The sequence below is a fragment of the Tessaracoccus sp. SD287 genome (genome assembly GCF_017355265.1).
Lineage (GTDB): Bacteria > Actinomycetota > Actinomycetes > Propionibacteriales > Propionibacteriaceae > Aestuariimicrobium.
In genome coordinates this window covers 1-51,553 of record NZ_JADIJQ010000021.1, presented here as the reverse complement: position 1 = coordinate 51,553, position 51,553 = coordinate 1, and the positions used below count along the sequence as shown (strand labels likewise).

The following is a 51,553-nucleotide window of genomic DNA, read 5'->3' as shown; positions in this document are numbered from 1 at the left end:
TAGCCCGGCCCCGCCTGCGGGTTCCATCCCGGTGCCGAGGGTTGACCAGGGCGCATGGGACGCTGCACGGTCGGCCCCCACTCGGGGCCCTGGGGGTACTGCGGGGTGCTCATGAGGTGGCCTCCTCGTCGTCGAGTCGTGCCGACCCGGCGGCGACCGGTGGTGGCCCCACCCCGTCGTCCGCCGCGGTGGCGGTGGTGGCAGGGCCAGCCATGGCCGCCGCCGTGTCGCGGTGGTGTCCGGCGGTGCTGGCACTGAGCGCCGCGCCGCAGGCCCCGCAGAAGGCCGCACCGGCCAGCAGCGGCATCTCGCAGGCCGGGCAGAACTGCAGGTCACCGTCGGGGCCGACGCCGGCGTCGGCGTGGAAGCGGGCGGCGTTCTCGAGGGCGGCCTCCAGCAGGCCGGTCTGCAGCACGGTGCGCACCCGCAGCAGCAACGCTGCCAGCAGCAGCAGACCCCACACCAGCGAGAGCAGCACGCTCAGCCAGCCCGGGCGCAGCAACCCCAGCAGGTAGGTGCCGCCGAAGTACAGGACGTTCCAGCCGATGGCCTCGGCCACCGCGACGCCATAGCGCCGGGTGAACCCGTCGTAGCCGCGGCCAAGACCGGCGAACTCGGCGCAGGCGATGCCGGTGGCGGTGCCGATCACCAGCGGTTTGACGAAGCCCTCGAGCAGCATCAGCGTCGTCCACGTCGACCAGCCGTCACCGGGTGAGTTGAAGCCGCCCTCGACCAGCGCCCAGTGGCGCACCAGGGTGTCGGCCGTGGCGTAGGCGACGCCCGAGACGATGCCGAACGTCAGCCCGTCCATCAGGTCGTCGAACTGGGGACGCGAGGCCAGGATGACCGGGCCGACCTGGCGGATCAGCTCCCCCACGACCGGCACCAGCAGCACCATGACCAGCACCCCGGACAGGGTGGCCTGCGGGCCGCCGCCGTCGGCGGCGGCACCGAACAGCGGCGACTGCAGCCGCCTCCAGAACCACGTGAACGCAGCGGCCAGCACACCCGTCAGCACGAAGGCCAGCCCGGTCACCGGGACGGGGGCATCCTCCCAGAGGTTCACGTCGTAGAGGTAGACGATGTAGACGATCGGGATGGCGAAGGCCGCCACCATCAGCGCCACCGGCGTCCAGCCCAGCAGCGCGGCACCGATGGCGGCGACCACCGCGATGACCAGGGCGATCTGGTAGGTCTTGGGACGTTCGGCCGCCCCGGTCGGCATGATCGTCGAGACGACCTTGAACGACCGCACGGGTTCATCGGGCTTGACGGCGAAACTGCGACGACCGGCCTGCCCCGCCGCCATTTCCTGGCCGCAGACGTGGCAGAACAGCATTCCTGCTGGCAATTCAGTGGCACATCGTGGACAGTTCACGGGTGTCCTTTCGGGTGGGCTGAGGGCAAAGACAATGGTGGCAGTCTGTCATCTGGGCGTCATTGTGCCACCGAGGCAGGTCCCCCGGGTGGATGACGTCGTCACCTCCCTGCGCGGCGGCTGCGTTCCACCAGATCGCGCAGGTCGTGCCACAGGCGGTCAACCTGGCCGTCGAGGTCCGGGGCGCCGTCGGTGTTGTCGACCACTCGGGTGGCAATCGCCAGACGATCCTCACGCGAGACCTGCGCGGCCAGTCGCGCTCGGGCAGCATCGGCCGAGATGCCCTGACGGGCCACGAGTCGGGCGACCTGCTCCTCGGGGCTCGCATCCACCACCACCACCTCGTCGAAGCGGTGCGCCTGCCCGGTTTCGGCCAGCAGCGGGATGACCTGGACGACCACCGCGTCCGCCGGGGCGGCGGCGACCAGTTCGGCGTTGCGCCGGCGAATGCGTGGATGGGTGATGCCTTCGAGGTCGGCACGGGCCTGCGGGTCGGCGAAGACGATGCGGCCCAGCGCCTGCCGGTCGAGGGAGCCGTCGGCGGCCAGCACGTCGGCACCGAACCGGGCCACGACGTCGGCGAGTCCCTCGGACCCGGGTGCGACCACCTCGCGGGCGACCATGTCGGAGTCCACCAGGACCGCGCCCCGGGCGGCGAGCAGGTCGGCCACGGTCGTCTTGCCGGCCGCGATCCCCCCGGTCAGACCGATCGCGACGCGACCGTCCGGAGGGGCGGGGGGCGGGGGCGCTGGCTGGTCCATGCCGGTCATTGTGTCAGCAGGAACCATGAGTCATCAGCAACGATGTGCCCGCCGAACGAGACGGCCCCGCACCCGGTGAGGGGTGCGGGGCCGTCGAGGCCCACCGGATGGGTGGGACCGGATGACTCAGTTGCCAGTCAACTTGTCGCGCAGTGCCTGCAGCGCCTCGTCCGAAGCGAGTGAACCCTCAGCGGGCTCCTCGCTGGCGGCCGAGTAGGTGCTGGTCGTGCCTGCGTCGGAGACGGCCTCGCGGTCGGCAACCTCGGCCTCGGTGACCTGCTTCTTGTGGGCTTCCCACCGAGCCTGGGCTTCGGCGTACTGCTGCTCCCACGCGCGCTGCTGGTCCTCGTAGCCTTCCTTCCACTCGTTGGTCTCCGGATCGAAGCCCTCGGGGTAGATGTAGTTGCCCTGGTCGTCGTAGTTGGCAGTCATGCCGTACAGAGCCGGGTCGAAGTCGTCAGCGGCGACGTCGACACCCTCGTTGGCCTGCTTCAGCGACAGCGAGATGCGGCGACGCTCGAGGTCGATGTCGATGATCTTGACCATGACCTCGTCGTTGACGGTGACGACCTGCTCGGGGATCTCGACGTGGCGCTCGGCCAGCTCGGAGACGTGGACCAGGCCCTCGATGCCCTCCTCGACGCGGACGAAGGCACCGAAGGGCACCAGCTTGGTGACCTTGCCCGGCACGATCTGACCGATCTGGTGGGTACGGGCGAAGGTCTGCCAGGGATCCTCCTGGGTGGCCTTCAGCGACAGCGAGACGCGCTCGCGCTCCATGTCGACATCCAGCACCTCGACGGTGACCGGGGTACCGACCTCGACGACCTCGCTCGGGTGGTCGATGTGCTTCCAGGACAGCTCCGAGACGTGCACCAGACCGTCGACGCCACCCAGGTCCACGAAGGCACCGAAGTTGACGATGGACGAGACGACGCCCTTGCGGATCTGGCCCTTCTGCAGCTGGGTGAGGAAGGTGTGACGAACCTCGGACTGGGTCTGCTCGAGCCAGGCACGGCGCGACAGGACCACGTTGTTGCGGTTCTTGTCGAGCTCGATGATCTTGCACTCGAGTTCCATGCCGACGTAGGGCTGCAGGTCACGGACGCGACGCATCTCGACCAGCGACGCGGGCAGGAAGCCACGCAGACCAATGTCGACGATCAGACCACCCTTGACGACCTCGATCACCGAACCGGTGACAACGCCATCCTCTTCCTTGACCTTCTCGATGGTGCCCCAGGCGCGCTCGTACTGTGCACGCTTCTTGGACAGGATCAGGCGACCTTCCTTGTCCTCTTTCTGCTGGACGAGGGCCTCGATCTCATCGCCGACCTGGACGACCTCGAAAGGGTCCACGTCGTGCTTGATGGAGAGTTCCTTGGAAGGAATGACACCTTCGGTCTTGTAACCGATGTCGAGCAGGACCTCGTCCCGGTCGACCTTGACGACGGTTCCGGTGACAATGTCGCCGTCGTTGAAGTACTTGATGGTGGCATCGACGGCAGCAAGGAATGCTTCCGGTGAGCCGAAGTCGTCGATGGCGACCTGAGGTGAGGCCTCAGTGGAGGAGGTCATGTAGTAGGGCTCCGTTGGGTTGTCTGAGAGACGTGGTGCTCTGGAACCGGCTGCCGCGAGAAGTGGTCAATGATCAGTCCGTCTTCGCGGCGCGCGACCTACTCTGTCCTAGTTCACGCAGTCCACAGTGCCCGTTCAGCCTACCTGTCCCGCGCGACGGCGGTCAATCCGGGCCCGGGCGGGTGGCCCGTTGGTTTTTGGGCCCCCGCGGATAGGATCAGGGCGGAGTGCGACCGACATGAAGGGCAGCCCACATGCGCAACAGACTGTTGGCGGGGATCAGCATCCTCGTCGTCCTGCTGCTCCTTGGCGGCTTCGTCATCTGGCAGGGTCGCGGCACGACCGAGGCCACCGCCTCCCCCACGCCCCAGCAGCCCGAGTCGGCGGCCACCGAGACCCCGGCGGTCCGCAACGCCACCACCGCCAGTGCCACGACGCCGGCGGGTGCCTCCAGCGGCAGTGGCTCCGCCACCCCGAGCTCGCCGGCCGCCGCGGTGCCGGCGGGGTGCATGCCCACCCTCACCGAGATCGAGGCGACCTCGTTCGCCATTGACCAGATGAAGGTCAAGGCCCCGATGATCTCCCTCGGCGAGGACGAGTCGGGTGCTGCTGCTGCCCCACCCAAGGACGCCTCGCACACCGTCGGCTGGTGGAAGAACGGCCCCAAGGTCGGTTCCCGGCAGGGCCACGCCATCCTGACGATCCACACCTACCAGAACGGCAAGGCCCTCGGGAACGAGCTGCATGACCAGAAGAACGGGTTCAAGGACGGTGACCTGGTCCGGATGACCGACGCCCGGGGCAACACCCAGTGCTACACCCTGGAGCGCTCCATGAAGCTGTGGGTCAAGGACTACGACCCGAACTCCGACGTGCTGTACAACTTCACGGGTGAGCCGCGCGCGGTCATCGTGATCTGTTGGGACTACGACGTCATGGGCAAGGAATGGGACTCCCGGATCCTCTACTACCTGAAGCCGGTCGCCCCGGTCAGGTGAGATGGGGCCGGGTGAGATTAGGCTGTGCCCATGCAGCGCAGCATTCGGACTCCGGCTCCCCCGTCCCTGGTCACCGACCTCGAAAAGGTCCTCCGCTCGGGCGGCCTGAGCACCTCGGCCCTGGACATTGCCACGGCGGCGGTCGACGCCTCCCACTACCTGCTCAGCCCGCAAGTGCTGGTGCGGGCCGGTTCGGCGGCCGAAGTGGCCTTGGTGATGCAGGTGGCCCACCAGCACCGGCGCCCCGTGACGTTCCGTTCGGGTGGCACCAGCCTGTCGGGCCAGGCGCTGTCGAGTGGCATCCTGGTCGACACCCGGGCCCCGTTCCGCGACATCGAGGTGCTCGACGACGGGGCCCGGGTGCGGGTCGGCCCCGGCCGCACCATCCGTGAGGTCAACGCCTTCCTGGCGCCGCTGGGCCACAAGCTGGGACCCGACCCCGCCTCCGAGATCGCCTGCACCGTCGGCGGCGTGGTCGCCAACAACTCCTCGGGGATGACCTGCGGGGTGGTCGCCAACACCTACCAGACGCTGGAGTCGCTGGTGCTGGTGCTGCCGTCGGGCACCGTGGTGGACACCGGAGCCCCGGACGCCGACGCCCTGCTGCGCGCCGAGGAACCGCAGCTCTACCAGACCCTGCTCGACCTGCGGGAACGGGCCCTGCCACACCGCGACGACATCGCGCGCCGCTGGTCGATGAAGAACACCATGGGCTACGGGCTGAACTCCCTGGTCGACCACGAGCGGCCCGTCAAGATCCTGGAGCACCTGATGGTGGGCTCGGAGGGCACCCTGGGCTTCATTGCCGAGGCCACCTTCCGGACCGTCCCGGTGCTGCCCAAGGTGGCCACCGGGCTGCTGCTGTTCGACTCGCTGCATGCCGCCACCAGCGCCCTGCCCGCGCTGGTCGACTCCGGCGCCGCCGTGGTCGAGCTGCTCGACGCCATCTCGCTGCAGGTGTGCCGCGCCGACCCCACGGTGACCGCCATCCCTCGGGTGCCGGTGCCGGGCGAGGCCGCGCTGCTGGTGGAGTACCAGGCCGGCGACGCTGACCAGCTGGCGGCCCAGCAGCAGGCGGCCGCGGCCGCGTTCACGGGCCTCGACCTGCGCGAGCTTCCCCTCCTGACCGACGATGCGGCCGTCCGCGCCGAACTGTGGGCGCTGCGCAAGGGGCTGTTCACCAAGGTGAACGAGGCCCGCCGCTCCGGCACCACGGCCCTGCTGGAGGACATTGCCGTCCCGGTGCCGACCCTGGCGGGGGTCTGCGAGGACCTGCAGGAGCTCTTCGACCGTCACCACTACGGCGACTCGGTGATCTTCGGGCATGCCAAGGACGGCAACATCCACTTCATGATCACCGAGGACTTCAACACCGCGGCGAGCCTGCCCCGGTACGAGGCCTTCACCGAGGACATGGTGGCGGTGGTGCTCGAGGCCCAGGGCACCCTCAAGGCCGAGCATGGCACCGGACGCATCATGGCCCCGTTCGTGGAGCGCCAGTACGGCCCCGAGCTGTACCAGATGATGCGTGACGTCAAGCAGGCGTTCGACCCGCACGGGGTGTTGAACCCCGACTCGGTGCTGACCGACAACCCGCAGCTGCACATGGAGGACCTGAAGCAGACCCCCACCGTGCAGGCCGAGGTCGACCGGTGCGTGGAGTGCGGCTACTGCGAGCCGGTCTGCCCCAGCCAGTTCCTCACCCTGACCCCACGCCAGCGCATCGTCGCCCAGCGGGCGATCGCCGACGCAGAGTCCCGCGGCGACCACGCCCACGCGGAGCTGCTGCGCCGCGAGCAGACCTACCCGGTGAGCGAGACCTGCGCGGTGGACGGCATGTGCGCCACCGCCTGCCCCGTCGGGATCAACACCGGCGACCTGGTCCGCCGGCTGCGCGCCGAGCACCGCACCCGGGTCGTCGACACCGCCTGGGACCTGGCGGCCAGGGCCTGGGGACCGTTCACCGCCGCCGCCTCTGCAGGGATGACGCTGGTCGACACCGTGCCCCAGCCGCTGGTCGAGGTGCCGCTGACGGCCGCCCGAACCGTGTTCCGGCACGAGACGGTGCCCATCCTGTCGGGCGAGTTGCCCGGCGGTGGCGGTGTCCGGCGGGCACGTCGTCGCGATCCTGGAGCCGAGGTCGTCTACCTGCCGGCCTGCGTACAGACTATGTTCGGCCCCGAGGACGGCGTCCCGCTGCAGGACCGGGTGCTCTCGATCCTGGACCGGGCCGGGGTCAAGGTGACCATGCCGCAGGCCACCGCCTCATTGTGCTGCGGCACCCCGTGGAAGTCGAAGGGCATGGCGACCGGTTTCGACACCATGTCGACCAAGTTGGCCCGGGCGCTGCTGGAGGCCACCGACAACGGCCGACTGCCGGTGATCAGTGACGCACTGTCCTGCTCGGAGGGCATCATCGCCTCACTGGCCCACCAGGAGCCGCGGTTGGCGGGGGTCGGCATCAGGGTGCTGGACGCCACCACCTACCTGGCCGCGATCGCGGACCGGCTGCCGGTCGTCGGCAAGGTACCCCGGGCGGCGGTGCATCCCACCTGTTCCAGCACCCGGCTGGGCGCCACCGGCGACCTGCTGGCGCTGGCGCACCTGGTGGCCGACGAGGTGGTTGTACCCACCGACTGGCGCTGCTGCGGCTTCGCCGGCGACCGGGGACTGCTGCACCCGGAACTGACCGCCTCGGCGACCCGCGACGAGGCCGCCGAACTGGCCGGTCAGCACTTCGACCTGTACCTGTCGGCCAACCGCACCTGCGAGCTGGGCCTGACCCGCGCCACCGGGCAGACCTACGTGCACGTGCTGGCCGCGTGGGACGACGCGTTGCGTCTGCAGCAGGCGCGCGCCTGACCCGACTCCGGCTCAGTGCGCGGCGTCGTGCCAGGAGCGGCCAACCCCCGAGGAGACATCCAGCGGCACCTTGAGTTCCATGGCCCGCCCCATGGACTCGCGCACCAGGTCGTTGACCCTCTCGGCCTCACCGGGGGCGACTTCCAGGACCAGTTCGTCGTGGACCTGCAGCAGCATCCGCGACGCCAGCCCGGCCTCGCGCAGGGCTGCCTCCAGGCGCAGCATGGCGACCTTGATGATGTCGGCTGCCGACCCCTGGATGGGCGCGTTGAGGGCCATCCGTTCGGCCATCTCGCGGCGTTGCCTGTTCGAGGAGCCCAGGTCGGGCAGGTAGCGGCGGCGTCCCATCAGGGTGGCGGTGAAGCCGGTCTTGCGGGCCTCGGCGACGACCGCCTGCAGGTAGTCACGCACCTCACCGAAACGCTCGAAGTAGCCATCCATCAGGCCCTTGGCCTCGCTGACGGCAATGCCCAACTGGTTCGACAGCCCGAAGGCCGACAGTCCGTAGGCAAGCCCGTAGTTCATGGCCTTGATCTTGGCCCGCTGCTCGCTGCTGACCTCGTCGGGGGCCACGTGGAAGACGGTCGAGGCCATCCGGGTGTGGAAGTCCTCACCGCTGCGGAAGGCCTCGATGAGCAGGTCGTCGTCGGAGGCGTGCGCCATGATCCGCATCTCGATCTGCGAGTAGTCGGCGGTGGCCAGGGACTCGTAGCCGGCACCGACCACGAATGCCTCCCGGATGCGGCGGCCGGCCTCGGTGCGGATCGGGATGTTCTGCAGGTTCGGGTCGGTCGAGGACAGGCGGCCGGTGGCGGCGGTCACCTGGGAGTAACTGGTGTGGATGCGGCCATCGTCGGCCACCGTCTTCAGCAGGCCGTCGACCGTCTGCCGCAGCCTGATCCAGTCGCGGTGGGCCAGCAGGTGGGCCAGGAAGGGATGCTCGGTCTTCGCGTACAGGCCTTCGAGCGCGTCGGCGTCGGTGGTGTAGCCCGACTTCGTCCTGCGGGTCTTGGGCATCTCCAACTCGTCGAACAGCACCGTCTGCAACTGCTTGGGGGAACCCAGGTTGATGGTGTGGCCAATCACCGCGTAGGCGTCCTGCTCGGCGGCCGCCACCTTGGCGTCGAAGTCGGCGCGCAACTCCTCGAGCAGGTCGACGTCGACGGCGACGCCCACCTGTTCCATCCGGGCCAGGGTGCGCTGCAGGGGCAGTTCCACCTCGGTGAGCAGATGGGTCTGCTCGGTGACCTCGAGCTCCTCGGCCAGGGCACGGGCCAGGTCGATCACGGCGCGGGCACGCAGCATGGAGGCGCCGGCGACGAGGTGGTCGTCGGCGGGTTCGGCGAACAGGGCCTCCTGGGGCTCGTCGGCCACCTCGGGACCGGCGTCGAGGCGCAGTTCCCGCTTCAGGTGGCGCAGGGCCAGATCGCCCAGGTCGTAGGTGCGCTGGTCGGGTCGCAGCAGGTAGGCGGCCAGCAGGGTGTCGCTGACCACCCCGCGCAGGTCCCAGCCGCGGGCCCAGCTGGCCAGCAGCGGCCCCTTGGCGTCGTGCAGGGACTTGTGGACGTCCTCGTCGGCCAGCCACGCGGCCAGGGCGGCATCGTCCTCGGGGTCAAGATCGGCCACGGCGAACCAGGCGGCGGTGCCGTCGCTGGCCGCCAGGGCGATGGAGTCGATGTCGCCGGTGCCCGACCCCCAGCGCCCGGTCACGTCGACACCGGTCAGCTCGCCGTGGCCGTGCGTCTCGAGCCAGCCGGCGACGCGGCCACTGGTGAGCACCTCACCGGCGAGTTCGAAACCGCCCTCGGCCTCTTCGGGCTTGTTCGGCAGCGACTCGATGAGGCGGTCGCGCAGCACCCGGAACTCGAGTCCGTCGAACAGCGTGTGGACGGCCTCGCGGTCCCAGTCCTGCCGGGCCAGGTCGTCCAGCCCGACGGGCAGCTCCAGGTCGCGGACCAGGGCGTTGAGTTGGCGGTTGCGGATCACCCCGTCGAGGTGTTCACGCAGGCTTGCGCCCGCCTTGCCGGGGACCTGCTCGGCGCGGGCGACCAGGTTCTCCAGCCCCTCGTAGCTGGCCAGCCACTTGGCGGCGGTCTTCGGCCCCACGCCCGGCACCCCCGGCAGGTTGTCGCTGGTCTCGCCGACCAGCGCGGCCAGTTCGGGGTAGACGTCGGGCGGCACCAGGTACTTCTCCTCGACCGCCTCCGGTGTCATCCGGGCCAGGTCACTGACCCCCTTGCGGGGGTAGAGCACGGTGACGTGGCCATTGACCAGTTGCATGGCGTCGCGGTCCCCGGTGACGATCAGCACGTCGACGTCGTCACCGACGGTGCTGGACAGGGTCGCGATGATGTCGTCGGCCTCGAAGTTGTCGACCTCGACATGGACGATGTTGAGCGCGTCCAGCACTTCCTTGATCAACTGCACCTGCCCCTTGAACTCGTCGGGGCTCTTGCTGCGGTTCGCCTTGTACTCGGGGTACTGCACGGTGCGGAAGGTCTGACGGGACACGTCGAAGGCCACCGCCACGTGGGTCGGCGCCTCGTCGCGCAGCACGTTGATCAGCATGGACGTGAACCCGTACACAGCATTGGTGTGCTGGCCGGTGGTGGTCGAGAAGTTCTCGACCGGCAGCGCGAAGAAGGCCCGGTAGGCCACGGAATGGCCATCGACCAACAGCAGTCGGGGGCGTTCGGGGGCAACGTCAGTGGGGGGCGCCGTGGGAGTCACCCCACAGACCTTAGTCCAGCGGTCCGACAAACTTCGCCGCCACTAGAGTGGCGCTCATGCTGCCACCGGACTCGCCGATCAATCCCGCCGTCTTCAGCCGCCCCGCCAGGGAACGACTGCCCGAGTGGTCGTGGGACTTCACCTCGGCCCTGGACGAACGGATGGGTCTGGTGGTCGGTGAGTTGGGGGCCAACCGGTGCGTGGGGCGCGCGCCCGTGGAGGGCAACACGCAGCCGCACGGCATCTGGCACGGTGGCGCCTCGGCGGTGCTGGTGGAAACCCTGGCCTCGTTGGCCGCCACCGCCTGGGGGCGGCAGAACGGGCGGGCGGCGGTCGGCGTCGACCTGAGCGTCACCCACCACCGGGCGGTACGCACCGGGCACGTGACCGGCTACGCCACTGCCCTGCACCAGGGCCGCAGCGTCGCGACCTACCAGGTGCACCTGTACGACGACTCGAATCGGCTGATCGGCACCGGGCGGCTGACCTGCCAGCTGGTCGCCGCCCGCGCCTAGTGGGGGTGCAGGGGGTCATCCCCCGCACAGGACGAACTAGCCGAGCTTCTTGCCCTGGCGGGCGTGCTCGATGACGCCGTCGGCGACCTCGCGCATCGACTTGCGCAGGTCCATGGCGGTCTTCTGGATCCAGCGGAAGGCTTCCTGCTCGGTCAGGCCCAATCCCTGCTGCAGCAGCCCCTTGGCCTGGTCGACGGCCTTGCGGGAGGCCAGCCGGTCCTCCAGGGTGGTGACCTCGTCCTCGAGGGCCTGGATCTCGCGGAAGCGTCCGATGGCGATCTCGATGGCCGGCACCACGTCGGAGGCGTCGAAGGGCTTGACGACGTAGGCCATGGCGCCGGCTTCCCGGGCCCGCTCGACCAGGTCACGCTGGCTGAAGGCGGTCAGCATGACCACCGGGCAGATGCGTTCCTCGGCAATGTGTTCGGCTGCGGTGATCCCGTCCATCTTGGGCATCTTCACGTCCATGACGACCAGGTCGGGTTCCAGTTCGCGGGCCATGGCCAGCGCCTGCTCCCCGTCACCGGCCTGACCGACCACGTCGTAGCCCTCCTCCTCGAGGAGCTCGACCAGGTCCATGCGAATCAGCGCCTCGTCCTCGGCCACCAGCACCCGCGGACGGTCAGCTGCCGCGGGCGGCTGGCCCTCGGGTCGCTCGTCGGCGGTAATCGATTCGTTCACGATGTCTCCTGAGGTCAACTCAGTACTCCTGTGCGTCAAGGTGGGGTCTCGTCTGCGGGGCCCAACGGGCATCGACAGTGTGCCAGATGTCTTGGCGCCGGTCCGGACCGGCCCCAGTTGATCCTAGCGCGCAGCCGCCGCGGGCGGGGCGCCATGACGACCCGGTCCCGGATCTGTGGCAGAATGTCAACGCCTCGACGCGGTTCGCGTCGATCCTGCCCGGGTGGCGGAATGGCATACGCGGACGGCTCAAACCCGTCTGGCCGGAAGGCTGTGGGGGTTCGACTCCCCTCCCGGGTACGCAGCGCAACGACCAAGGGGCCGGATCCTGACGGATCCGGCCCCTTGGTCGTTGGTGGGTGGTGCTCAGGGGTTGAGCGCGCCGCCGATCTTGTGGACGCGGATGGCGTTGGTCTTGCCGGCGGTGCCCATGGGCGAGCCGTAGACGATGACGATGCGGTCGCCCTGCTCGACCAGGCCCTCGCTGAGCATGAGCTCCTGGACAGCCTTCACCATTTCGTTGAAGACGCTGTAGGTGTCGGTCACGTAGGACTCGATGCCCCACGACAGCGCCAACTGCTGGGCGGTGTCCTTGCTGGGGGTGAAGGCCAGCATGGGGGTCGTGGGCCGCAGCCGCGACAACCGACGGGCGGTGTCACCGGAGCTGGTGAACGCGATCAGGTACTTGGCGTCCAGACGGGCCGCCACCTCGGTGGCCGACTTGGCCATGATGCCGCTGGTGGTGTGCGGGTCCCAGTCGATCCTCTGGATGCGGTCGATGCCGTGCGCCTCGACGTTCTCGACGATCTTGGCCATGGTGGCCACGGTCTCGACGGGGAAGTCACCGACGGAGGTCTCCCCCGACAGCATGACTGCGTCGGTGCCGTCAATGACGGCGTTGGCGACGTCGGAGGTCTCCGCGCGGGTGGGGCGCGGGTTGTTGGTCATGGACTCCAACATCTGGGTGGCGACGATCACCGGCTTGGCCCAGATGCGAGCAGCCTCGACGATGCGCTTCTGCGCGATCGGGACCGACTCCAACGGCAGCTCGACGCCTAGGTCGCCGCGGGCCACCATGACGGCATCGAACTTGTCGATGATGTCCTGCATGTTCTCGATGGCCTGCGGCTTCTCGAGCTTGGCCACCACCGGAACGCGACGGCCCTCCTCGTCCATGATCTCGTGGGCGCGCTTGACGTCGTCACCGGTGCGGACGAAGGACAGGGCGATCAGGTCGACGCCCTGCTTCAGGGCCCACCGCAGGTCGGACTCGTCCTTCTCGCTCATGGCCGGGACGTTGACGGCAACACCGGGCAGGTTGATGCCCTTGTTGTTGGAGACGTAGCCGGGCACCACGGTCTTGGTCCGGACGTCGTTTCCGGTGACCTCGATGGCCTCGAGCATCACCTTGCCGTCGTCGATCAGCAGGGAGTCGCCGACGGTGACGTCAGCGGGCAGCCCCTTGAAGGTGGTCGAGCAGCGCTCGACGGTGCCTTCGATGTCATCGGTGGTGATGGTGAACTCCTGGCCCACCTCGAGGTAATGCTTCTCGTTGTTGGCGAACTTGCCCAGGCGAATCTTCGGTCCCTGCAGGTCAGCAAGGATGGCGACGCGCTTGCCCAGACGTTCGGCAGTGTCACGGACGAGCTGGTAGCGAGCGGCATGCTCGCTGTAGTCGCCGTGGCTCATGTTCAGGCGGGCAACATTCATGCCCGCGTTGATGATCCCTTCCATACGCTCAGGGCTCTCGACAGCAGGCCCCAGCGTGCACACAATCTTTGCTCTACGCACGGCCTCCACCCTAGTCGATGACCACCGGGGCATGCTGCGGTCGGGTGCCGGAATTGCGGTCAGGGCGAGAAGCTGGGCAGCCGGAAAGATTCTGGGTGGACGTTCGACCAGCCCGTCACCAGCTGCTGACCTGGTCCAGGGCGTGCTGAAGGTCGGCCGGGTAGGGCGAGCGGAAGGTCACGTATTCGCCGGTGCCGGGGTGGGTGAAGCCGAGCTCGGTGGCGTGCAGCCACTGTCGGGTCAGGCCCAGCCTGGCGGCCAGCACCGGGTCGCTGCCGTAGGTCGGGTCGCCCACGCAGGGGTGTTTGATGGCCTGCATGTGCACCCTGATCTGGTGGGTGCGTCCGGTTTCGAGGTGGATGCGCAGCAGCGTGGCGGCCACGAAGGCCTCGATCGTCTCGTAGTGGGTCACCGATCGGCGCCCGCCGCTGACCACGGCCATCTTCCAGTCCGACCCGGGGTGGCGGGCGATCGGCGCGTCGATGGTGCCAGAGAACGGGTCGGGGTGGCCCTGGACCAGCGCGTGGTAGGTCTTGTCGACGGTGCGGTCGCGGAAGGCCTGCTTCAACACGGTGTAGGCGTGTTCGGACTTGGCCACCACCATCAGTCCCGAGGTGCCGACGTCGAGTCGTTGGACGATGCCCTGGCGTTCGGCCACCCCGGAGGTGGAGATGCGGAACCCTGCCCCGGCCAGGTGCTCGACCACGCTGGGGCCGTCCCACCCGACCGAGGGGTGCGCGGCGACCCCGACCGGCTTGTCGACCACCACCAGGTCGCGGTCGTCGTGGATGATGCCCAGGCCCTCGACCACTTGCGGGGTCACCTGGACGGTGCGTTCGGGCTGGTCGAGGTCGACCTCGAGCATGGCACCAGCGGCCACCCGCTGCGAGGGCTTGTCGACCGCCTGCCCCGCCAGGTGCACGGCCCCGGCGTCGATCAGTTCGGCGATGCGGCTGCGCGACAGCCCGGTGATGCGCGCGGCGGCCGCGTCGACGCGGTCGCCGGCGAGTTCGTCGGGGACGAGGAAGACCGCCATCTCAGGCCCGTTCCCGCGCCGCTTCGCGGCGCGATTCGACCAGTGACCAGATGATGACCAGGACAGCCGAGGAGGTCAGGAAGATGTCGGCGACGTTGAAGATGGCAAAGTTCGGCACCGCGAAGAAGTCGATCACGTGACCTTTGAGCGGGCCGGGAGCCCGCACCAGCCGGTCGGTCAGGTTGCCGGCGATGCCGGCCATGGCCATCCCCAGGACGGCGCCATGGCTGACCCTGGTCACCCGCGGTGCGAGGTAGAGGGCGCAGAACAGCAGCGCCACGATGGCCAGCACCGAGAGGACCTCGGTGAAGGCGGCACCCATCGAGAATGCTGCCCCCGGGTTGCGGATCAGCTTCAACGACAGCCACCCGCCCAGGTAGCTGGGCGGGTTGGCCGGGTCGAGGTGACGGACGGCCTGGACCTTGGTGACCTGGTCGAGCGCGTAGCAGACGGCGAAGACACCGAGCAGGGTGGCCGCGATCGGGCCACGCCGCAGGGTCGCGGCGCGTCCCGCTCGCTGGTCGGCGGTGGTCAACGATTCCGAGGCCACGAGGTCAGCGACGCTCAGCGCGCTGCTTGCAGGTGACGCACATGGTGGCCCGCGGGAAGGCCTGCAGTCGGGCCTTGCCGATGGGGTTGCCGCACGACTCGCACGAGCCGTACTTGCCCTGCTCGAGCATCCGCAGGGCATGGATGTTCTGCTCGAGCATCTCGCGGGTGTTCGAGGCCAGCGACATCTCCTGGTCGCGCTCAAAGTTGGATGAGCCGACGTCGGCCGGGTCACGCCCGGCGCCGTCGGATCCATCGGCCAGGAGTTCGGCGAGTTCAGCCTCGACGACGGCGATCGCCTGCTGCATCCGCTGCACCTCACTGGTGAGTTCCTCGCGCAGCTCGGCGACCTCCTCGGCAGTCCACGGGTCTTCCCCGTCGCGGACTGGCAGCAGGGCGCCCTCGGGTTCCGGGGCGGCCTTGGTGGCGGTCATGGAATCGCACTCCTTGATGATGGAAGGGTTGATGATGGAAGGGAAAAGCCACCGCTGTGGTGACTTGGGATGCAAGATACACCCCCTGTCAAGGCGTCCGGAACGCCGGTGCTGCCGTGGGCGACGGGTCAGCGCAGCAGCCCCCGCGCGGTCGCGGAGTCCGTGCACAGACCGGTGGCCATTCCCGCGGCCAGTGCCACCCGGATGGCCTCCATCTTCGGCGCACCATGGGCCAGCAGCAATCGCCGTTCCACGGTCAGCATGTCGTCCAGCCCCAACCCCAGCACGCGCCGGTCGACGCCGCTGTCGATGCCGGCCCCGCGGGCGTCGAAGAAGCGGGCGGCGATGTCGCCGACGGCACCCTTGGCGGTGAGCTCCTCGCGTTCGGACTGCGACAGGGAGTCCTGCAGTTGACTGGTCTGCCAGTCGAGCGAGCCCACCCCGAACAGGAGCGTGTCGGCCCCCTTGGCCAGCGCCAGCGCCTGCTGCACCTCGGGCAGTGACAACAGGGTGTCGGCGAAGTCGGCCGAGGGCGCCAGCAGCGGGGCGGGAAATCCATAGGCCCGGCCCTGCACCCGACGGCCGAGCCGCTGGGCGAGTTCGCCGGGGTTCACCCCGTGCTGCCAGCCGCCCCATCCCCCGGCCATGGGGACGCAACTGACCGGCTGCCCGCTGGCGTGCTCACGGGTTGCCACCCGGTCGATGGCGCGGCCCAGGGTCGCCGACAGGCCGATCGCCACCAGGCTGCTGGTCGACAGCATCGATTCGATGGCCTCGGCCCCGGCCTGGTCGACAGCAGCACGGGCGGCGTCCACCTCGGGCAGGCTGGGCGCGATCCACACCCGCTGCAGGCCGTACCGGTCGCAGAGGCGTTCGGCCAGCTCAGCGAAGGGTTCGTCGGGAGCGTTGATGCTGATCTCCACCACCCCGGCCGCGCGGGCCTGGGCCAGCAACCTGGTCACCTTGATGCGCGAGACCCCCAGTTCGGCGGCGATCTGCTGGTGGGTCAGGGCGTGCTCGTAGTACAGGCGGGCGGCGTCAATCATGATCCGCGGGACGGCATCGGGGGGCATGCCGTCCACCCTAGATTGAACATATGTACATAGCAAGCGAACTGTTGTACGGTGGCGTGAACGCAGACACAAAGGAGTTGCCATGGAAAAGGTCGTCATCGGCGTCGACGCCGGCACCACCGCGGTCAAGGCTGTCGCCTTCTCACTCTCGGGCGAGATCATCGCCGCCGCCCACCGGTCGGTACCGGTCCAGTACGGCAGGAACGGCGAGGCCGAGCAGAGCCTGCACGACATCTGGCAGGCCGTCGCCGACGGGCTGGTCGAACTGACCGACCAACTGGGTGACAAGCAGGTCATCGGGGTGGGCCTGACCGGTCAGGGCGACGGCGCCTGGCTGTTGGACAAGAACAACGAGCCGTTGCGCAATGCCGCGATCTGGATGGACGGCCGGGCCGGCCGCCGGGTCGAGGCATGGCAGGCCGACGGACGCGGCCAGCGCGTGCTGGACGTCACCGGCACCACCATCTTCCCCGCTCTGGTTCCTGTCCTGCTGGAGGAGTTCGCCGAGCAGGACCCACTGTTCCTGGACTCGATCGGCACGTTGTTCCACTGCAAGGACTGGGTCCGCTTCAAGCTGACCGACGAGCTCTCGACCGACTACACCGAGGCGTCACGCTCCTTCTTCAACGTCGGCACCGGCGCCGGCCATGACGCCCGCCTGGCCGAGGACCTGGGCCTGTCGGCCGTGCTGGGCGCCCTGCCCCAGATCCTGCCGGCCGAGGCCTCCGGAGGTGTCGTCACCGCAGCGGCCGCCGAACGCACCGGCCTGCCCGCCGGCATCCCCGTGGCCGTCGGCATGATCGACGTGGCCGTCACCGGCCCCGGTCTGGGTGCCGTCAATGACGGCGACGCCTGGCTGATCCTGGGCACCACCGGCTTCATCGGCACCCTGCTGCCGTCGGTCGAGGAGCGTCGCACCGACGACTCGATGGTGCTGGCCACCGGCCGCGACCGGCAGGTGCTGGAGTTCCTGGCCCCCATGACGGGCACCCCGAACCTGGACTGGATTCGGACCACCCTCAACTTCGAGGACTGGGCCGTGGCCGAGGCCCAGGCGCGCAGCGCCCATGCCGGCGCCGGTGGCGTGGTCTATTTGCCCTACGCCTCACCGGGCGGCGAACGCGCCCCGTTCCTCGACCCGAACGCCTCGGCCTCGTGGCTGGGCATGAGCATCAGCACCACCCCGGCGCAGATCCTGCGCAGCGTCTACGAAGGTGTCTCGTTCTCGCTGGTCGAGTGCGCCGAGGTGCTCAAGATCCAGGGCGACCTGGTGGTCTCCGGCGGCGGGTTCCGCTCCGACCTGATCTGCGAGATACTGGCCGACACCACCGGCAGCCGGGTCATCCGCCAGGATGCTCCCGAGGCCGGCGCGCGGGGCGCCGCCACCCTGGCGCTGGTCGCCTGCGGCGCCTCCCCCGACATCAAGGGTGCGGCGCAGATGATGCTGACCTCGACCTCGTCGTTCGAGCCGAACACCGACCACGCCGAGATCTACGCCAAGGCCTACGAGGTCTACCGTTCCAGCCGGGACGCACTGCGTCCGGCGTGGTCGTCGATGCGTGCCCTGCGCGCGCTGTCCGACGCCCAGACCGACGCTGAGACCGACGAGCAGACCGGGGTGGACAAGTGAGCACCCCGCACAACTCCGCCCTCATTGAGCAGTTGATCCACGTCGCCGGCAGCGCCGTGCGCGCCGGTCTGGTGCTGGGCTCGGGCGGCAACCTGTCGGCGCGCCTGGACGACGGGACCATCGCCGTCACCGGCAAGGGCACCTGGCTCGACACGCTGCGCCCCGACCAGTTCGCCATCCTCGACCTGGCCGGACGCCAGGTCGGGGGCGCGGTGGCCTCCAGCGAGTGGAAACTGCACACCGCGCTCTACGAGGCCCGGCCCGACGCGAACGCGGTGGTGCACATCCATCCGCAGTTCACCCTGCTGCTGACCGCCCTGGGCCACCAGATTCGTTTCATCACCCAGGACCACGCCTTCTACGTGGGCAGCTACGGCTTCACCAAGTACTACACGAACGGCTCCGACGAACTGGCCCAGACCGCCGCCGACCAGGTGCGTGACGGCACCCACGACGTGGTCGTGCTCGGCAACCATGGCATCGCGGTGGTGGGCGACTCCGTCGAGTCGGCCTACCGGAAGGCGTTGAACATGGAGGAGGCCGCCAAACTCACCTACTACTCCCTGCTGCTCGGCGACAAGGACACCACCTTCCCCGCCGACGAACTGCGAAAGTTGCACCACTCATGAGCACTGACGTCAAGATTCTCCTGCAGGGCGACGGTTTCGTCCTGCCCACCATCCTGCACAGCGCCATCGAGGAGCAGGGCATTGCCGCGAGCACGACGAGCACCAGCAACTCGTGGCCGCTGACGCCGATGGTCGACGTCGGCGGCGTGCGAGAGGCCAATGGTGACCCCGACGACCTGATCGCCGCCCTGCAGGGCCACCAGGTGCTGTTCACCCACACCGCGCCGGTCACGGCGGCCGTGATGGACGCCTGCCCCGACCTGAAGCTGGTGGTGATCTGTCGCGGCGGGCCCGTCAATGCCGACCTGGCGGCGGCCACCGAACGCGGCATCGTGGTCTGCAACACGCCGGGACGCAACGCGAACGCCACCACCGAGCACTCGTTGGCCATGATCCTGGCGGCTGCCCGCCAACTGGCCCAGCGGGACGCCGAGTTGAAGGCCGGGCAGTGGCGGTCCGACCACTACCGCTACGAGGTGGTCAGTCCCGAACTGTTCGGCTCGACGGTGGGCCTGGTCGGCTACGGCGCCATCGGTCGTCGCGTCGCCCAGGTGATGGCGGTGATCGGCGCCCACGTGCTGGTCTACGACCCGTACCTCACCGAGGAACTGCCCGAGGGGATCGAGCAGGTCGACGACCTGGCAGACCTGCTGCGTCGCAGCGACGTGCTGACCATCCACGCCCGTGCCACCGCCGACAATGTCGGGCTGATCGGTCGTGAGCAGATTGCGCTGATGCCGGCCGGCTCGGTGCTGGTGAACTGTGCCCGGCCCTCGCTGCTGGACTACGACGCCCTGTGCGACGCCCTGGACTCCGGCCACCTGTACGCCGCCGCCTGCGACGTGCTGCCCGCCGAGCCCTTGCCGGCCGACCACCGGTTGTTGCACACGCCGAACATCACCCTGACGCCGCACCTGGCCGGCGCCAGCAAGTCGGCGGCATGGATCGCGGCCCGGTTGGGGGCCGCCGACATCGCCGCCTTCCTGCGGGGTGAGCGTCCCCGCCACGTGGTCAACCCTGAGGTCTACGACACGATCGGCTGACCGACCCAACCGGCAAACACGCCAGGACGCACAGGTGGCGCGGAGCTTCTGCTCCGCGCCACCTGTGTGCGTGTCCGGGGGTGCCTCAGCCCTTGTCGGCCAGCAACGCGTCCAGGCGCGGGGTGGCGGACTTGCCGCGCTCGTCAGCGAGCAGCGAGGGCACGTCCTGGGGCTCGAGCTGGTCGCTCTCGACGGCGTCGGCCTGCTTGCGCAGGTGCTCGATCAACGTGCTGCGGTAGGTGCTCTCGAAGCCCCGCAGACGGTCGACCTTGCCCTGGAAGTCGTCGCGTTCACGTTCCAGGGTGCTGAACAGTTCGGCGCGGCGGTTGTCGGCGTCGATGTTGACCTGCTGGGCGTGGGCCTGCGCCTCCCGGGCGAGGCGCTCGGCCTCTTCGCGGGCGGCGGTCTCGATGCGCTCAGCCTCGGCGCGGGCGCTGGCGGTGGTCTCGTCGGCGTCGCGGTCGGCCTCCTGGCGCTTGCGGACGGCCTCGGCCTCCGCCTCTGCGATCAGGTTCTCGGCCTGCTCGCTGGCCAGCTGCACCAGGCGGATGACCACAGGGCTGGCCTGCTCGGAGGTGGTGACCTCGACCCGCTCGACGTTGCCGGTGGTGGTGCTGGTGACCGGTGCCGGCTGCTGGCGGGCCTGCTCCAATTCGGCGGTCAGCTGGCGCTCACGCTGGCGCAGCCGCTCCACCTCGGCGCGCAGTTCGGAGTCGTCCCCCGCCGGGGCGGCGGGGACGTCCTGGCGCGCTGCCTCGAGCTCGGCCTTGAGGCGCTCGACCTCGGCACGCAACTCCTCGTCGGCCGGGGAGTCCCCGGCGGCGACGGTGGCGGAATCATTCTTCAGAGCTTCGAACTGGGCCTTCAGGCGATCATTCTCCTCCAGGATCGAGGTGAAGGTGATGTCAACCTTGTCCACGAAGTCGTCCACCTCGCCGGCGCGATAACCGTCGGTACCGCGGCGAGCGATCGGGAATCGAATAGCGCGCACCTCGCTGAGGCTCAGTGTCATTTCTTCTCCAAAATCAGTGGCCTGGGCCGACCCGGGGGGCGGACACCAGCGGCGGACAACGGCGATCCGGGCAGACGGGGCCGCCCGTGGAACGGAATCAGGCTACCGCAGCCGCCGAAGGCGGGCCAGAAGAGCACCCAGGTTCCGGTGCCGGACCCTTGACCACCGCTTGAGACCCGCGGTCCCGACGCCGGGGTCGGCTCAGAGGAACAACCAGACGACCAGGCGCTGCCCCACGACCAGGGTCAGCCACGCGAACACAAAGGCCAGCGAGAACGAGACCTGTCCGACCCGCAGGTTGGGCATGAACCGGTCATAGAAGTTGATCAACGGGTCGGTCAGCGTGTACACGGTCTCGAAGGCGACCAGTGACGCTCCCCGCGGGGTGAACCCGGGGCTCATCACGGGGACGAACGACATGATCATCCGCACGAAGAAGAGGAACATGTACAGCTCGAGTGCGAGGTTGAGCAGAAGGCCCACCGTGGCCACGGATCCTCCCGGTGATCGGTTCGTCGAGCGAACCGAGTGGTTCAGCTCTGGTTGAAGAAACCACCGGAGGCGATGCGTTGCTTGTCCTCGGCGGTGACGTTCACATTGGGGGGCGACAGCAGGAAGACCTTGTTTGTCACCCTCTCAATGGTGCCACGCAACGCAAAGATGAGCCCGGCGGCGAAGTCGACCAGACGCTTGGCGTCGGCGTCGTCCATCTCGGACAGGTTCATGATGACGGGCACACCGTCGCGGAAGTGCTCACCGATGGTGCGGGCCTCGTTGTAGGTGCGGGGGTGCACCGTGATGATGCGGCTGAGGTCAGCGTTGGCCTGCACGGCGGGACGACTGCTGGGACGGGGTTCCTGCACGGCGGCCGAACCTTCCTGCTGGTGTTCGGGGTGGCGCGGGCGCACCGGCACCGGGGCCGAGGGCTCCACCCGATCGGTGGCGCGATGAATGGGGGTGACGGTCGAGCGCTCGTCGTCCTCGTACACCTGCTCGGTGTACTCCTCGTCGACTGGGTCGTGTCCGTATCGATCGTCGGGCACCAATCCCAGCCAGGCAGCGGCTTTCCTGATTCCGGCCATATGCCTCCCCTTCCACTGGTCGTCGGACCCACGCTAACGGTTCCGGCCCCCCATGGGCGGCAAGCATGGCGCGACACGCGCCAATCGACGTCCGGCGTCAGCGCGAGCGCCAGACCAGACCGCCGAGGCGTCCGGCGTCGTCCCCGTCGCGACGGTGGGAGTGCAGGTCCGACGAGGTCATCGTGCAGGGGTCGAGGCGTACTGCCTCGACGCCGAGTTCGACCAGTTGCAGTTCGGCGCCCAGCCCCAGGTCGAGCGAGGCGGTCCCCCAGCTGGTGGTGGCCACGATCTCGGGATGAGTCGTCGAGACGGCCTCGGCCATCTCGTCGGGCACCTCGTAGCAGTCGCCGCAGACGTGGGGCCCGACCCAGCCCACGATGTCGCGGGCGCCGAGTTCACGCATCCGGGTGACGGTGTTGACCAGCACCCCGTCGAGCAGGCCCACCCGACCGGCGTGGGCGGCGCCGAGCACCCCACGGGTCACGTCGGCGAGCATCACGGGCACGCAGTCGGCGACCCGGATGCACAGCGCGATTCCGGCCAGGGTGGTGACCATGGCGTCGGCCTGCACCAGCGGCGCCTGGCCGGCCGGTGCTCCCAGGTGGGAGCGTCGACCCCACCGGTTGACCAGGTCCTGGTCGACGTCGAGCACCGTCGAGCCGTGCACCTGGTGGGTGGTGACGACGGCTTCGACCCCCATGGCCCGGCGGACCCGCTCGAAGTTGGTCTCGACGTCGGCCACCGTGGACTCGGTGGTGCGACCCAGGTTCAGTGATCCCCGAGGACCCTCAGTGACCCCGGAGTGGCGATCGGTGAAGGCGACGCCCACACCGTTGTTGGTGGGGGCGTCGATCAGGATGCGGAACACGACCCGCGCCTCACTTCATGAAGTCAGGGATGTCCAGTTCGTCCTCGGCGGCCACCGGCTGGCCGAACTGGTTGCGCGGCCGGCTGATCTGCTCGCGGGGCTGCTCGGCGATCGGCTGACGGCTGGTGAGCTGGTCCTGGTCCTGGTGCTGGGCGACCTCGGCGGCGGATGCCCCCTGCGGGGCGCGAGCCTGCTGGTGGAAGGTGGGCTGCGCCTGCTGGGCCGGGCGCTGGTTGCCCAGGTTGCGGGTCTGCAGGCCGAGCTGCTGCCGGGCCGGGGGCGATCCCCCGTCGAAGCCGGCGGCGATGACGGTGACACGCACCTCGTCGCCCAGGGCGTCGTCGATGACCGTACCGAAGATGATGTTGGCGTCCTCGTGGGCGGCCTCCTCGATGAGCTGCGCAGCAGCCGACACCTCGAACAGGCCAAGGTCGGAGCCACCGGCAATCGACAGCAGCACCCCGTGGGCGCCATCGATGCTGGCCTCCAGCAGAGGCGAACTGATCGCCATCTCGGCGGCGGCGCGGGCGCGGTCCTCGCCACGGGCCGAACCGATGCCCATCAGCGCCGACCCGGCGTCCTTCATGATCGACTTCACGTCGGCGAAGTCGAGGTTGATCAGGCCCGGGGTGGTGATCAGGTCGGTGATGCCCGAGACGCCCTGCAGCAGCACGGTGTCGGCCTGCTTGAAGGCGTCCAGGATGGCGACCTGGTGGTCGGTCATCGCGAGGAGCTTGTCGTTGGGGATGACGATCAGGGTGTCGACCTCTTCGCGCAGCTGCGCGATGCCGTCCTCGGCCTGCACCGAGCGGCGCCTGCCCTCGAAGCTGAACGGGCGGGTGACCACACCGATGGTCAGGGCACCCAGCGATCGGGAGATCTTCGCGACGACCGGGGCGCCACCGGTGCCGGTGCCGCCACCCTCGCCGGCGGTGACGAAGACCATGTCGGCACCCTTGAGGGCAGCCTCGATCTCGTCGGAGTGGTCCTCAGCGGCCTGGCGGCCCTTCTCGGGGTCGGCGCCGGCACCGAGGCCACGGGTCAGCTCGCGGCCGACGTCGAGCTTCACGTCGGCGTCGCTCATCAGCAACGCCTGGGCGTCGGTGTTGATGGCGATGAACTCAACGCCCTTCAGGCCAGCCTCGATCATGCGGTTGACGGCGTTGACGCCACCACCGCCGACACCAACAACCTTGATCACCGCCAGGTAGTTCTGGGATGCACTGGCCACTTCGTCCCCGCCTCACTCATTGTCCACTAACAGCCGGATGTCACAGCCGGCACCGTTCCCGAGGTACCGGTCCGTCTCCAGACTTGGGTTCCGGGCCAGCCTATGGAGTGGCCGATTCTGATGTCCATTACCGCCACGCCAGAGGTCGAGAACCTCAACCCTAGGTCGAGACTGGTTCAGCGACTCGTCGGGTGGGCCGGGGCGCTGACGTCGAAGACGGTCGCCTCCACCGCGAGCATCGCCGTCGCGACCTGGGCCTTGGTCGTCGAATCAGCGGCGGAGCCCCAGATGACGCTCTGCCCCCGGTCGAGGACCAGGGTGATCGTGTCGGGGCTGGTGGCGGTGATCTTCTGGACGCGGGCACGCAACTGGTCGGTCAGCGACTGGGCGACAGTGGCCAGGTCGGCCAGGATGCGGGTGTCCTCGGGCGCCTCGACCACGACCAGTCCGGCGCCGGGGGTCGAGGTCTGGTGGAAGACGCTGCCGGTGGCATCGACCCACCTGAAGGTGCCGCCCCGGGCCAGCGCGATGACCCCGACGCGTTCGGTGACCACGATGGCCACGGTGTTCGGCCAGCGGCGCTCGACGGTGACGGCCTGGACGGCGGGCAGGGTGCCCACCCGCTCGGCGATGTGGTCGGTGTTCACCCGGGCCAGGGGCGTGCCCATCGGGACGGCGCCGCGGGCCTCGACCTCGGCGGCGCTGACGACCGTGGTGCCCTCGACCTCGACGGTGGTGGCGGCCAGCAGCGGCGAGAAGCCGACCAGCCAGACCAGGGCCGCCACCACGACGGCGACCAGGGCGCCCACCGCGCCGCGGCGCAGCATCATCCGACGGTTCCTGCTGCGCCGGCGGCGGATCGCGATGCTGGCGTCGGCGATGCTGCCCGGCAGCGCCGCCACCGGCGTCCTGCGAGCCGACGACCTGCCCTTGGCGGACTTGCCCTTCGCGGATGAGCCCTTGGCGGACCTGGACTGTGGGGGCGCCATCACCGCAGGGTTCCCCCCGCCCCCGGGGTGCGCGGGCCGGAGCCGCCGCCGCCGAGTTCGGCGACCAGCAGCGGGCCGACCAGGGTGACGTCGCCAGCGCCCAGGGTCATCACCAGGTCGCCGGGACGGGCGAAGCCGGCGATCCGGCTGGGCAGGTCGAGCTTGTCGGGGACGTAGGTGACGCTGGCACCGTGCTGGCGGGCAGCGCTGGCGATGATCTCGCCGGTGACGCCGGGGACAGGATCCTCGCGGGCGGCGTAGATGTCGGTGACGAAGGCCTCGTCGGCCAGGGTCAGCGCCTGCCCGAACTCGTCGGCGAACTCGATGGTGCGGCTGAACAGGTGCGGCTGGAAGCAGGCCACCAGCCGTCCTCCCGGCGGCACCGCACGGCGGGCTGCGGTGAGTGCGGCGGTCAGTTCAGTCGGGTGGTGCGCGTAGTCGTCGAAGACCTGCACCCCGTTGGGGCTGCCCACCAACTGGAAGCGGCGCAGGGTGCCGGTGAAGCTGGCGGCGCCACGCAGCAGGGCCTCGTGGTCCAGGTCCAGGATGCGGCCCACCGCGTAGGCGGCCGCCGCGTTCTCGAGGTTGTAGCGGCCGGGCACCTGCAACTGCAGCCTGACGGTCTCGTCGGCGAAGCTGAGCGTGCAGCTGGCGCGGGTGCCCTCGAAGTCGAGGTCTGTCAGCCGGACGTCGGCCTGCTCGCTGGTGCCGTAGGTGACCACCCTCAGCCCGCCCGCCCGCAGCCGGGTCGCCAGTTCCGCGGCGCCCGGGTCGTCGATGCCGGCGACCAGGGCCTCCACCCCGGACTGGGAGGCGAACCGCTCGAAGCCCTGCAGGTAGGCTTCGGGGGTGGTCCAGTTGTCGAGGTGGTCGGCCTCCACATTGGTCACCACCGCGATGGACGTCGGGTACTGCAGGAAGCTGCCGTCGGACTCGTCGGCCTCCACCACGAAGGCCAACCCGTCGCCCAAGTGGGCGCTGGTGCCGCTGGCGGCCAGCGGCGAACCGATGACGTAGCTGGGGTCGGCACCGGCAGCGGTCAGCATCACCGCCGTCATCCCGGTGGTGGTCGTCTTGCCGTGGGTGCCGGCGATGGAGATGCCGGTGCGTCCCTGCATCAGCGCGGCCAGCGCCGCCGACCGGTGCAGCACCCGCAGCCCACGCTCGCGGGCGGCCACCAGTTCGGGGTTGCTCTCGCGGATGGCCGAGGACACCACGACGGTGTCCACCTCGCCGAGCTGGTCGGCGGCATGACCGACGTAGGTGGCGATCCCCGCCTCGGCGAGTTGGCGCAGGGTCGGGGAATCGACCTGGTCGGAGCCACTGACCTGGACGCCCAGTTCGTGGAAGAGCCTCGCGATGCCGCTCATCCCGGCACCGCCGATGGCGATGAAGTGGACCCGGCCCAGTTCGTCGGCGGGCGGCACCTGGACTGGAGTGCGTAGACCTGACATCACTTGCTCCCACGGTTGCGAATGGCGCGACGCCCCCGGGCGCGGCCGCGGCTGCCCGCACCGGCGGCGGCGCTGATCACCAGCCTGGCCAGCTCGTCGGCGGCACTGGAACTCATCAGCTGGCGGCCCGCGGCCGACATCTGGGCCAACCGCTCGGGGGCGGCCAGCAACGGCAGCACCTCGTCGAGCAGCCGTTGGGCGCCGAGCTCGTCGTCGGGCACCACCCTGGCTGCCCCGGCCGCGACCAGGGCGACGGCGTTGCGGGCCTGCTCGCCGTTGCCGTGCGGCAGCGGGACGAAGACCCCCGGCAGCCCGACCACGGCAGTCTCGACCACGGTGCCGGCGCCGGAGCGTCCCAGCATCAGGTCGGCGGCGGCGTAGGCCTGCTCCATGCCGTCGACGTAGCCGACCGGCAGGTAGCGGGCCCCGGTGGTCTGGTCGGTGACCTCGACATGGTCGGCGGTGAGGTTCTTGGGTCCCCAGACGTGCAGCACCTGGACGCCGGCGGCCAACAACCGGTCGCGGGCATCGGTGGTGGCCCGGTTGATGCTGCGGGCACCCTGGGAACCGCCGCTGACCAGCAGCGTCATCCGGTCGGGGTCCAGCCCGAGCGCCGCCCGGGCCTGGTCGGCCGACGGGGTGGCGTCCTGCGCCAGGGCACGGATCTCGGTGCGCACCGGCAGCCCGATGAACCGCGCCCCTGGTAGCACCGTGTCGGGGAAGGAGGTGGCGACCGCGGTGGCGAAACGGGCGGCGACCTTGTTGGCCAGGCCCGGCAGGGCGTTCTGTTCGTGGATCACCACCGGGATGCCCAGGCTGCGCGCCGCCAGGTAGGCAGGCATCGAGACGTAGCCGCCGAAGCCGGTCAGGACCTCGGCACGTCGGTCCTGCAGGATGCGGCGGGCCTGGTGCACTGCCCGGCCAAGCCTCAGCGGTACCTTGGCCAGGTCGGCTCCTGGACGCCGCGGCATCGGGACCGGGTCGATCAGGTCGAGTTCCAACCCGGTCTGCGGAATGACGGTGGTTTCCAGGCCGCGGGGGGTGCCGATGCAGCTGAGGTGCACGTCGGTGAGCCGCTGCAACGCCTGGGCGGTGGCGATCAGTGGGGACGTGTGACCCGCGGTGCCGCCACCGGCCAGCACCACCCGTAGTGATCCAGTCATCGAGTCCCTCCCCTTCAGCGCCAGCAGCGGCGCCAGGTGCAAACCTACCCGTCGCGGGTCATCGACGGCTCGAAGCGCGCCCGCGTTGGACGACCGTGGTCACCCGGGGCGCGGTGCCCCCAGCGGACGACCGGGCCGCGATCGCCGCCGGTTCGTGGCGGGCGCAGGCAATCAACAGGCCCGCCGCCAGCAGGTTCGCCAGCAGCGCCGAGCCGCCCACCGAGATGAAGGGCAGCGGCACCCCCACCACCGGCAACAGCTTCATGGCCACGGCCATGTTGATCATGGCCTGCAGCAGCAGCCAGCCGGTGAGGCCACCGGCCAGGACCCGGTGGAACAGGGTGGTGGAGCGGGTGGCAATGCGGAACCCGGCGAAGCCGAGCAGGGTGAACAGCAGGATTACGCCGAGGGTGCCGAACAGGCCCATCTCTTCACCGAGGACGGCGAAGACGTAGTCGTTCTGGGCGCCGTCGTACAGCCCGCCCCATTTCTGCTTGGACGCCCCCAGACCCTGTCCGAACCAGCCGCCGGAGGCCAGGGCGTAGATCGCCGACAGTGGCTGCTGGGACACCGACAGGTCGTCGGCCTCCGGCGGGTTGATGAACAGCATGATGCGATGCATCCGGTTGGGGCTGGAGACGACCAGCAGACCGACGATGGCCGCCCCGGCGGTGGCCAGGGCCCCCAGCACCAGCCAGGGGGTACCGACCAGGTAGAGGATCAGGAAGACGATGCCGACCAGCACCATGCCGGTGCCGAGGTCACCGCCGAGCAGGACCAGGCCGCAGACCACCAGGGCGCCGGGCAGCAGCGGCACCAGCAGGTGCTTGGGTTGGTCAAGCAGCTTCTGTTTGGTCGACAGGACCGCCGCCGCCCACAGGATGACGGCCACCTTCGCGAACTCGGAGGGCTGCAGGCTGATCGGGCCCAGTTCGAGCCAGGCCCGGTTGCCCTTGGTGTCGAGCCCCAGCGGGGTGAACACCAGCCCCAGCAGCACGATGGCGAAGGCGATGGCGGCCCAGCCCAGTGGCTCCAGCAGGCGCTGCTTGAGCATGGCCAGGGCCAGGGCGGCGGGCACGCCGATGACCAGGAAGATGGCCTGGCGCACCGCGTAGTAGTACGGGCTGTTGCCGGTGGACTGTGCGTAGACCGAGGACGAGCTGAGCCCCATCAACAGACCAATGCCGACCAGCAGGGTGACGGCCGAGGCCACCATCCAGGCATCGGAATGGGGGTGGTGCAGGACGTTGTGCCACCAGCCCGGGGTGCGTGCGGCCGTGGCGGTGCGGGCGGATGGGCGGGTGCCCGCGCTGCGTCGGGTGGCCTTGCCGCGGGTGCCGGTGATGGCGTCGAGGGAGGAGCCGCGGCTGATGTCGGTCATACTCGGTTCCTCTCCTCCTCAGCGCTGTGCGTCGCCGCCCAGCAGGTCGTGCACGGCCGCGGCGAAGTCGTCGCCCCGCGCGTCGTAGCCGCTCCACATGTCCTTGCTGGCACACCCCGGCGCCAGCAGGACGGTGTCCCCCGCCTGGGCCAGGGAGGCGGCCGCCGCGACGGCGTGCACCATGGCTCCAGTGTCGCTGGAGTCGACGACGATGACGGGGACGTCGGGGGCGTGTCGGGCAAGTGCCTCGGCGATCAGCATGCGGTCGACGCCCAGCAGCACGGCACCGCGCAGGTGCTCGGCGTGGGCGCTGACCAGGTCGTCGAAGCTGACCCCCTTGGCCTGTCCCCCGGCGATCCAGACGACGGTCTCGAAGGCCCGCAGCGACGAGTTCGCGGCGTGCGGGTTGGTGGCCTTGGAGTCGTCGACCCAGCGGACCTGGCCGTGTTCGGCGACGGTCTGGATGCGGTGCCCGCCCAGGTGCAGGTTCCGCAGTCCTTCGGCGATGGCCTGGGCCGGCACCCCGAAGCTGCGGGCCAGCGCGGCAGCCGCCAGGGCGTTCTCGATGTTGTGGGGGGCGTGGGGCACCACGTCGGTGACCTTGGCCAGTTCCAGGGCGGAGGTCTGGCGCTGCTCCACGAAGGCGCGGTCGACCAACAGGTCGTCCACCACGCCCAGCATGGAGAGCCCGGGCACGCCGAGGGTGAAGCCAATGGCCCGGGCCCCCTCGACCACGTCCGCCTCGGCGACCATCGCCTCGGTGGCGGGGTCGTCGACGTTGTAGACGCAGGAATTGCTGACCAGGTGGAAGATGCGGGCCTTGTCGGCGGCGTAGGCGGCCGCCGGGTCGTCCTCGTGGGCGTACCACTCGAGGTGGTCGTCGTGCAGGTTCAACACGGCCGCCGAGTGCATCCGCAGGGAAGGTGACCAGTGCAGTTGGAAGCTGGACAGTTCCACGGCGAAGACGTCGTAGTCGACCTCGTCGTTGATGGCTTCCATCACGGGCCGGCCGATGTTGCCGACGCAGGCGACGCGCAGGCCGGCGGCCAGCAGCATCGACTCGAGCATCTGGGTGGTGGTGGTCTTGCCGTTGGTGCCCGTCACGGCCAGCCAGGGCACCACCTTGTGGGGGTGCATGAAGCGCCAGGCCAGTTCGGTCTCGCCCCAGATCGGGATGCCCCGTTCGGCGGCCTGGGCCAGCAGCGGCCAGGTGGGGCGCCACCCCGGTGAGGTGACGACCAGGTCGACGTCGGCGGGCAGGGTGGCGGTGGCCCCGGCTCCCAGCGTCACCTCGGCCCCCAGGATGCCGAGCAGCCGGGCCTTGTCCTGGTTCTCGGCGGTGTCGGCGTCGTCCATCACCCGGACGTGGGCGTGACGTTCCAGCAGGGCGTCGGCGGCCGCGAACCCGGAGCGTCCCAGGCCGGCGACCACGACCCGGGCCTGCTGCCAGGGCGACTCGGAGGTGGCCTCGTCCAGCCAGTCGGCGACGCTCACTGTCCGGTCACCCACTCGGCGTAGAAGACGCCCAGGCCGCCGGCGACGAACAGGCCGCAGATGATCCAGAAGCGGATGGTGACGGTGACCTCGGCCCAGCCGGCGATCTCGAAGTGGTGGTGCAGCGGCGCCATCTTGAAGATGCGTTTGCCCTTGCTGAGTTTGAAGAAGCTGACCTGCATGATCACCGAGAGCGTCTCGATGACGAACAGCCCACCCAGGATGACCAGCAGCAGTTCGGTGCGGCTGGTCACGGCCAGCCCGGCCAGGGCGCCGCCGATGGCCAGCGACCCGGTGTCGCCGATGAAGATCTTGGCCGGCTTGGCGTTCCACCACAGGAACCCGAAGCAGGCGCCGGCCAGGGCCATGGCGACCACCGCCAGGTCGTAGGGGTCGCGCACCTCGTAGCAGCGGGGCCCGGCGGTGGAGGTGAACCCGCAGTACTGGTTGAACTGCCAGATGTTCAGGATGCCGTAGGCGGTGAAGACCATGGTCGCCGAGCCGGCCAGCAGGCCGTCGAGCCCGTCGGTGAGGTTGGTGGCGTTGGAGAATCCGGCGATGAGGAACACGATCCAGACCACGGCCAGCAGGAACGGCAGGTGCAGCCAGCTGATGTCACGCAGGAAGGAGATGGCGTTGGAGGCGGGCCGCACTCCCCGGTCGTTGGGGAAGCTGAGCGCCATCACCGCGAAGCTGATGGCCACGAATCCCTGCCCCAGCAGCTTGCCGACAGGGCTGAGGCCCAGCGAGCGTTCCTGCCTGATCTTGGTCCAGTCGTCGAGGAAGCCGATGAAGCCGAGCCCGACGAACAGGTACAGCACCAGGATCGCCGACATGCTCAGGGGGCTCCAGGTGATCAGGTGGGCCAGCAGGTAGGCCAGCACGGTGGCGATCACCACGACGATGCCGCCCATGGTGGGGGTGCCGCGTTTGGTGCTGTGGCTGGTGGGGCCGTCGTCGCGGATGAACTGCCCATAGCCGCGGTGGACCAGCAGCCCGATCAGCAGCCGGGTGCCCAGCAGGGTCCCGACCAGGGCCAGGCCGCCGGCCAGCAGGATGTTCAACATCAGCGGGCCTCCTGGGCCGTCTCGGGTGCCTCGTCGGGGCGGTGGGTCAAGGCGGTGTCCTCTGCATCCTCGGCGTCGGATTCGGCCAGCAACGCCGCCGCCACTCGTTCGAGTGCCAGACCGCGCGATGCCTTCACCAGTACGACGTCCTTCGGGGCCAAATGTAGCGAGGAAGCCTGCTCGGGCGTGCAGGTGGTCGCTGCGGCGCCGCCGGCTCGTGCCCCGGTGACGATGTCGCGGGCATGACCGCCCACGGCGTACACGTGGTCGACCCCGGCGGCCGCGGCCAGGGTGCCGACCTGCTGGTGCAGCGCCGGGGCGTCGTCACCGAGTTCGAGCATGTCGCCCAGCACGGCCAGCACCCGGGCGCCGGGATGGGCGCGGCGGCGGGCGGCGCCGATCTCGGCCACCGAGGCCAGCGCGGCGCGCATTGAGTCGGGGTTGGCGTTGTAGGAGTCGTTGATGACCACGGCGCCGTCGCTGCGTTCCCGCAGCTCCATGCGCCACGGGGAGCGGTGCTCCAGGGCATTGAGGGTGGCGGCGACGACGTCGACGGGCACGGCAACGGCGATCGCGGCGGCGGCGGCGGCCACGGCATTGGCGACCTGGTGACGACCGATCAGGGCCAGCTGCACGGGACGCACGGTGACTCCGTCAGCGGTGTGCACGGCCAGGTCGAAGTGGTAGCGACCCACGTCGTCCGCCCCGAGGTTGCGGGCCTGGACCAGCAGCCCGGACGCGTCGGTTGCCGGGTCGAGGGTCGCGTCGGGGTCGACGCTGAACCAGGCCAGCCTGGCCCGGGTGCGTGGTGCCATGGCGGCCACCCGGGGGTCGTCGCGGTTCAGCACGGCCCAGCCGTCGGCGGGCAGGTCGTCGATGATCTCGCCCTTGGCCGCGGCGATGGCCTCGACCGAACCGAACTCGCCGAGGTGGGCGGTGCCGACGTTGAGGACCATGCCGAGGTCGGGCGCGACCAGGCTGCACAGCCAGGCGATGTGGCCGGGGCCGCGGGCCCCCATCTCGCTGACCAGGTAGCGGGTGGAGTCGTCGACCCGGCAGGCCGTCAACGGGACGCCGATCTCGTTGTTGAACGAGCCGACCGGTGCAATGGTCGGGGCATGGGACTCCAGCAGCTGGGCCAGGATGTCCTTGGTGCTGGTCTTGCCCGAGGATCCCGTGACGGCCAGCACCTGCAGGCCGTCGGCGTGGGCCTCGGTGATGATGGCCCGGGCCAGCGCGCTCAGCGCGGCGACGCCGTCGGGGGTTTCGATCTCGGTGGCGGTGGTGTCGCTCGACCGGCTGACCAGCACCGCGGCGGCACCGGCGTCGGCGGCCTGCCCGGTGTAGTCGTGGCCGTCGGCCCGGTCGCCGGGTAGGGCGACGAACAGCGCGCCGGGGGTGGCCCGGCGGGCATCGACGACCACGTCGGGGCCGACCTGGACGTCGGCGTCACCGCGGACGCGGCCGCCGACGGCGCGGCTGATCCAGGCTGCTGGGCGTGGTCTCATGAGGTGACTCCTGACTGGTGGGGTGCCACCGCGGCCCAGGCCTCGCGGGCCACTTGCACGTCGTCGAAGTCGACGATCCGGTCGGCCAGCTGCTGGCCCTGTTCGTGTCCCTTGCCGAGCAACAGCACGGCGTCGTCGGGACCGGCAGCGGCCAGGGCACGCTCGATGGCGGCGCGGCGTCCGGGTACCTCGACGACCTCGGCGGGCAGCCCCACCGTGCCCGAGATCACGGCGGCGCGGATGGCTGCGGGGTCCTCCGAGCGGGGGTTGTCGTCGGTGACCACCACCAGGTCGGCCACCCCGGCCGCGGCGCGACCCATCTGGGAACGTTTCTCGACGTCCCGGTCACCACCGGCGCCCAGGACGGCAATGAGGCGACCCGGCACGGTGACCGCTGCCAGTGCCTCGGCGACTGCCTGCGGGGTGTGGGCGAAGTCGACGACCACCTGCGGGGCACGCTCACCGAGGGGGACGCGCTGCATGCGTCCCGGCACGCTCGCATGCCGCAGACCGGTGGCGGCGGTACTGGCGTCCAGGCCGGCGGCGTGCACCATGGCGATGGCCAGGGCGGCGTTGGTGACGTTGTAGTCGCCGGGCATGGGCAGGTCGAAGGTGACGGGGGTGCCGGCCACGTCGAGGGTGACCTGCTGGTGGTCGGGGGTGACGATCGACTCGAGGATGCGCACGTCGGCGTCGCTGGCGCGCCCCACCGTGGTCAGCGGCCGGTCGGTGACCAGGGCGGCCAACCTGCGGCCCCAGTCCTGGTCAATGCAGACCACCGCGTGCTGACAGCTGGCCCCGGTCAGGGCATCACCGGTGAACAGGGACGCCTTGGCCGCGAAGTAGTCGTCCATGTCGTGGTGGAAGTCGAGATGGTCACGGCCCAGCATGGTGAACCCGGCCACGGCGAAGGTGGTGCCGGCGACGCGCGACAGGGCCAGCGCATGGGACGAGACCTCCATGGCGATGGCATCGGCGCCCCGCTCGATCAGGCTGGCGAACAGGTGCTGCAGGTCGGGTGCCTCCGGGGTGGTGACCGTCGAACTCGTCCACGGCACCGCGGCCCCGTCCAGACGGACCCCGAGGGTGCCCACCGTGCCGACGTGTCGGCCCAGGGCACTGAGCGCGGCCTCGAGCAGGAAGGTGGTGGTGGTCTTGCCGTTGGTCCCGGTGACGGCGAACATCGGCACCTGCCGACAGGGGCTGGCGAAGAAGGCCTGCGCCAGCAGCGCCATGGCCTGGCGGGGGGTCGGGCTGGTGACCACGGGCACCCGGGTGGCACCGATCAACGCGGCACCCTCGGCGTCGGTGAGCACGGCGGCCGCGCCCTGCTCGATCGCCGTCCGGGCGAAGTGCGCCCCGTGGGTGCGGGCCCCCGGCATGGCCAGGTACAAGTCGCCGGGGCCCACCCGACGCGAGTCAAAGGTGAGGCCACTGATCACCGGGTCGGGGGTGCCGACCGGCGGCGCGGTCAGCCCGGCGGCAGCCAGCAGGTCGTGCAGGGTCCAGACGTCCGGCGTCGGCAAGGGTGGGGTATGGGTCACGGTTCGTACTCGAGGACGGCCTTCGGCGCTGGGGTGGTCGACGGCTTGACCCCGTACCGCGGCAGCGCCAGGGTCAGGATCTGGTTGGCAACCGGGAGTGCGAGCTTCGAGCCGTCGCTGCCCTTGGTGGGCTGGTCAATCATCACATAGACCAGCAGTTGGGGGTCCTCGGCAGGGGCGACGCCGACGTAACTGGCGGTGTAGCCGCGGTAGCAGCCGCAGGTCGGGTCCACCCGCTGCGCGGTGCCGGTCTTGCCGGCCACCCGGTAGTTGGCGAGCTGGCGGGACTTGTCCTTGGTGACGACGGTCTCCATCATCTCCAGCACCATCCGGGAGGCCTCCGGCGAGATCACCCGACGGGGGTCCTCGGCGGCGACCGGGGTGAACTGGCCGGTGCCGTTCTGGGTGGCCCGCAGCAGGGTCGGCGCGTTGTAGATGCCGTCGTTCGCCACGGCCGCCACCGCTGCCGCCATCTGCAGGGCAGTCATGCTGAGGCCCTGGCCGAAGACGATCTGGTCGAAGGTGTAGTTGGCCATGTCGGCCTTGGGCACCCAGCCCGAGGACTCGCCGGGCAGACCGACGTTGGTCTTGCGGCCCAGCCCGAAGCTGGAGTAGTAGTCGACCAGGGTCTGCTTGTCCATCTGGCGCGACAGCAGCACCGTGCCAATGTTGGAGGAGTTCGCGACCACGCCGCTGCCGGTCAGGTGGATGGTGCCGTGGCTGAAGGCATCCTTGATGAATCCGTCGCCCGAGGGCAGGGTCGCGGGAATCTCGACCTTGGTGGTGGGCGTGACCAGGCCGGCGTCGGCCAGGGCGGCCATGGTCAGCACCTTCTGCACCGATCCCGGCTCGTAGGGTGCGCTGGCCGCCGTGTTGCCGAGGTTCTGGGCGTCCGCCTTGGACGGCTCGTTGGAGTCGAATCCGGGTGAGGTGGACAGCGCCAGCAGTTCACCGGTCTTGACGTTCATGACGATGGCGACGCCATTCTTGGCCGCCGCCCGGGTGATGCCCTGGGCCAGGGCCTGGTTGGCCATCAACTGCATCTCGGAGTCGATCGTCAGCTGGTAGTTGGTGCCGTTGATCGCGGGGATCAGGGTGCTGTTGCCGAGCGGGATGCGTCCATTGGCAGAGGTGTCGAAGACCTCCTTGCCGTAGGTGCCGGTCAGTTGCCGGTTGAGGGCGTACTCCAGTCCGCCGGCGCCGACCGGCCGCTGGGTGTCGTCGTCGAGACCCATGAACCCGACGATGTTGGCGGCGACGTCCCCGGACGGGTAGTAGCGGACCGGGTCGTCCTCCTTGTAGATGCCGTACCACTTGCCCTCGGACAGTTCGACGCGCAACTGCTCGTAGGTCCATGACGGCACCTGCCGGGCCACGATCGAGTAGTGCTTGCGGTCCAGGTCGGTCAGTGCCGGCAGGTAGTCCTCGACGCTGCCACCCAGGTGCTTGGCCAGCAGGGACGCGATCGCCGCAGGCGCCTCCTGGGCCTTGCGGGTCTGCTTGGGTCCCATGTCGACCGACTCGTGGACGCCGTTGCGCGAGATCATCATCGGGTCGGCGATGATCCGCACCGCCGGCTCGGAGGCGGCCAGGACGACGCCATTGCGGTCGGTGATCGTGCCCCGCTGGGCGATCAGCTCGCGCGAGGCCTTCATCTGCGCGGCGGCCTCCGCGGCGTAGGCGCGGGCATCAAAGGCCTGCAGCAAGAAGGCCCGCCCCATGAAGACAGTCATCACCAGCGCCATCACCACGACCAGCCCCTGGATGCGGTGGGTCTGCTTGCGCAGCGGTATCCGCAGCGCCGGCTTGTAGACCTTGCGCCGGCCCGCACCGGTGGACGGACCGGGCTTGCGGGGACTCAGCGGCCTCGACGAACTGCGCGTCCCGGACGAGCGTCCGGACGGGGAGCCAGCGCGTCGGGCCTGTGCCATGTGTGGTGTCCTCCGGGGGTGTCAGCAGCGCGGGTTCTGGGTGCTCAGGGGGTGGGCGTGGGTGCCGGGGTCGTGGTGGCTGCCTTCTTCTTGGCGGCATCGGCTTCGGCTGCTGCCGCTGCGGCCTTCTGCCGGGCCGCCTCGGCCGCGGCGTGCTTGTCCTGGACCACCTGGAGCCTGGCGTCCTCCTGAATCTTCACGACCTGCTCCCAGGTCAAGTACACCTGATCACCCAGCTCATTGCCGACGACCGGCGTCGGCGTGCCGAGGATCTTGCCCTCGGGCAGCACGATGAACGCCGGGTTCGGGTTGGGACGCATCCCGAGCTTGTGTGCCTGCTGCTCGAGGTGGGCCGCCGAGCGGGCCTGGTTCACGTCCGCCTCGAGGGCTGCCTGCTGGTGGCCGAGGTTGGTGGCCTCCCGTTCGAGGGCGGCCAGTTCGACGGCCTGGGTCTGGATCTGGGTGTTGACGACCACCAGACCGCCCATGGCCAGCGCGATCAGGGCGACCAGTCCGAGGATGAACGGGAACCTCGAGACGCGGGTGGGGGTGGCCGCGGGAACTGCCTTGAGCCTGCCCTTGGGCGATGCCTTGCCCTTGGGGAGCTCCTGGACGGGGTCGAGGACCTGTACTGCGCTCATGCTGTCTCTCTCACGCGTTCGATGACGCGCAGCCTGGCCGAGGCGGCGCGCGGGTTGTGGGCGGTCTCGGCCGCGCCGGGCTTCTCTGCCCCGCGGGTGACCAGACGGAACTGGGCCAGCAGATGGTCGGGGACCACCGGCAGGTGCTGGGGTGCGTTGTCGGTGCTGGCTTCCCGGAAGGCGTCCTTGACCAGCCGGTCCTCCAGCGAGTGGTAGGCCAGCACGGCGATCCGGCCACCCACCGCGAGGGCTGCCAGCGCGGCGGGCAGCACGGCCTGCAGGGCACCCAGTTCGTCGTTGACCTCGATGCGCAGTGCCTGGAAGGACTTCTTGGCCGGGTGGCCCTTGGCCTTCGACCGGACCGCCATCGGGATGGCGTTGACGATGACGTCGACCAGGCGGGCGGAGCGCTCGAAGGGTGCGTCCTCACGGGCGGCCACCACCCGCTGGGCGATCCGGTCGGCGAACTTCTCCTCGCCGTAGGTCCGCAGCACCCGGGCCAGCTGACCGGCGGTGTAGGTGTTGACGACCTCGGCAGCAGTCAGGGAGGTGTCCGGGCCCATCCGCATGTCCAGCGGCGCGTCGACCGAGTAGGAGAAGCCCCGTTCGCGGCGATCGATCTGCAGGGAGGACAGCCCCAGGTCGAGCAGCATCGAGTCGATGGAGCTGATGCCCAGGTCGTCGAGGACCTCGGGCAGTTCGGAGTAGACGGCCTGGACGAAGCTGACCCTGTCGCCAAAGCGTTCCAGGCGGGCGCCGGCCAGTTCCAGGGCTTGCGGGTCGCGGTCGATGCCGACCAGGTGGACGTCGTCGAAGCGTTCCAGCACGGACTGCGCGTGGCCACCCATGCCGGTGGTGCCGTCCACGTGGACGGTGGGACGGCCGCGGTCGGCCAGGGCGGGGGTGAGCAACTCGAGGATGCGGTCACGCATGACGGGGACGTGGGCCAGCGCTGCCTGTTCGGCCAGGGTGGCTGGGGGCGGGTCGGTCGGCGGCGTGCCTTCGAGGGCAGCGTCACGTTCCGTCGTCATCCGCCCTCCTCCGGTCGTCGCGATATGTGTCGGCACGGTGTCAGTCGGCCCGGTGTCTGTCGACATGGGGGCCGCCTTCCGTGGTTTCGGTCCAGCGTCCCGGGAAGGATGACCTGGCACCGGGGAAGGTGCGCCAGGGCATCGGACGCTGGCCCGAAGCCGCGAACTGCGGACTCCAAGTCGGTGACTACAACGAGAAGATGTCCTCGTTGATGTCGGCGAAGGTTGCCTCTTGTTCAGCGGAGTAGGTGTCCCACGCCGCCTTGTCCCAGACCTCGACCCGATCAATGGCACCCACCACCGCGAGTTCGGTGTCCAGCGACGCGTACTCCCGCAGCTTCGGGGGGATGGTGAGTCGCCCCTGACTGTCAGGTGTCTCGTCGGAGGCCGATGCCGCCAGCATGCGCTGGAGTGCACGGTTCCGAGCCACGGTGCCGGGGGCTTGCAATGCCTCCTGGGCCTTCCGCTCGAAGACGTCCTTGGGGTAGATCGCCAGACAGCGTTCCTGCTGCATGGTGATCACCAGCCCGTCGGCCAACTCGTCACGGAACTTGGCTGGCAGAAAGAACCGACCCTTGACGTCGAGCTTCGGGTTGTAGGTGTTCAGGAACATGTCCTGGGCCCCTCCCCTGGCTCAAGCAAGCGCCAATTCGCTCCACTGCGCTCCACCATACGCCACTTCGCTCCACTTTGACCACAGTTGGAGGTGTTTCTGCGACCAACCTGTCAGCCGCCCCCGACCCCGGTGCTGCCGCGGTCGACGCCACCACCTCGTCCCGGATGACTGGTCAGGTTGATCGCAACCACTAGGCTCGGTATCGGCACAATCTCGGCCTGCGGACGCGGGCAACCCCGGATCCTCGAAGGAGTTCCTGTGACCGTCGCCCCCGAAGCACCGCAGGTGCACGAAGTCGTCACGTCGATGGCGGCCGTGCGCGACGCCATCGAACACGTCATCGAGGGCAAGACCGACCAGATCGACCTGGCCCTGGTGGTCCTGCTGGCCGAGGGGCACCTGCTCGTCGAGGACGTCCCCGGCGTCGGCAAGACGATGCTGGCGCGCGCCCTGGGCAAGGCCATCGACTGTTCGGTGCGACGGCTGCAGTTCACCCCTGACCTGCTGCCCAGTGACATCACCGGCGTCAGCATCTTCAGCCAGGCCACCCGCGAGTTCGAGTTCAAGCCGGGCGGCATCTTCGCCAACATCGTGGTCGGCGACGAGATCAACCGGGCCTCGCCGAAGACCCAGTCGGCATTGCTGGAGGCGATGGCCGAACGCCAGGTCAGCTCCGACGGCGTCACCCACGAGCTGGAACGACCGTTCATGGTGATCGCCACCCAGAACCCCATCGAGATGGAGGGCACCTATCCCCTGCCCGAGGCCCAGCGCGACCGCTTCATGGCCCGGGTCGAGATGGGCTACCCCACCCGCAAGGCCGAGCTCGACATGCTCGACCACCACGGCGCCCACGAACCGTTGGCCGACCTGAAGCCGGTCGCCACCGCCGAGCAGGTCGTGGCCCTCATCAAGATCTGCCGCGAGGTCTACGTCGCCGACACGGTGAAGAACTACATCATCGACATCGTCGCGGCCACCCGCGCCAGCCAGGACCTGCGACTGGGGGCCTCGCCCCGCTCGTCGCTGGCGCTGCTGCGGGCCGTGCGTGCCCGGGCCGCCATGAAGGGACGCGACTACGCCATTCCCGAGGACGTCCAGGTGCTGGCGATACCGGTGCTGGCGCACCGCGTGCTGCCCTCGACCGCGTCCCAGCTGGGTGGCCGTGCGGTGACCGACATCCTGCAGGACCTGGTCGCGTCCGTGGAGCTTCCCGACCACCGCTGATGAGGGCTCCGTGGAAGCTGCTGACCGGACGCGGATGGGCACTGTTCCTGTCCGGCGTCCTCGGCGTCGTCGTCTCGATCAGCCTCGGCCAGCGCGACATCCTGTGGTTCGCCATCGCCCTGGTGCTGCTGCCACTGATCGGCCTGGTGGCGGTGAGCCGCAGCGGCCTGCGACTGAAGGCCGAACGACGCGTCTGGCCGCCCCGCGGCGTGCTGGGCGAAAAGCTCAACGGGGCGCTGACCCTGACCAACAAGGGTTCCTTCCCGCTGGCCGTGCTGCGCTTCGAGGAGTCCCTGCCCCGCGAGCTCGGCCGTCGTCCTCGCTTCACCATGCACACCGTGGCCGGCAGCTGGCGGCGCACCATTGACTACCCGATCATCGGCAGCGCCCGCGGCCGCTACACCGTGGGCCCGCTGCTGGTCCGCGCCAGTGACCCGTTCGGTCTGGCCCGGCTCGACCGGCGGTTCAGCTCCACCACCCAGGTGCTGGTCACCCCCCGGATCGTCCCGCTCAGCGTGATGGCCTCGGCGCCCGGCTCCGGCCAGACCGGCGACAGCACCCCCCGCCGCATTGGTCTGGTCGGCCAGGACGACGTGCTCATCCGGGAGTACCGCGACGGCGACGACGTGCGCCGCATCCATTGGCGTTCCACGGCCCGACGCGACGAGATCATGGTGCGCCGCGAGGAGCAGTCCTGGGACCCGTCGTTGACCCTGCTGCTGGACACCCGGATCCAGGCCCACGCCGGGACCGGTCCCGACAGTTCCTTCGAGTGGGCCGTCTCGGCCATCGCCTCGATCGCCCGCCACATGCAGCGCGCCGGCTACAACCTGCGGATCGTGGACGCCGCCGGGGCGCTCATTGACACGGGCGGCATGGACCCGGCCTCGGCCGAGGACGGGGTGCTGCTGGCCCTGACCGACGCCGCGCTGACCCCAGGTGATCCCGACCTGCGGCTGGCCACCGACACCATCACCCTCGGCAAGACCGGCGAGATGATGATCGCGGTGCTGGGTCGCCTGACCGCCGCCGACGTCGCCGCCATGCAGACCATGCGGCAGAGCCGATCCCAGGGGTTGGCCATCGTGCTGGACGTCGACTCCTTCACCGCCCGTCGGTTCCGGGCCACCCCCGAGCAGATCGACGAGCACCAGGACTGCCTGCGGCGCCTGGCCGCCAGCAACTGGCGCGTCGTGCCGGTGCGCCACCCCATGGCCGTCGACGAGGCCTGGCACCAGTTGGACCAGATCGGAGCCTCCCTGTGAAGCGCATCGTCCGCCCGACAGACGTGATGGCCGCGGCCGTCACCGTGGCCATGGTCCTGGCCAGCGTGACCCTGCTGAACCTCACCTCCGACCGCCGCTACCTGGTGCTGGGGGTGCCGGTGATCGTGGTGATCATGGCGATCTCGGCGCTGTCCCGGCGGCTGCGGGTGCCGGTGGTGCTGATCCATCTGTGGCAGGTGCTCGCCCTGGTCGGGGCCACCATCGGGCTCGGCGTCAACGCCACCCCGGGCGGGGGCAACATCATCAGCCAGGTGTGGGACGCGCTGCTGGACGGCATCCTGCACATCCAGACCAACGTGGCCCCGATGCCGCCCAATGCCGGCACCGCCCTGCTGCTGGTGCTGCTGATGGGGATGGTCACGATCGTCGCCGACGTGCTGGTGCTCACCCTGGACACCCCCGCGTGGATCGCGGCACCCATGTTGACCCTGTACCTGATCCCGGCGCTCGCCCTGGACACCCAGGTCGAGTGGCTGTCCTTCGTGCTGCTGGGCGTCGGCCTGCTGGTTGTCCTGGCCGCCGACACCTCCCGCGGGTTGGCCGGGTGGACCCGCAATCTGGTCGACGACGACGCCACCAGGCAGCACACCACCGCCGGTGTGTGGGGCATGGCCGCCATCATCGGCGTACCGGTGCTGGCCTTCTCGCTGCTGATCGGCAACGCGGTGCCCACCATGGGCACCTTTGACCTGAACTCGCGGCGGCCCCGGGGGGTAGGCCCCATCCAGATGCAGGACCCGACCATTGAGCTGCACCGCAACCTGTCCCAGCAGTCCGAGCAGGTGGTGGTGAACTACACCACCGACACCGGCGAGGGCCAGTACCTGCGGATGGCGTCGCTGTCGGTGATGGATCGCGACAGCTGGAAACTGACCGCCGTCCAACTGCAGAACGGCGCCCTGCCCAACCCGCCGGGGCTGGGCACGCGCCAGCTCGAGACCACCACCACCATCCGGATCGGCAACTTCGGCAGCCAGTACCTGCCCTCCCCCTACGCCCCGCGCAGCTTCACCGCACCGGGCCAGTGGTCCTTCGACCCGGTGACGATGATGATCCTGTCGACCGAGGGCAACAACACCGACGCGACCCGCGGGTTGGAGTACTCGGTCACCAGCGTGGTCACCGACCCCGACCCCAGTAGCTTCAACAGTGCCCAGCCGGGCAACCCGCCCGACGACGGCCTGACCAGAGCCCTGCCGGACGACGTCCCCCAGGAGATCGTCGACCTGACCGCCGAGGTCACCGCCGACGCCCCCACCCCGGTGCTGAAGGCGGCCGCCATCCAGGCCTGGTTGCGGGACCCCCGCACGTTCACCTACTCCACCGACGCGCCCGCCGGCGACGGCTTCGAGGTGATGAAGAACTTCCTGCTGACCGACCGGAAGGGCTACTGCATCCACTTCGCCTCGGCGATGGCGCTGATGGCCCGGATCAGCGGCATCCCCTCGCGGGTCGCGGTGGGCTTCCTGCCCGGCACCAGGAATGGCGATACGTGGCAGGTGCAGGCCAAGGAGATGCACGCCTGGCCCGAACTGTTCTTCGAAGGCTTCGGCTGGGTCCGCTTCGAACCCACCGCCGGGGTCGCCGACGCCCCCGAGTGGACCGTCGTCCAGGGCAGCGGCCCGACCGAGAGCCCCTCGTCCACCCCGTCGACGAGCCAGAGCACCGACCCGTCGGCGTCCACCAGCGGGTCGATGGACACCCCGTCGGCCACCCAGACCGAGTTCGAGGTCGCGACCGACGGCAACGCCTTCGCCTGGCGACGCTTCCTGGCGGTGGTGGGTCTCACCCTGCTGGTTCTCGCCGGGCTGCTGACGCCCATGGTCACCCGCCAGGTGATCCGCCGCCGCCGATTCGCCGGCGGCGGCTCGGCCGAGGACCGGGCCGAGGCGCTGTGGGCCGAGCTGCGTGACACGATGCGCGACGTCGGTGCCGGCTGGCCTGCGGGCTCCCCGCGGGAGAAGGCCGCTGCCCTGGCGGCGGTGCTGGAGGTCCCGGCGGCCGAGGCCATGGGTCGCGTCGCCGAGACGGTCGAACGTGCCCGCTACAGCCGCGGCCTGGGCGAACTGCCCGACCAGTTCACCCAGGACGTGCGGTACGTGACCGAGGACGTGCGCGCCCACCAGAGCGGGGCCGCCAAGGCGCGCAGCGTCGTCTGGCCGACGTCGCTGTTCACCAATCTGGGGCAGCGACTGTCCGGCAACTGAGCGTGGCCCGGCACCGCAGACATCAGGTTGATCACGTTGACGGCCGTCACTGTTGCCCCGCGCTCGGGCGAACTACACTGGAGCGCACAGCACTCGCCTGCACAGCTTGGAGGCAATGATGGCCCTCTCCGAGGAAGAACAGAGACGGCTCGAGCAACTCGAGGCGCTTCTGTCCGAGGACGACCCCAAGCTGGCCCACACCTTGCGCGGGACCAGCCGCCCGATGGTCGTCAACGGCAAACGTCTGGCGATCAGCATCGCCGGGTTCGTGGCCGGTATCGCGCTGCTGCTGGTCGGCATGCAGTGGGGCTGGTTCATCAGCGTGATCGGTTTCGTGGCGATGTTCGCGGCCGCTGCCTGGTTCGTGCTCGGACGCGGCGGCGATGGCCAGCCGCATCGGGAGCCCTCGAAGTCGGCGTCGTACTCGGCCACGCGCACCCACCGCGGCAACGCCGACTCGTCCTCGGCCTTCATGGACAGGCTCGAGGAACGCTGGAAGCGTCGCCAGGACGAGGGTCGCTGAAGTCGGATCGTGTTCCCGGCTAGGTGAGGCTCCCCCGCTGGATGGCCTGCGGCCCGAAGCGGGCGATCACCGCATCTGCTGCCAGTTCGACCTCGCGCATGCCCCGCTCCGGGGCGTCCAGGGTGAACTGCTGGTAGGCGTCGTCGCGGTCGACCAGGTTCTCGACCCGGACCCCCACCCGACGGATCCGTCCCCGCTGCAGGTGCAGCTTGTGCCAGCAGCGCAGCGCCCCGGCATAGACCTCGTCGGTGACGTCGGTCGGGGTCGGCAGACTGGTGGTGCGGGTGATGGTGGTGAAGTCCGAGAAACGCACCGACAGGGTCACCCCACGGCCGAGCACCCCGGCCTGCCGCATCCGTGACGTGGTGCGTGCGGCCATCCGCAGCAACTCGACCCGCACGATCTCGGGGTCGTCGGTGTCGCGACTGAACGTTTCCTGCGCGCCGATGCTGCGCTCGGCGGGGGCACTGGTGACCTGCCGCGAGTCGCGTCCCCACGCCAGGTCGTGCAACCAGCCGCCGGCATGGGCACCCATTGCCCGCTGCAGGGTCCCCCTGGGGGTGTGGGCCAGTTGGCCGATGGTGGTCAACCCCAGCCGGTGCAGTTTGGTGGCGGTCGCCTCACCCACCCCCCAGATCCGTTCGACCGGAAGCGGGTGCAGGAAGGCGGTGACCTGGTGGGGCAGCACCTCGTGGATGCCATCGGGTTTGCAGTGGGTCGACGCCAACTTGGCCAGGAACTTGCTGGGACCAATGCCGACCGAACAGGTGATCCGTTGCTCATCGGCGACCTGGGCACGAATCTGCTGGCCCACCTGCAGGGGCGTGCCGAGCCGACGTCGGGTGCCGGTGACATCGAGGAAGGCCTCATCGACGGAGACGGCCTCGACCTGCCCGGTGATGCTGCGGAAAATCGCGAAGACACCATCGCTGACCGCGGCGTAGGTGTCGTAGTCCGGTGGCACCGGGACCCCCTCGGGGCACAGTCGGCGGGCGCGGGAACTGGGCATGCCGGACCGCACTCCCCGGGCCCGGGCCTCATAGCTGGCCGACAGCACCACCCCCCGCTCGGCGCCACCCACCCACATGGGGATGCCGCGCAGGTCGGGGCGCCGGGACAACTCCACCGAGGCGTAGAAGGCGTCCATGTCGACATGCATGATGACGCGGTGCTGTTCGCGGGGGGTGACCCCCTGCACCCCCACGTGTTGTTCGCGGGGGGTGACCCCCTGCACCCCCACGGGTTGTTCGCGGGGGGTGACCCCCTGCACCCCCACGGGTTGTTCCATGGTCACCTGCCTGAGCTTCCGGGGCTGGAGTGCCACAGCTTGCGCGGTGCCTGGTCGGCCGGGCTGCCGGCCGGTTTGACGTCGGCATAGGGCGACTGCTGGTACCCGCTGGGATGCACCAGCACCCGGCGCTGCCCCATGCCGCCGGCGCGGGTGTGCTGCTGGGCATCGCCCACGGTGCCGTCCCGCGGGTCGGCGCCCTGGGCCAACTGGCCACCACGCATTCGGGCTGCGGCCCCGCGGGGAGCCTCGACCGGACGAGGCGCCTGAGTGATGATGGCGGTGATGGCGGCGGTGGCTGCCCGCCGGTCACCGTCGGACTCCAACGCCTGTTTCCACACCTCGAACAGGCCCTGCAGGTCCCAGGCGCCGGTCGCCCGCAGTGACAGTCCCTGCGGTCCGGTGCGTCGGATCACCCCCCGCACCAGCAGCAACCAGCTGGCGAAGACGGTGTGGGCGTAGGCGCCCTGGGCGTCCTCGAAGAAGGTGGCATCGACCGGGCCCGTGGAGTCGTCCAGGGTCAGGAACACCACCCGTCGTCCGGACCTGACCGGCGGGGTCTGGGTGGCGACCTTGACCCCGGCGACCAGCACCTCGGACTGGTTGCGGCGGCCGTGCAGGTCGCGCGACCAGGCAATGCCGAGGTCGTCGAGGAAGCTGCGGTAGAAGTCCATGATGTGCTGGCTGGTGTCCATGCCGAGGATGTCGAGTTCGCTGGCGAGGCGTTCGATGCGGGTCATCTCGGGCAGTCCGGTGGCGGCCACGTCGGTGGGGGTGGTCTGCCCCGGGCCCGACGTCCGGTCGTCGGGGTCGTGGGGGTCGTGGGGGTCGTGGCCCCACAGGTCGGGGTCCCACTGCTCGACGGTCGGGTCGGCCTCGGCCGGGTCGCTGAAGTCCAGTGCCAGTTGGATGCCCGTGAACGACTCGGCCACCCGGGACGGCACCACCTCGGCGGCGGCCTGGCGGCGGGCCCGCGTCCGCACGCTGGCCGGGCCATCCTCGCGTGGTTGTTCGTAGGACTTGCTGCGCACCAGTCCCCTGGCCCGGGCGGCGGTGCGGTTCTCGACCACCTGCAGTCGGCGGAGGTCGGCGGTGGCCAGCAGCAGGTCTCGGCGGGTGACCTGTCCCTCGGCGAGCACACCGACGTCCTGGCCGACCCGGTAGAGGTCGTCGAAGGCGCCGGCCAGCACCAGCCGTTCCACCACGGGAGCCTCGACCCCGGCCCGGTTCCAGAAGTCGGTGAGCGAGGTGTAGGGCTGACCGGCGGCGATGCGCAGCACCTCGGACTGGCTGATGCCCTTGACCTCGGCCAGGGCGGTGCGCAGGCCGTGGGCGCTGTCGTCGGGAAGCCCCTGGGCATCCAGAACCGTGGTCGGGGTGGGTGTGGCCCGCGGGTCGGCATGGCCGCTGAGCGGTGGCACCCAGTCGGGGCCGTGCAGGCATTCGACCTGCCAGGTGGCGCCGCTGCGGTTCACGTCCAGGCCGAGCAACGGCACCTGCATGCGGCGCGCCTCCTCGGCGATCAGCCGCTTGGGGTACATGCCGGGGTCGTGGGTGAGCAGCCCGGCGACGAAGTGGGCCGGGTAGTGCCGCTTCAGCCAGGCCGACTGGTAGGTCGGCAGCGCGAAGGCAGCCGCGTGGGCCTTGCAGAAACCGAAGGAGGCGAAGGCGACCAGCACCTGCCAGACCTTCTCGACGGTCTCGGCCGGGTACCCACGTTCCCGGGCGATCGGACCGAACCAGTCCTGCACGTCGCGCTGGCCGGCCAGGTCGCCCAGCGCGCGGCGGACCTCATCGGCCTGGGCCAGGCTGCAGCCGGTCATCACCGCGACGATGCGGATGACCTGCTCGTGGAAGACCACCACCCCACCGGTCTCGGCCAGCACCGGTTCCAGGTCGGGGTGCAGGTACTTCGGCTGGTTCCAGCCCTGTCGGGCATTCAGGAACGGCACCACCATGTCGGACTTCACCGGCCCGGGACGAAACAGCGAGATGTCAATGATGATGTCGGTGAAGGTGGACGGCCCGAACTTGCCGACCAGTTCGCGCTGGCCGGGTGACTCGATCTGGAAGCAGCCCAGGGTGGCGGCATGGCCGATCATGTCGTAGGTGTCGGGGTCGTCGAAGGGGCCCAGGTCGTCGATGGGCGGCGACTGATGGCCGGTGCGGTCGATCTCGTCCAGGCAGTGCGAGATGGCCGACTGCATCCGGATGCCGAGCACGTCGAGTTTCAGCAGGCCGATGTCCTCGACGTCGTCCTTGTCGAACTGGCTCATCGGGAAGCCACCGTGGCTGGCCTCGATCGGGGTGCGATCCCCCAGGGTGGCGTCGCTGAGCAGGATTCCGCAGGGGTGCAGCGCGACGTGGCGGGGCAGCCCGTCCAACGATTCGACCAGTTCGAAGAAGACGTCGAGGCGGCGTTCGGCCAGGCCGGCGGCCCGCAGCTCGGGCAGGTCGCGCATGGCCTGTCGGGCGTCCCGGGCCCGAATGTGGGGGAAGGCCTTGGCGATGGCGTCCACCTCGCCGGGGGGCATGCTGAGCGCATTGCCGACATCACGAACGGCGTGGCGGACGCGGTAGGTCTCCAGCATGGCCACGCAGGCGACCCGTTCGCTGCCGAAGACGTCCAGCACCTTTTCGTAGACCTCGGTGCGCCGGGCCGACTCGACGTCGAGGTCGATGTCGGGCAGCGCCCGGCGCAGCGGCGACAGGAAGCGTTCCATCACCAGCCCGTGGGCCAGCGGGTCGACCCCGGAGATGCCGAGCAGGTGGTTGACCAGACTGCCGGCACCCGACCCGCGGGCGGCGCAGCGAATGTTCATCTCGCGGACCAGGCCCACCACGTCGCCGACGGTCAGGAAGTAGGACGCGAAACCGAGGTGGTCGATCACCGCCAGTTCCTCGTCGAGTCGCTGGACGACCCGGGGGTGCTGGTAGTGGTCGTAGCGGCTGGTGATGCCGGCCTCGCACCGCTGCCGCAGCACCGTCATGGCCTGGTCGGCGGTGGTGCCGAGCACCCCGAACTCGGGCAGGTGGATCTCGCCCAGGCCGAGGTCGGCGTGGGGGTCGAGTCGACAGCGCTGGGCCAGCAGCCGGGTGTCGGCGATCAGCCGTTCGGCACCGTCCGGGCCGCCGCGTCGTCCGGAGCGGTCAGCGACCTGTTCGGCAATGTCGATCATCTGCTTGCCCGGTTTGAGCCAGCCCTCGGCGTTGCGTCGGTCAACGTTGCGCAGGTCGAGGGGTACCAGTCGGCGGGCGGCGTCCAGGACGTCCAGGGTGGGCGCCTGCTGGCGGCGGGCCATCCGCACCTGGTTGGCGAGCACCGCGGTCAGGTGGTGCTGGTCGGCCAGTTCCACCAGGGCACCGGCCTGGGCGGCCGAGTTCACCCCATGGCCCTTGACCTGGTGGTTGGTGGCGGCCAGCGCCACCTGGTCGGGGCCCAGCGCCTCGACCCAGCGGCGCAGCTCGGCCTGGGCACGCAACCGGTCACCCTCGGCGACGGCGACGCCCACGGGTGAGTCGGAGCCCAGCATCACCAGCAGGTCGCCGTCGCCGGCATGCTCGGCGATCAGGTCCAGGCTGCTGACCGGTTCACCGCGGTGACCGGCCAGATGGGTGGCCGTGGTCAGCCGGCACAGGTTGGCCCAGCCCTGGCGCGAGGTGGCCAGCACCACCACCCGCGGCAGCCGCTGGTCACGGATCTCGCCACCACGCGCGGCGGTGCTGCGACGGGCCGGGGCCCGCCGCCACGGGTCGGGGATGGCCAGGTCGGCACCCACCACCGGGGCGATGCCGTGCTTGAGGCAGGCCTTGGCGAAGCGGATGACGCCGTAGAGCCCGTCCCGGTCGGTCAGGGCGAGGGTGTCCATGCCGTGGTCGGCGGCGGCGGCCACCAGGTCACCGGGGTGGGAGGCGCCGTGCTGCAGTGAGTAGCCCGAGGCCACCCGCAGGTGCACGAAGGGGTCATTCATCCGATGGCCCTGCCCTCCCACTGGTGGGGCTGCTCGGCCCAGGTGATCACGGCCTCGCAGAAGCGGTCGGCGTCACGGACCAGGTCGTCGGCCTCGCGGGTGCCGACCGCCAGTCGTCCGGCGGCGACGGCGCGGCGGCGCGGTTGGGTGGCAGCGAAGTAGGCCGCCCACTCACCCAGCCCGGGCACGGCACGCGCGACCAGCGGCCAGGGATCGCCCAGATCGGTGGGGATGCGCCGTCCGGTGCGGGCCAGCACGGCAGCGTCGGCGGCCAGCGCCACGGCCCGCTGGGCCTGCAGGTAGCGCTCGGCGTCGGTGTCGCACAGCAGTGCCTCGATCACCAGGGTGCGGGCCAGACGGATGTCGGGCACCCAGTTCGGTTCGGGGGTGCGGGGTTCGGGCGTGCTCATCAGTCCAGCACCCCCCGCAGCTGCCACCGTCCCCGCGTGGGGGAATGGGCAAGTTCGTAGATGCCGCGGCTGCCGGGCAGTCCGTTCGCGGCCTCCACGCGCCACACCGTCACCTCGTCGAGCAGGTCGGCGTCGTCATCGGGGTCGAGGTGTTCCCCCCGGGCGGCCCGCACCTGGGCCCCGGTCCACCACGAACCGGTCTCGACCCAGCGGTTCTCGACGGCGAGCACTCGCCACAGGGCGCCTCGCCAGCTGAACCGGCTGGGTGCATCGTGACGGTCGCAGGTGACCTCGATCGGGTCGTCGCGTCTACGCATGTTGAGTCTTCCCCTACTCACACGCCCGGCGCTGCTGGCACCGCGGGCTACGCTGGCGTCCGACCGGTTGGCCGGACCGCGCCCCATCGACAGTTCACGGTGCGCCGGGAATGCGCCCACCGCCGATTCGACCCGGGGTGTCGGGAACCCCGGCGCGGACAGGGGTCGAAGCCATCCGCACCGGGGCCGTCCCAGTGCTCCAACAGGTGTCCGGCGCTCCCCTTGGCAAGGAGCACCACGAGCCTTCCCCTGACTCGTCAATCGAACACCCGTTCGAACACCTCCACTATAACCCCACGCCACCCGACGTCGTCAAGCCCCGTCGATAAACTGCCACCATGGACGAGACCACCGCTGCCCGCATCCAGCACCATGGCTCCGACTGGGCCACCACCGTCGTCCGCGCCCTGCGCACACCCTGGCCGTGGGTCTCGTCCCACCTGTCGTTGTCGGCCGAGGATTGTGACGTCACCCCGAGCCGGCTGCACCCCGCCTTCCACGGCAGCCTCGACTGGCACTCCTCGGCGCACATGCAGTGGTCGGCAATGCTGCTGCTGGAGGCTGCCGGCGATCTCACTGCAGCCCCCTACCGCGACCTGCTCGACGAACTCGACACCCGGCTGACCAGCCAGAACATCGGCGTCGAGGTGGACTACCTGGCCAGCCACCGCAGTTTCGAGCGGCCCTACGGCTGGGCCTGGGCCTGCCTGGTGGCGGCCACCGCCCAGCGCCTCGCCGACGGTTCCGGGCCGCTCGCCGCCAGTGCCCGCGGGTGGGCCGGGGCGTTGCGCCCCCTGGCGGACCTGGTCTGCGACCTGTTGCTGGCGTGGCTGCCGAACCTGGCCGCCCCGGTGCGCCACGGCGTCCACTCCAACACCGCCTTCGCCCTGGGTCTGGTCCGCGATGCGCAGGAGCACCTGGGACGCACCGACGTGGTCGCGGCCATCGATGCGGCAGCCCTGGCCTGGTTCGCCGACGACGTCGACTACCCCAGCCAGTGGGAGCCGTCCGGTGCGGACTTCCTGTCCCCCGCACTGACCGAGGCCGACCTGATGCGCCGGATACTCGGGCCAGTCGAGTTCGGCGCCTGGCTGCGCACCTTTCTGCCGGTGCTCGGCGAACCGGGCGACGCGCTGCTGCGGGTTCCCGAGGTGCTGGACCCGAGCGACGGCCAGGCCGTCCATCTGTACGGACTGGCGCTGTCGCGCTCGGCCATGCTGCGTCGCCTGGCGCCGTGGTTGGACGACCCGGCTCGCACGTCGGTGCTGGACTCCTCGGCCGAGCAGTACGGCTGGGCTGGGCTGGCGATCACCGAGGGCGACTTCATGAGCACCCACTGGCTGGCGTCCTTCGCCCTGCTGTGAGGACCCGGGCGAGTGTGCTCGGACCAGTTCTGGATCAACATCCACACCGACTACGACCTGGAAGTCGAGAAGGACCGCCACGGCACCGACCTCGACAAGGCCACCACTCTGGTCGCACGCTGACCGAGAAACCACACCAGAGATTCTGAGAAATTTCCGGGTCGGCTCTTGTGCTCGTGATTCGTACCTGTGTACGATAGAGCATGGACAGAGTCGACCGGTGGATCCACCGCACCGAACAGGCCGGGCAACTTGCCGGG

The 51,553-nt window shown here is 69.9% G+C and carries 40 protein-coding genes, 1 tRNA gene and 2 pseudogenes; 12 read left to right on the top strand and 31 right to left on the bottom strand.

The annotated features are described in order from the left end of the window. Positions 1-109: 109 nt before the first annotated feature. The 3 genes from IPV09_RS09655 to rpsA form a co-directional block, all read right to left on the bottom strand. A complete protein-coding gene (locus tag IPV09_RS09655; protein ID WP_207475029.1) occupies positions 110-1,339 on the bottom strand; it encodes a PrsW family intramembrane metalloprotease in 1,230 nt (409 codons plus the stop codon). Positions 1,340-1,479: 140 nt separating this feature from the next. Then, positions 1,480-2,139: a dephospho-CoA kinase gene (gene coaE, locus IPV09_RS09650; RefSeq protein ID WP_207475028.1), complete on the bottom strand. Its 660-nt coding sequence runs from the start codon at positions 2,137-2,139 to the stop codon at positions 1,480-1,482. Positions 2,140-2,265: 126 nt separating this feature from the next. Beyond that, positions 2,266-3,717, bottom strand: a complete 1,452-nt coding sequence (gene rpsA / locus IPV09_RS09645; protein ID WP_207475027.1) for a 30S ribosomal protein S1 — start codon at positions 3,715-3,717, stop codon at positions 2,266-2,268. Positions 3,718-3,971: 254 nt separating this feature from the next. Between rpsA and IPV09_RS09640 the strand changes: the two genes are divergently transcribed. Beyond that, a complete protein-coding gene (locus IPV09_RS09640; protein ID WP_242681451.1) occupies positions 3,972-4,715 on the top strand; it encodes a class F sortase in 744 nt (247 codons plus the stop codon). A 30-nt stretch (positions 4,716-4,745) separates the two neighbouring features. Further along, positions 4,746-7,577 (top strand): FAD-binding and (Fe-S)-binding domain-containing protein, encoded by a 2,832-nt coding sequence (locus IPV09_RS09635; RefSeq protein ID WP_207475026.1) that lies wholly within the window; start codon positions 4,746-4,748, stop codon positions 7,575-7,577. Positions 7,578-7,589: 12 nt separating this feature from the next. Here IPV09_RS09635 and polA read toward each other — a convergent pair whose 3' ends face one another. Beyond that, positions 7,590-10,307 (bottom strand): DNA polymerase I, encoded by a 2,718-nt coding sequence (gene polA / locus IPV09_RS09630; protein ID WP_207475025.1) that lies wholly within the window; start codon positions 10,305-10,307, stop codon positions 7,590-7,592. A gap of 56 nt (positions 10,308-10,363) precedes the next feature. On the opposite strand from polA, the gene IPV09_RS09625 reads away from it, so the two are divergent. Beyond that, positions 10,364-10,822: a PaaI family thioesterase gene (locus tag IPV09_RS09625; protein WP_207475024.1), complete on the top strand. Its 459-nt coding sequence runs from the start codon at positions 10,364-10,366 to the stop codon at positions 10,820-10,822. Between the two features lie 36 nt (positions 10,823-10,858). Here the strand turns inward: IPV09_RS09625 and IPV09_RS09620 are convergent, their stop codons facing one another. After that, positions 10,859-11,503 (bottom strand): ANTAR domain-containing response regulator, encoded by a 645-nt coding sequence (locus IPV09_RS09620; protein WP_370590272.1) that lies wholly within the window; start codon positions 11,501-11,503, stop codon positions 10,859-10,861. 217 nt (positions 11,504-11,720) lie between these two features. On the opposite strand from IPV09_RS09620, the gene IPV09_RS09615 reads away from it, so the two are divergent. Then, a tRNA-Leu gene (locus IPV09_RS09615) sits at positions 11,721-11,803 on the top strand. A 66-nt stretch (positions 11,804-11,869) separates the two neighbouring features. Here the strand turns inward: IPV09_RS09615 and pyk are convergent. From pyk to IPV09_RS09590, 5 genes are all read right to left on the bottom strand, one after another. Continuing rightward, positions 11,870-13,294, bottom strand: coding sequence for a pyruvate kinase (pyk, locus tag IPV09_RS09610; protein WP_207475022.1), 1,425 nt, complete (start codon positions 13,292-13,294; stop codon positions 11,870-11,872). A 115-nt stretch (positions 13,295-13,409) separates the two neighbouring features. Further along, on the bottom strand, positions 13,410-14,330 hold the full coding sequence (locus IPV09_RS09605) for an RluA family pseudouridine synthase (RefSeq protein ID WP_207475021.1): 921 nt from the start codon (positions 14,328-14,330) through the stop codon (positions 13,410-13,412). 1 nt (position 14,331) lies between these two features. Continuing rightward, on the bottom strand, positions 14,332-14,826 hold the full coding sequence (locus IPV09_RS09600; RefSeq protein WP_370590275.1) for a signal peptidase II: 495 nt from the start codon (positions 14,824-14,826) through the stop codon (positions 14,332-14,334). A 58-nt stretch (positions 14,827-14,884) separates the two neighbouring features. After that, positions 14,885-15,313: a TraR/DksA C4-type zinc finger protein gene (locus IPV09_RS09595; protein WP_207475019.1), complete on the bottom strand. Its 429-nt coding sequence runs from the start codon at positions 15,311-15,313 to the stop codon at positions 14,885-14,887. Between the two features lie 128 nt (positions 15,314-15,441). Further along, positions 15,442-16,386, bottom strand: a complete 945-nt coding sequence (locus IPV09_RS09590; protein WP_207475018.1) for a sugar-binding transcriptional regulator — start codon at positions 16,384-16,386, stop codon at positions 15,442-15,444. A gap of 82 nt (positions 16,387-16,468) precedes the next feature. On the opposite strand from IPV09_RS09590, the gene IPV09_RS09585 reads away from it, so the two are divergent. From IPV09_RS09585 to IPV09_RS09575, 3 genes are read left to right on the top strand one after another with little or no spacing between them, the layout of a single operon-like run. Then, a complete protein-coding gene (locus IPV09_RS09585) occupies positions 16,469-18,016 on the top strand; it encodes an FGGY family carbohydrate kinase (protein ID WP_207475017.1) in 1,548 nt (515 codons plus the stop codon). After that, positions 18,013-18,645, top strand: a complete 633-nt coding sequence (locus IPV09_RS09580) for a class II aldolase/adducin family protein (RefSeq protein ID WP_207475016.1) — start codon at positions 18,013-18,015, stop codon at positions 18,643-18,645. Before IPV09_RS09585 ends, IPV09_RS09580 begins: the two co-directional genes overlap by 4 nt. Further along, positions 18,642-19,688 carry a 2-hydroxyacid dehydrogenase gene (locus IPV09_RS09575; protein ID WP_207475015.1) on the top strand — a complete coding sequence of 349 codons (1,047 nt, stop codon included), beginning with the start codon at positions 18,642-18,644 and terminating at the stop codon, positions 19,686-19,688. The genes IPV09_RS09580 and IPV09_RS09575 overlap by 4 nt, the downstream gene beginning before the upstream one ends. Before the next feature lie 85 nt (positions 19,689-19,773). Here the strand turns inward: IPV09_RS09575 and IPV09_RS09570 are convergent, their stop codons facing one another. The 17 genes and pseudogenes from IPV09_RS09570 to mraZ all read right to left on the bottom strand — a co-directional run bounded on the left by IPV09_RS09570 (position 19,774) and on the right by mraZ (position 38,697). Then, positions 19,774-20,700, bottom strand: a complete 927-nt coding sequence (locus IPV09_RS09570) for a DivIVA domain-containing protein (protein ID WP_207475014.1) — start codon at positions 20,698-20,700, stop codon at positions 19,774-19,776. A gap of 201 nt (positions 20,701-20,901) precedes the next feature. Next, the gene (locus IPV09_RS09565; RefSeq protein WP_370590271.1) at positions 20,902-21,183 is read right to left on the bottom strand and encodes a YggT family protein; all 282 of its coding nucleotides are present in this window, start codon (positions 21,181-21,183) and stop codon (positions 20,902-20,904) included. A 50-nt stretch (positions 21,184-21,233) separates the two neighbouring features. Further along, positions 21,234-21,506 (bottom strand): annotated as a pseudogene (locus IPV09_RS14670) (cell division protein SepF); the annotation flags it as partial. A 373-nt stretch (positions 21,507-21,879) separates the two neighbouring features. Further along, entirely contained in the window at positions 21,880-22,650 is a 771-nt protein-coding gene (locus IPV09_RS09555) for a polyphenol oxidase family protein (RefSeq protein ID WP_207475012.1), read from the bottom strand. A 282-nt stretch (positions 22,651-22,932) separates the two neighbouring features. After that, positions 22,933-23,881, bottom strand: a pseudogene (gene ftsZ, locus IPV09_RS09550) (cell division protein FtsZ); the annotation flags it as partial. 176 nt (positions 23,882-24,057) lie between these two features. Further along, positions 24,058-24,870 carry a cell division protein FtsQ/DivIB gene (locus IPV09_RS09545; RefSeq protein ID WP_207475010.1) on the bottom strand — a complete coding sequence of 271 codons (813 nt, stop codon included), beginning with the start codon at positions 24,868-24,870 and terminating at the stop codon, positions 24,058-24,060. After that, positions 24,870-26,324 (bottom strand): UDP-N-acetylmuramate--L-alanine ligase, encoded by a 1,455-nt coding sequence (gene murC, locus IPV09_RS09540; protein WP_207475009.1) that lies wholly within the window; start codon positions 26,322-26,324, stop codon positions 24,870-24,872. The genes IPV09_RS09545 and murC overlap by 1 nt, the downstream gene beginning before the upstream one ends. Next, the gene (gene murG, locus IPV09_RS09535; protein ID WP_207475008.1) at positions 26,324-27,487 is read right to left on the bottom strand and encodes an undecaprenyldiphospho-muramoylpentapeptide beta-N-acetylglucosaminyltransferase; all 1,164 of its coding nucleotides are present in this window, start codon (positions 27,485-27,487) and stop codon (positions 26,324-26,326) included. The genes murC and murG overlap by 1 nt, the downstream gene beginning before the upstream one ends. Before the next feature lie 58 nt (positions 27,488-27,545). Next, positions 27,546-28,703, bottom strand: a complete 1,158-nt coding sequence (gene ftsW, locus IPV09_RS09530) for a putative lipid II flippase FtsW (protein WP_207475032.1) — start codon at positions 28,701-28,703, stop codon at positions 27,546-27,548. Between the two features lie 183 nt (positions 28,704-28,886). Further along, complete coding sequence (gene murD, locus IPV09_RS09525) at positions 28,887-30,377, bottom strand: UDP-N-acetylmuramoyl-L-alanine--D-glutamate ligase (protein WP_207475007.1); 1,491 nt, start codon at positions 30,375-30,377, stop codon at positions 28,887-28,889. Then, positions 30,359-31,429, bottom strand: coding sequence for a phospho-N-acetylmuramoyl-pentapeptide-transferase (gene mraY / locus IPV09_RS09520; protein WP_207475006.1), 1,071 nt, complete (start codon positions 31,427-31,429; stop codon positions 30,359-30,361). Before mraY ends, murD begins: the two co-directional genes overlap by 19 nt. Next, the gene (gene murF / locus IPV09_RS09515) at positions 31,429-32,937 is read right to left on the bottom strand and encodes a UDP-N-acetylmuramoyl-tripeptide--D-alanyl-D-alanine ligase (protein WP_207475005.1); all 1,509 of its coding nucleotides are present in this window, start codon (positions 32,935-32,937) and stop codon (positions 31,429-31,431) included. The genes mraY and murF overlap by 1 nt, the downstream gene beginning before the upstream one ends. Next, positions 32,934-34,427, bottom strand: coding sequence for a UDP-N-acetylmuramoyl-L-alanyl-D-glutamate--2,6-diaminopimelate ligase (locus IPV09_RS09510; protein WP_370590274.1), 1,494 nt, complete (start codon positions 34,425-34,427; stop codon positions 32,934-32,936). Before IPV09_RS09510 ends, murF begins: the two co-directional genes overlap by 4 nt. A 50-nt stretch (positions 34,428-34,477) precedes the next feature. Beyond that, entirely contained in the window at positions 34,478-36,268 is a 1,791-nt protein-coding gene (locus tag IPV09_RS09505; protein ID WP_370590273.1) for a peptidoglycan D,D-transpeptidase FtsI family protein, read from the bottom strand. Positions 36,269-36,456: 188 nt separating this feature from the next. Continuing rightward, the gene (locus IPV09_RS09500) at positions 36,457-37,053 is read right to left on the bottom strand and encodes a hypothetical protein (protein WP_207475003.1); all 597 of its coding nucleotides are present in this window, start codon (positions 37,051-37,053) and stop codon (positions 36,457-36,459) included. Continuing rightward, entirely contained in the window at positions 37,050-38,084 is a 1,035-nt protein-coding gene (rsmH, locus tag IPV09_RS09495; RefSeq protein ID WP_207475002.1) for a 16S rRNA (cytosine(1402)-N(4))-methyltransferase RsmH, read from the bottom strand. The genes IPV09_RS09500 and rsmH overlap by 4 nt, the downstream gene beginning before the upstream one ends. A 187-nt stretch (positions 38,085-38,271) precedes the next feature. Beyond that, complete coding sequence (gene mraZ / locus IPV09_RS09490; RefSeq protein ID WP_207475001.1) at positions 38,272-38,697, bottom strand: division/cell wall cluster transcriptional repressor MraZ; 426 nt, start codon at positions 38,695-38,697, stop codon at positions 38,272-38,274. Positions 38,698-39,006: 309 nt separating this feature from the next. Between mraZ and IPV09_RS09485 the strand changes: the two genes are divergently transcribed. From IPV09_RS09485 to IPV09_RS09470, 4 genes are all read left to right on the top strand, one after another. Continuing rightward, positions 39,007-39,927, top strand: coding sequence for a MoxR family ATPase (locus IPV09_RS09485; RefSeq protein WP_207475030.1), 921 nt, complete (start codon positions 39,007-39,009; stop codon positions 39,925-39,927). Beyond that, entirely contained in the window at positions 39,927-41,192 is a 1,266-nt protein-coding gene (locus IPV09_RS09480; RefSeq protein WP_207475000.1) for a DUF58 domain-containing protein, read from the top strand. Before IPV09_RS09485 ends, IPV09_RS09480 begins: the two co-directional genes overlap by 1 nt. Next, positions 41,189-43,420: a DUF3488 and transglutaminase-like domain-containing protein gene (locus tag IPV09_RS09475; protein WP_207474999.1), complete on the top strand. Its 2,232-nt coding sequence runs from the start codon at positions 41,189-41,191 to the stop codon at positions 43,418-43,420. The genes IPV09_RS09480 and IPV09_RS09475 overlap by 4 nt, the downstream gene beginning before the upstream one ends. A gap of 115 nt (positions 43,421-43,535) precedes the next feature. After that, the gene (locus tag IPV09_RS09470; RefSeq protein WP_207474998.1) at positions 43,536-43,943 is read left to right on the top strand and encodes a DUF3040 domain-containing protein; all 408 of its coding nucleotides are present in this window, start codon (positions 43,536-43,538) and stop codon (positions 43,941-43,943) included. 19 nt (positions 43,944-43,962) lie between these two features. On the opposite strand, the gene dinB is transcribed toward IPV09_RS09470, so the two are convergent. Genes dinB through IPV09_RS09450 form a run of 4 tightly spaced genes read right to left on the bottom strand, consistent with a single transcriptional unit; the run spans position 43,963 to position 49,929 of the window. Further along, positions 43,963-45,231, bottom strand: a complete 1,269-nt coding sequence (gene dinB, locus IPV09_RS09465) for a DNA polymerase IV (protein ID WP_207474997.1) — start codon at positions 45,229-45,231, stop codon at positions 43,963-43,965. Between the two features lie 2 nt (positions 45,232-45,233). Further along, positions 45,234-49,202 (bottom strand): DNA polymerase III subunit alpha, encoded by a 3,969-nt coding sequence (locus tag IPV09_RS09460; RefSeq protein ID WP_207474996.1) that lies wholly within the window; start codon positions 49,200-49,202, stop codon positions 45,234-45,236. Continuing rightward, positions 49,199-49,612, bottom strand: a complete 414-nt coding sequence (locus IPV09_RS09455; protein ID WP_207474995.1) for an SAV_6107 family HEPN domain-containing protein — start codon at positions 49,610-49,612, stop codon at positions 49,199-49,201. The genes IPV09_RS09460 and IPV09_RS09455 overlap by 4 nt, the downstream gene beginning before the upstream one ends. After that, entirely contained in the window at positions 49,612-49,929 is a 318-nt protein-coding gene (locus IPV09_RS09450; protein WP_207474994.1) for a DUF6504 family protein, read from the bottom strand. The genes IPV09_RS09455 and IPV09_RS09450 overlap by 1 nt, the downstream gene beginning before the upstream one ends. Positions 49,930-50,267: 338 nt before the next feature. Between IPV09_RS09450 and IPV09_RS09445 the strand changes: the two genes are divergently transcribed. Beyond that, positions 50,268-51,293 carry a DUF2891 family protein gene (locus IPV09_RS09445; RefSeq protein WP_207474993.1) on the top strand — a complete coding sequence of 342 codons (1,026 nt, stop codon included), beginning with the start codon at positions 50,268-50,270 and terminating at the stop codon, positions 51,291-51,293. The last annotated feature ends 260 nt before the right edge of the window (positions 51,294-51,553 follow it).

What these genes read in the sequence shown, in the direction of transcription:
- IPV09_RS09455 (WP_207474995.1), bottom strand. Translation starts at nt 49,612, where the DNA reads ATGAGCACGCCCGAACCCCGCACCCCCGAACCGAACTGGGTGCCCGAC.
- murF (WP_207475005.1), bottom strand. Translation starts at nt 32,937, where the DNA reads ATGAGACCACGCCCAGCAGCCTGGATCAGCCGCGCCGTCGGCGGCCGC.
- coaE (WP_207475028.1), bottom strand. Translation starts at nt 2,139, where the DNA reads ATGGACCAGCCAGCGCCCCCGCCCCCCGCCCCTCCGGACGGTCGCGTC.
- IPV09_RS09590 (WP_207475018.1), bottom strand. Translation starts at nt 16,386, where the DNA reads ATGCCCCCCGATGCCGTCCCGCGGATCATGATTGACGCCGCCCGCCTG.
- IPV09_RS09480 (WP_207475000.1), top strand. Translation starts at nt 39,927, where the DNA reads ATGAGGGCTCCGTGGAAGCTGCTGACCGGACGCGGATGGGCACTGTTC.
- dinB (WP_207474997.1), bottom strand. Translation starts at nt 45,231, where the DNA reads ATGGAACAACCCGTGGGGGTGCAGGGGGTCACCCCCCGCGAACAACCC.
- ftsW (WP_207475032.1), bottom strand. Translation starts at nt 28,703, where the DNA reads ATGGTGGCCTCGGCCGTCACCCTGCTGGTCGGCATTGGTCTGTTGATG.
- IPV09_RS09450 (WP_207474994.1), bottom strand. Translation starts at nt 49,929, where the DNA reads ATGCGTAGACGCGACGACCCGATCGAGGTCACCTGCGACCGTCACGAT.
- murC (WP_207475009.1), bottom strand. Translation starts at nt 26,324, where the DNA reads ATGTCAGGTCTACGCACTCCAGTCCAGGTGCCGCCCGCCGACGAACTG.
- IPV09_RS09470 (WP_207474998.1), top strand. Translation starts at nt 43,536, where the DNA reads ATGATGGCCCTCTCCGAGGAAGAACAGAGACGGCTCGAGCAACTCGAG.
- IPV09_RS09635 (WP_207475026.1), top strand. Translation starts at nt 4,746, where the DNA reads ATGCAGCGCAGCATTCGGACTCCGGCTCCCCCGTCCCTGGTCACCGAC.
- IPV09_RS09640 (WP_242681451.1), top strand. Translation starts at nt 3,972, where the DNA reads ATGCGCAACAGACTGTTGGCGGGGATCAGCATCCTCGTCGTCCTGCTG.
- rpsA (WP_207475027.1), bottom strand. Translation starts at nt 3,717, where the DNA reads ATGACCTCCTCCACTGAGGCCTCACCTCAGGTCGCCATCGACGACTTC.
- IPV09_RS09585 (WP_207475017.1), top strand. Translation starts at nt 16,469, where the DNA reads ATGGAAAAGGTCGTCATCGGCGTCGACGCCGGCACCACCGCGGTCAAG.
- IPV09_RS09570 (WP_207475014.1), bottom strand. Translation starts at nt 20,700, where the DNA reads ATGACACTGAGCCTCAGCGAGGTGCGCGCTATTCGATTCCCGATCGCT.
- IPV09_RS09460 (WP_207474996.1), bottom strand. Translation starts at nt 49,202, where the DNA reads ATGAATGACCCCTTCGTGCACCTGCGGGTGGCCTCGGGCTACTCACTG.
- IPV09_RS09545 (WP_207475010.1), bottom strand. Translation starts at nt 24,870, where the DNA reads ATGGCGCCCCCACAGTCCAGGTCCGCCAAGGGCTCATCCGCGAAGGGC.
- IPV09_RS09605 (WP_207475021.1), bottom strand. Translation starts at nt 14,330, where the DNA reads ATGGCGGTCTTCCTCGTCCCCGACGAACTCGCCGGCGACCGCGTCGAC.
- IPV09_RS09655 (WP_207475029.1), bottom strand. Translation starts at nt 1,339, where the DNA reads ATGCTGTTCTGCCACGTCTGCGGCCAGGAAATGGCGGCGGGGCAGGCC.
- murG (WP_207475008.1), bottom strand. Translation starts at nt 27,487, where the DNA reads ATGACTGGATCACTACGGGTGGTGCTGGCCGGTGGCGGCACCGCGGGT.
- IPV09_RS09595 (WP_207475019.1), bottom strand. Translation starts at nt 15,313, where the DNA reads ATGACCGCCACCAAGGCCGCCCCGGAACCCGAGGGCGCCCTGCTGCCA.
- rsmH (WP_207475002.1), bottom strand. Translation starts at nt 38,084, where the DNA reads ATGACGACGGAACGTGACGCTGCCCTCGAAGGCACGCCGCCGACCGAC.
- IPV09_RS09500 (WP_207475003.1), bottom strand. Translation starts at nt 37,053, where the DNA reads ATGAGCGCAGTACAGGTCCTCGACCCCGTCCAGGAGCTCCCCAAGGGC.
- IPV09_RS09445 (WP_207474993.1), top strand. Translation starts at nt 50,268, where the DNA reads ATGGACGAGACCACCGCTGCCCGCATCCAGCACCATGGCTCCGACTGG.
- IPV09_RS09485 (WP_207475030.1), top strand. Translation starts at nt 39,007, where the DNA reads ATGGCGGCCGTGCGCGACGCCATCGAACACGTCATCGAGGGCAAGACC.
- IPV09_RS09625 (WP_207475024.1), top strand. Translation starts at nt 10,364, where the DNA reads ATGCTGCCACCGGACTCGCCGATCAATCCCGCCGTCTTCAGCCGCCCC.
- mraY (WP_207475006.1), bottom strand. Translation starts at nt 31,429, where the DNA reads ATGTTGAACATCCTGCTGGCCGGCGGCCTGGCCCTGGTCGGGACCCTG.
- mraZ (WP_207475001.1), bottom strand. Translation starts at nt 38,697, where the DNA reads ATGTTCCTGAACACCTACAACCCGAAGCTCGACGTCAAGGGTCGGTTC.
- IPV09_RS09575 (WP_207475015.1), top strand. Translation starts at nt 18,642, where the DNA reads ATGAGCACTGACGTCAAGATTCTCCTGCAGGGCGACGGTTTCGTCCTG.